General features: G+C 65.2%; 58 protein-coding genes, 1 tRNA gene and 2 pseudogenes (2 of these 61 running past the window's edge). 29 read left to right on the top strand and 32 right to left on the bottom strand.

All coding sequences use genetic code 11. The features are described from left to right. Both J2S97_RS00570 and rpoB read right to left on the bottom strand, forming a co-directional pair. On the bottom strand, nt 1-169 hold the beginning of the coding sequence (locus J2S97_RS00570) for a DNA-directed RNA polymerase subunit beta' (protein ID WP_307045579.1). The gene continues 3,731 nt to the left of window position 1, outside the view; the window shows 169 of its 3,900 coding nt (coding positions 1-169); its start codon is at nt 167-169; its stop codon lies beyond the left edge, outside the window. Between the two features lie 120 nt (nt 170-289). Then, entirely contained in the window at nt 290-3,805 is a 3,516-nt protein-coding gene (gene rpoB / locus J2S97_RS00565) for a DNA-directed RNA polymerase subunit beta (protein WP_011692816.1), read from the bottom strand. A 416-nt stretch (nt 3,806-4,221) separates the two neighbouring features. Between rpoB and J2S97_RS00560 the strand changes: the two genes are divergently transcribed. Beyond that, nucleotides 4,222-5,421, top strand: coding sequence for an acetyl-CoA C-acetyltransferase (locus J2S97_RS00560; protein ID WP_307045576.1), 1,200 nt, complete (start codon nt 4,222-4,224; stop codon nt 5,419-5,421). Further along, entirely contained in the window at nt 5,421-5,921 is a 501-nt protein-coding gene (locus tag J2S97_RS00555) for an aminoacyl-tRNA deacylase (protein ID WP_307045574.1), read from the top strand. Before J2S97_RS00560 ends, J2S97_RS00555 begins: the two co-directional genes overlap by 1 nt. Nucleotides 5,922-6,056: 135 nt before the next feature. Here J2S97_RS00555 and rplL read toward each other — a convergent pair whose 3' ends face one another. The 10 genes from rplL to J2S97_RS00505 all read right to left on the bottom strand — a co-directional run bounded on the left by rplL (nt 6,057) and on the right by J2S97_RS00505 (nt 13,730). Next, complete coding sequence (gene rplL, locus J2S97_RS00550) at nt 6,057-6,431, bottom strand: 50S ribosomal protein L7/L12 (RefSeq protein ID WP_078027247.1); 375 nt, start codon at nt 6,429-6,431, stop codon at nt 6,057-6,059. Between the two features lie 80 nt (nt 6,432-6,511). Further along, the gene (rplJ, locus tag J2S97_RS00545) at nt 6,512-7,102 is read right to left on the bottom strand and encodes a 50S ribosomal protein L10 (RefSeq protein WP_028269591.1); all 591 of its coding nucleotides are present in this window, start codon (nt 7,100-7,102) and stop codon (nt 6,512-6,514) included. Nucleotides 7,103-7,444: 342 nt separating this feature from the next. Next, nucleotides 7,445-8,557 (bottom strand): GNAT family N-acetyltransferase, encoded by a 1,113-nt coding sequence (locus J2S97_RS00540; RefSeq protein WP_307045570.1) that lies wholly within the window; start codon nt 8,555-8,557, stop codon nt 7,445-7,447. 8 nt (nt 8,558-8,565) lie between these two features. Next, nucleotides 8,566-9,687 carry a GNAT family N-acetyltransferase gene (locus J2S97_RS00535; RefSeq protein WP_307045568.1) on the bottom strand — a complete coding sequence of 374 codons (1,122 nt, stop codon included), beginning with the start codon at nt 9,685-9,687 and terminating at the stop codon, nt 8,566-8,568. Next, the gene (locus J2S97_RS00530) at nt 9,669-10,760 is read right to left on the bottom strand and encodes a GNAT family N-acetyltransferase (RefSeq protein WP_307045564.1); all 1,092 of its coding nucleotides are present in this window, start codon (nt 10,758-10,760) and stop codon (nt 9,669-9,671) included. The genes J2S97_RS00535 and J2S97_RS00530 overlap by 19 nt, the downstream gene beginning before the upstream one ends. A gap of 108 nt (nt 10,761-10,868) precedes the next feature. After that, complete coding sequence (rplA, locus tag J2S97_RS00525) at nt 10,869-11,576, bottom strand: 50S ribosomal protein L1 (RefSeq protein WP_307045562.1); 708 nt, start codon at nt 11,574-11,576, stop codon at nt 10,869-10,871. A 189-nt stretch (nt 11,577-11,765) separates the two neighbouring features. Further along, complete coding sequence (rplK, locus tag J2S97_RS00520; RefSeq protein ID WP_248759567.1) at nt 11,766-12,197, bottom strand: 50S ribosomal protein L11; 432 nt, start codon at nt 12,195-12,197, stop codon at nt 11,766-11,768. A gap of 133 nt (nt 12,198-12,330) precedes the next feature. Next, nucleotides 12,331-13,176, bottom strand: coding sequence for a transcription termination/antitermination protein NusG (nusG, locus tag J2S97_RS00515; protein WP_307045560.1), 846 nt, complete (start codon nt 13,174-13,176; stop codon nt 12,331-12,333). Nucleotides 13,177-13,291: 115 nt separating this feature from the next. Next, nucleotides 13,292-13,576, bottom strand: a complete 285-nt coding sequence (gene secE / locus J2S97_RS00510) for a preprotein translocase subunit SecE (protein ID WP_028269597.1) — start codon at nt 13,574-13,576, stop codon at nt 13,292-13,294. Between the two features lie 81 nt (nt 13,577-13,657). After that, nucleotides 13,658-13,730 (bottom strand) — tRNA-Trp (locus J2S97_RS00505). A 275-nt stretch (nt 13,731-14,005) separates the two neighbouring features. On the opposite strand from J2S97_RS00505, the gene J2S97_RS00500 reads away from it, so the two are divergent. Further along, nucleotides 14,006-15,223 (top strand): pyridoxal phosphate-dependent aminotransferase, encoded by a 1,218-nt coding sequence (locus tag J2S97_RS00500; protein WP_307045557.1) that lies wholly within the window; start codon nt 14,006-14,008, stop codon nt 15,221-15,223. Nucleotides 15,224-15,356: 133 nt separating this feature from the next. Here the strand turns inward: J2S97_RS00500 and J2S97_RS00495 are convergent, their stop codons facing one another. Beyond that, entirely contained in the window at nt 15,357-15,989 is a 633-nt protein-coding gene (locus J2S97_RS00495; RefSeq protein ID WP_373460483.1) for a LuxR C-terminal-related transcriptional regulator, read from the bottom strand. Nucleotides 15,990-16,039: 50 nt separating this feature from the next. Continuing rightward, the gene (locus J2S97_RS00490; protein ID WP_307045555.1) at nt 16,040-17,521 is read right to left on the bottom strand and encodes an ATP-binding protein; all 1,482 of its coding nucleotides are present in this window, start codon (nt 17,519-17,521) and stop codon (nt 16,040-16,042) included. A gap of 124 nt (nt 17,522-17,645) precedes the next feature. Here J2S97_RS00490 and J2S97_RS00485 point away from each other — a divergent pair, with 124 nt between their 5' ends. The 5 genes from J2S97_RS00485 to J2S97_RS00465 all read left to right on the top strand — a co-directional run bounded on the left by J2S97_RS00485 (nt 17,646) and on the right by J2S97_RS00465 (nt 21,960). Further along, nucleotides 17,646-19,325, top strand: a complete 1,680-nt coding sequence (locus J2S97_RS00485; RefSeq protein ID WP_307045554.1) for a PspC domain-containing protein — start codon at nt 17,646-17,648, stop codon at nt 19,323-19,325. 1 nt (nt 19,326) lies between these two features. Then, a complete protein-coding gene (locus J2S97_RS00480) occupies nt 19,327-19,638 on the top strand; it encodes a hypothetical protein (RefSeq protein ID WP_307045553.1) in 312 nt (103 codons plus the stop codon). A gap of 3 nt (nt 19,639-19,641) precedes the next feature. Next, nucleotides 19,642-19,899 (top strand): PspC domain-containing protein, encoded by a 258-nt coding sequence (locus tag J2S97_RS00475; RefSeq protein WP_307045552.1) that lies wholly within the window; start codon nt 19,642-19,644, stop codon nt 19,897-19,899. Nucleotides 19,900-20,070: 171 nt separating this feature from the next. Next, on the top strand, nt 20,071-21,096 hold the full coding sequence (locus J2S97_RS00470; RefSeq protein WP_104172009.1) for a 6-phosphofructokinase: 1,026 nt from the start codon (nt 20,071-20,073) through the stop codon (nt 21,094-21,096). A 105-nt stretch (nt 21,097-21,201) separates the two neighbouring features. Beyond that, nucleotides 21,202-21,960, top strand: a complete 759-nt coding sequence (locus J2S97_RS00465) for a GNAT family N-acetyltransferase (protein WP_307045545.1) — start codon at nt 21,202-21,204, stop codon at nt 21,958-21,960. A gap of 50 nt (nt 21,961-22,010) precedes the next feature. Here the strand turns inward: J2S97_RS00465 and J2S97_RS00460 are convergent, their stop codons facing one another. From J2S97_RS00460 to J2S97_RS00430, 7 genes are all read right to left on the bottom strand, one after another. After that, nucleotides 22,011-23,549, bottom strand: a complete 1,539-nt coding sequence (locus tag J2S97_RS00460; RefSeq protein WP_307045543.1) for a DHA2 family efflux MFS transporter permease subunit — start codon at nt 23,547-23,549, stop codon at nt 22,011-22,013. A 31-nt stretch (nt 23,550-23,580) separates the two neighbouring features. Then, nucleotides 23,581-24,144, bottom strand: a complete 564-nt coding sequence (locus tag J2S97_RS00455) for a PadR family transcriptional regulator (RefSeq protein WP_307045540.1) — start codon at nt 24,142-24,144, stop codon at nt 23,581-23,583. A gap of 176 nt (nt 24,145-24,320) precedes the next feature. Continuing rightward, nucleotides 24,321-24,767 carry an ankyrin repeat domain-containing protein gene (locus tag J2S97_RS00450; RefSeq protein WP_307045538.1) on the bottom strand — a complete coding sequence of 149 codons (447 nt, stop codon included), beginning with the start codon at nt 24,765-24,767 and terminating at the stop codon, nt 24,321-24,323. Then, nucleotides 24,764-25,849, bottom strand: coding sequence for a CAF17-like 4Fe-4S cluster assembly/insertion protein YgfZ (gene ygfZ / locus J2S97_RS00445; RefSeq protein ID WP_307045536.1), 1,086 nt, complete (start codon nt 25,847-25,849; stop codon nt 24,764-24,766). The genes J2S97_RS00450 and ygfZ overlap by 4 nt, the downstream gene beginning before the upstream one ends. An 81-nt stretch (nt 25,850-25,930) precedes the next feature. Continuing rightward, on the bottom strand, nt 25,931-26,665 hold the full coding sequence (locus tag J2S97_RS00440) for a flavodoxin family protein (protein ID WP_307045534.1): 735 nt from the start codon (nt 26,663-26,665) through the stop codon (nt 25,931-25,933). Nucleotides 26,666-26,734: 69 nt separating this feature from the next. Continuing rightward, entirely contained in the window at nt 26,735-27,349 is a 615-nt protein-coding gene (locus J2S97_RS00435) for an FABP family protein (protein WP_307045532.1), read from the bottom strand. Nucleotides 27,350-27,518: 169 nt separating this feature from the next. Further along, nucleotides 27,519-28,253 (bottom strand): permease, encoded by a 735-nt coding sequence (locus J2S97_RS00430; protein ID WP_307045530.1) that lies wholly within the window; start codon nt 28,251-28,253, stop codon nt 27,519-27,521. Between the two features lie 372 nt (nt 28,254-28,625). Between J2S97_RS00430 and J2S97_RS00425 the strand changes: the two genes are divergently transcribed. Continuing rightward, nucleotides 28,626-29,324 (top strand): winged helix-turn-helix transcriptional regulator, encoded by a 699-nt coding sequence (locus J2S97_RS00425; RefSeq protein ID WP_011692843.1) that lies wholly within the window; start codon nt 28,626-28,628, stop codon nt 29,322-29,324. 295 nt (nt 29,325-29,619) lie between these two features. Beyond that, nucleotides 29,620-29,946, top strand: coding sequence for a helix-turn-helix domain-containing protein (locus J2S97_RS00420; protein ID WP_307045528.1), 327 nt, complete (start codon nt 29,620-29,622; stop codon nt 29,944-29,946). On the opposite strand, the pseudogene J2S97_RS00415 reads toward J2S97_RS00420, so the two are convergent. Further along, nucleotides 29,947-30,138: pseudogene (locus J2S97_RS00415) on the bottom strand (transposase); the annotation flags it as partial. 303 nt (nt 30,139-30,441) lie between these two features. Further along, on the bottom strand, nt 30,442-31,119 hold the full coding sequence (locus tag J2S97_RS00410) for a TetR/AcrR family transcriptional regulator (protein ID WP_307045526.1): 678 nt from the start codon (nt 31,117-31,119) through the stop codon (nt 30,442-30,444). 93 nt (nt 31,120-31,212) lie between these two features. Here J2S97_RS00410 and J2S97_RS00405 point away from each other — a divergent pair, with 93 nt between their 5' ends. From J2S97_RS00405 to J2S97_RS00395, 3 genes are all read left to right on the top strand, one after another. Further along, on the top strand, nt 31,213-32,157 hold the full coding sequence (locus J2S97_RS00405; RefSeq protein WP_307045524.1) for an NAD(P)/FAD-dependent oxidoreductase: 945 nt from the start codon (nt 31,213-31,215) through the stop codon (nt 32,155-32,157). Nucleotides 32,158-32,277: 120 nt separating this feature from the next. Next, entirely contained in the window at nt 32,278-33,093 is an 816-nt protein-coding gene (locus J2S97_RS00400; RefSeq protein WP_307045523.1) for an oxidoreductase, read from the top strand. Nucleotides 33,094-33,192: 99 nt separating this feature from the next. After that, nucleotides 33,193-33,513 carry a hypothetical protein gene (locus J2S97_RS00395; RefSeq protein WP_307045521.1) on the top strand — a complete coding sequence of 107 codons (321 nt, stop codon included), beginning with the start codon at nt 33,193-33,195 and terminating at the stop codon, nt 33,511-33,513. A gap of 171 nt (nt 33,514-33,684) precedes the next feature. Here the strand turns inward: J2S97_RS00395 and J2S97_RS00390 are convergent. After that, nucleotides 33,685-33,881 (bottom strand): annotated as a pseudogene (locus J2S97_RS00390) (IS3-like element ISPfr13 family transposase); the annotation flags it as partial. 486 nt (nt 33,882-34,367) lie between these two features. On the opposite strand from J2S97_RS00390, the gene mshD reads away from it, so the two are divergent. The 12 genes from mshD (at nt 34,368) to asd (ending at nt 46,293) form a co-directional block, all read left to right on the top strand. Further along, a complete protein-coding gene (mshD, locus tag J2S97_RS00385) occupies nt 34,368-35,339 on the top strand; it encodes a mycothiol synthase (protein ID WP_307045519.1) in 972 nt (323 codons plus the stop codon). Between the two features lie 104 nt (nt 35,340-35,443). Beyond that, complete coding sequence (locus tag J2S97_RS00380) at nt 35,444-37,693, top strand: RNA degradosome polyphosphate kinase (RefSeq protein WP_307045517.1); 2,250 nt, start codon at nt 35,444-35,446, stop codon at nt 37,691-37,693. Between the two features lie 10 nt (nt 37,694-37,703). Then, entirely contained in the window at nt 37,704-38,708 is a 1,005-nt protein-coding gene (locus J2S97_RS00375) for an NUDIX hydrolase (RefSeq protein WP_307045515.1), read from the top strand. 108 nt (nt 38,709-38,816) lie between these two features. Beyond that, entirely contained in the window at nt 38,817-40,463 is a 1,647-nt protein-coding gene (locus J2S97_RS00370) for a hypothetical protein (protein WP_307045513.1), read from the top strand. Continuing rightward, nucleotides 40,460-40,858: a GntR family transcriptional regulator gene (locus tag J2S97_RS00365; RefSeq protein WP_307045511.1), complete on the top strand. Its 399-nt coding sequence runs from the start codon at nt 40,460-40,462 to the stop codon at nt 40,856-40,858. Before J2S97_RS00370 ends, J2S97_RS00365 begins: the two co-directional genes overlap by 4 nt. Beyond that, nucleotides 40,855-41,658 (top strand): thymidylate synthase, encoded by an 804-nt coding sequence (locus tag J2S97_RS00360; protein WP_307045509.1) that lies wholly within the window; start codon nt 40,855-40,857, stop codon nt 41,656-41,658. Before J2S97_RS00365 ends, J2S97_RS00360 begins: the two co-directional genes overlap by 4 nt. Then, nucleotides 41,655-42,239, top strand: a complete 585-nt coding sequence (locus tag J2S97_RS00355) for a dihydrofolate reductase (RefSeq protein WP_307045508.1) — start codon at nt 41,655-41,657, stop codon at nt 42,237-42,239. Before J2S97_RS00360 ends, J2S97_RS00355 begins: the two co-directional genes overlap by 4 nt. A 4-nt stretch (nt 42,240-42,243) precedes the next feature. Next, nucleotides 42,244-42,462 carry an NF038396 family protein gene (locus J2S97_RS00350; protein ID WP_104171996.1) on the top strand — a complete coding sequence of 73 codons (219 nt, stop codon included), beginning with the start codon at nt 42,244-42,246 and terminating at the stop codon, nt 42,460-42,462. A 127-nt stretch (nt 42,463-42,589) separates the two neighbouring features. Beyond that, nucleotides 42,590-43,561 carry a WXG100 family type VII secretion target gene (locus J2S97_RS00345; protein WP_307045506.1) on the top strand — a complete coding sequence of 324 codons (972 nt, stop codon included), beginning with the start codon at nt 42,590-42,592 and terminating at the stop codon, nt 43,559-43,561. Between the two features lie 27 nt (nt 43,562-43,588). Beyond that, complete coding sequence (locus J2S97_RS00340) at nt 43,589-44,245, top strand: hypothetical protein (RefSeq protein WP_307045504.1); 657 nt, start codon at nt 43,589-43,591, stop codon at nt 44,243-44,245. Then, entirely contained in the window at nt 44,235-44,723 is a 489-nt protein-coding gene (locus tag J2S97_RS00335) for a hypothetical protein (RefSeq protein ID WP_307045502.1), read from the top strand. The genes J2S97_RS00340 and J2S97_RS00335 overlap by 11 nt, the downstream gene beginning before the upstream one ends. Nucleotides 44,724-45,150: 427 nt before the next feature. Next, entirely contained in the window at nt 45,151-46,293 is a 1,143-nt protein-coding gene (gene asd, locus J2S97_RS00330; RefSeq protein WP_307045500.1) for an aspartate-semialdehyde dehydrogenase, read from the top strand. A 42-nt stretch (nt 46,294-46,335) separates the two neighbouring features. On the opposite strand, the gene J2S97_RS00325 is transcribed toward asd, so the two are convergent. Further along, entirely contained in the window at nt 46,336-47,448 is a 1,113-nt protein-coding gene (locus J2S97_RS00325) for a winged helix DNA-binding domain-containing protein (protein WP_307045498.1), read from the bottom strand. 130 nt (nt 47,449-47,578) lie between these two features. On the opposite strand from J2S97_RS00325, the gene J2S97_RS00320 reads away from it, so the two are divergent. Continuing rightward, entirely contained in the window at nt 47,579-48,070 is a 492-nt protein-coding gene (locus tag J2S97_RS00320; protein ID WP_307045496.1) for a hypothetical protein, read from the top strand. An 11-nt stretch (nt 48,071-48,081) separates the two neighbouring features. Here J2S97_RS00320 and J2S97_RS00315 read toward each other — a convergent pair whose 3' ends face one another. Genes J2S97_RS00315 through J2S97_RS00300 form a run of 4 tightly spaced genes read right to left on the bottom strand, consistent with a single transcriptional unit; the run spans nt 48,082 to nt 51,422 of the window. Next, complete coding sequence (locus tag J2S97_RS00315) at nt 48,082-49,149, bottom strand: UDP-N-acetylmuramate dehydrogenase (protein WP_307045494.1); 1,068 nt, start codon at nt 49,147-49,149, stop codon at nt 48,082-48,084. Between the two features lie 37 nt (nt 49,150-49,186). Next, nucleotides 49,187-50,467, bottom strand: a complete 1,281-nt coding sequence (locus tag J2S97_RS00310; RefSeq protein ID WP_307045492.1) for an MFS transporter — start codon at nt 50,465-50,467, stop codon at nt 49,187-49,189. 13 nt (nt 50,468-50,480) lie between these two features. Then, entirely contained in the window at nt 50,481-50,933 is a 453-nt protein-coding gene (locus J2S97_RS00305; RefSeq protein WP_307045491.1) for a MaoC family dehydratase, read from the bottom strand. A 3-nt stretch (nt 50,934-50,936) separates the two neighbouring features. Continuing rightward, entirely contained in the window at nt 50,937-51,422 is a 486-nt protein-coding gene (locus J2S97_RS00300) for an FAS1-like dehydratase domain-containing protein (protein WP_307045489.1), read from the bottom strand. Nucleotides 51,423-51,607: 185 nt separating this feature from the next. On the opposite strand from J2S97_RS00300, the gene J2S97_RS00295 reads away from it, so the two are divergent. Then, complete coding sequence (locus J2S97_RS00295) at nt 51,608-51,985, top strand: ArsR/SmtB family transcription factor (protein ID WP_307045487.1); 378 nt, start codon at nt 51,608-51,610, stop codon at nt 51,983-51,985. Then, entirely contained in the window at nt 51,982-53,670 is a 1,689-nt protein-coding gene (locus J2S97_RS00290) for a SulP family inorganic anion transporter (protein WP_307045484.1), read from the top strand. Before J2S97_RS00295 ends, J2S97_RS00290 begins: the two co-directional genes overlap by 4 nt. Here J2S97_RS00290 and J2S97_RS00285 read toward each other — a convergent pair. The 3 genes from J2S97_RS00285 to J2S97_RS00275 are packed head-to-tail and all read right to left on the bottom strand — an operon-like array spanning nt 53,658 to nt 55,794. Then, nucleotides 53,658-53,882 (bottom strand): DUF3188 domain-containing protein, encoded by a 225-nt coding sequence (locus J2S97_RS00285; RefSeq protein ID WP_104171987.1) that lies wholly within the window; start codon nt 53,880-53,882, stop codon nt 53,658-53,660. The two genes, J2S97_RS00290 and J2S97_RS00285, sit on opposite strands and share 13 nt — an antisense overlap. A 37-nt stretch (nt 53,883-53,919) precedes the next feature. Next, the gene (locus J2S97_RS00280; protein WP_307045482.1) at nt 53,920-54,900 is read right to left on the bottom strand and encodes a DUF2797 domain-containing protein; all 981 of its coding nucleotides are present in this window, start codon (nt 54,898-54,900) and stop codon (nt 53,920-53,922) included. A gap of 27 nt (nt 54,901-54,927) precedes the next feature. Next, a complete protein-coding gene (locus J2S97_RS00275; protein ID WP_307045480.1) occupies nt 54,928-55,794 on the bottom strand; it encodes an HpcH/HpaI aldolase/citrate lyase family protein in 867 nt (288 codons plus the stop codon). Nucleotides 55,795-56,107: 313 nt separating this feature from the next. Between J2S97_RS00275 and J2S97_RS00270 the strand changes: the two genes are divergently transcribed. After that, nucleotides 56,108-56,331 carry the 5' end (the start) of an ABC transporter substrate-binding protein gene (locus J2S97_RS00270; protein WP_307045479.1) on the top strand. Its footprint extends 820 nt past the window's final position, so 224 of the gene's 1,044 nt are visible here — the first part of the coding sequence; its start codon is at nt 56,108-56,110; the stop codon falls past the right edge of the window.

The raw sequence follows: 56,331 nt of genomic DNA, 5'->3' as shown, positions 1-56,331 counted from the left end.
CGCGGGACGGGCCGAAGATCTTCTCGCAGAAGAGGCCGTCCTTCTCGGGCTTGAGCGTGCGGTAGTTGATGGTTTCCGGCTTCTTAACCTCGCCGTAAGACCAGCCACGGATGTCTTCCGCGGTGGCGAGGCCGATCTGCATGAGGCCGAAGGAGGATTCGCTGGACATATGGTCCCTGTTCTCTCTTGTTCTCTAAATTCTGAAGTCTTGGGTTACGGGAAGAGGGAGGTGGCTTACCGGGAAAAGTCAGCGCGGCGGGGCCGCGTGCTTTTCCCGGTAAACCCCCTGCTAAACCTCTTCTACGGAACTGGGCTCTGCACGAGACAGATCGATGCCCAGTTCTTCCGCAGCCGTGAAGACTGCGTCATCAGAGTCACGCATTTCAATTGTGGTTCCGTCCGTGGAAAGCACTTCCACGTTCAGGCACAGCGACTGCATTTCCTTGATCAAGACCTTGAAGGACTCAGGAACGCCCGGCTCGGGGATGTTCTCGCCCTTGACGATTGCTTCGTAGACCTTCACACGACCGTGGATATCATCCGACTTGATCGTGAGGAGTTCCTGGAGCGTGTAAGCGGCGCCATAAGCTTCGAGCGCCCACACTTCCATTTCACCGAAGCGCTGGCCACCGAACTGTGCCTTACCACCCAGCGGCTGCTGCGTGATCATGGAGTACGGGCCGGTGGAGCGTGCGTGGATCTTGTCGTCCACCAGGTGGTGGAGCTTCAGGATGTACATGTAGCCGACCGAGATCGGATCCGGGAACGGCTCGCCGGAGCGGCCGTCAAACAGGCGGGTCTTGCCGGATGAGTTGATCAGGCGGTCACCGTCGCGGGTCACGTTCGTGGAATCGAGCAGGCCCGTGATTTCCTCTTCACGCGCACCGTCGAAGACCGGCGTTGCAACAGTGGTCGAGCCACTCTCGCGCGGCAGGTTCGGCAGCTGCTTGACCCATTCGGGCTCGCCTTCGATCTTCCAACCGGTCTTGGCAACCCAGCCGAGGTGCGTTTCGAGCACCTGGCCGACGTTCATACGGCCCGGAACACCCAGCGGGTTCAGGACGATATCAACGGGGGTACCGTCGGCAAGGAAGGGCATGTCCTCGATCGGGAGGATCTTGGAGATAACACCCTTGTTGCCGTGACGGCCGGCGAGCTTGTCGCCGTCGGTGATCTTGCGCTTGGCGGCCACGTAGACGCGGACCAGCTGGTTGACGCCCGGGGGCAGTTCGTCGTCGTTGTCGCGGTCGAAGACGCGGACGCCGATGACGGTGCCGGACTCGCCGTGCGGAACCTTCAGGGAGGTATCGCGGACTTCACGGGACTTCTCACCGAAGATGGCGCGCAGCAGGCGTTCTTCCGGGGTCAGTTCGGTTTCACCCTTCGGGGTGACCTTTCCGACCAGGATGTCGCCGGCTTCAACCTCGGCACCGATGTGGATGATGCCGCGCTCGTCCAGGCCTGCCAGGACTTCCTCGGACACGTTGGGGATGTCACGGGTGATTTCCTCGGCACCAAGCTTGGTGTCGCGGGCATCGATCTCGTGCTCCTCGATGTGGATGGAGGAAAGAACGTCCTCGGCAACAATGCGCTGCGAGAGGATGATGGCGTCCTCGAAGTTGTGGCCTTCCCATGACATGAATGCCACGAGCAGGTTCTTGCCGAGGGCGAGTTCACCCTGGTCCGTTGCCGGGCCGTCAGCGATGATGCCGCCGACTTCGAGGCGCTGGCCTTCGCTCACCAGGACACGGTGGTTGTAGCAGTTGCCCTGGTTGGAACGGGCGAACTTGTTGATGCGGTAGTTGGTTTCCGTGCCGTCGTCGTTGAGCATGATGACGAGTTCAGCGGACACCTCGGTGACCACACCGGCCTTCTTCGCGATGACAACGTCACCGGCGTCGACTGCTGCGGCGCGCTCCATGCCGGTACCGACGAACGGCGCCTCGGAGCGGACCAGCGGCACGGCTTGGCGCTGCATGTTGGCACCCATGAGTGCGCGGTTAGCATCGTCATGCTCGAGGAACGGGATCAGGGCCGTAGCCACGGACACCATCTGGCGCGGGGAAACGTCCATGAACTCGACGTCGGCGGCGGGAACCAGCACAGGCTCGCCTCCACCACCACGGGCGCGGACCAGGACAGTCTCTTCGGCGAACTTCTTGTTCTCGTCCAGCGGAGCGTTGGCCTGTGCAATCAGGACCTCTGCTTCGTCGTCGGCCGTCAGGTACTGGACCTCATCGGAAACGACACCTTCGGACACGAGACGGTAAGGCGTCTCGATGAAGCCGAAGGGGTTGATGCGGCCGTAGGAAGCCAGCGAACCGATCAGACCAATGTTCGGGCCTTCAGGAGTTTCGATGGGGCACATACGTCCGTAGTGGGACGGGTGAACGTCTCGAACTTCCATGCCTGCACGGTCACGGGACAGACCACCCGGGCCAAGCGCGGACAGACGGCGCTTGTGGGTCAGACCCGACAGCGGGTTGTTCTGGTCCATGAACTGCGACAGCTGGGAAGTTCCGAAGAACTCCTTGATGGCTGCCACAACCGGGCGGATGTTGATGAGCGTCTGCGGCGTGATGGCCTCGACGTCCTGCGTGGTCATACGCTCGCGGACAACGCGCTCCATACGGGACAGGCCCGTGCGGACCTGGTTCTCGATAAGCTCGCCGACGGCGCGGATGCGGCGGTTGCCGAAGTGGTCGATGTCATCGATCTCGACGCGCAGCTCGTGGTCCTGGCCGTCGCGCTTGCCGGTGAGGGTCTTCTCGCCGGCGTGCAGTGCAACCAGGAACTTGATCATTGCAACGATGTCTTCAACGTGCAGGACCGAAGCTTCCTTGTCACCAAGGGAGCGGTCGATGCCAAGCTTGCGGTTGATCTTGTAACGGCCGACCTTGGCCAGATCGTAGCGCTTGGAGTTGAAGTACAGGTTGTCCAGCAGGGACTGGGCAGCCTCAACGGTGGGCGGCTCGCCCGGTCGCAGCTTCCGGTAGATGTCCAGCAAGGCGTCTTCGCGGGTTTCGGTGGCGTCCTTCTCCAGCGTTGCGCGCATGGAGTCGTACTGGCCGAACTCTTCGAGGATCTGGCCTTCGGTCCAGCCGAGGGCCTTCAGCAGCACCGTGACGGACTGCTTGCGCTTGCGGTCAAGGCGAACGCCGACCTGGTCGCGCTTGTCGATCTCGAGCTCGAACCAGGCACCGCGGGACGGGATGATCTTCGCAGTGAAGATGTCCTTGTCGCTGGTCTTGTCAGCGGTGCGCTCGAAGTAGGCGCCCGGGGAACGGACCAGCTGGGAGACAACGACACGCTCGGTGCCGTTGACGACGAAGGTGCCCTTCTCGGTCATCAGCGGGAAGTCACCCATGAACACGGTCTGCTGCTTGATTTCGCCCGTGTTGTTGTTCATGAACTCGGCTTTAACGTACAGCGGAGCCGAGTACGTAGCGTCCCGGTCCTTGCACTCGGCCATGGTGTATTTGGGGTCAGCGAACTCCGGATCGGAGAAGCTCAGGGACATGGTGCCCTGGAAATCCTCGATCGGGGAGATCTCTTCGAAGATGTCAGACAGACCGGAGCTAGTGGCGACACTGAGGTCGCCTTCTTCGACGGCCTTCGCAACGCGTGCCTGCCAGCGTTCGTTTCCGACCAGCCAGTCGAAGCTGTCCGTTTGCAGGGCAAGCAGATTCGGAACGTCAAGAGGTTCGTGAATCTTTGCGAATGAGAGCCGGCGAGTGGCACCATCGGTGCTGTCGGCATTGATAGCGGTAGCGTTGTTTACATTAGAGGTGCTCGAGGCGACCAAGAGGGATCCTTCCACAGACCTTCAGGCGTTTTCAGATCTCCCCCGTTGAAAAGCCCTGCAGAATGACTCCGCAGCGCTACCAGTCCGGTTCCGCTATATGACCCGGGACCCAGGCTGACCATGATGTTGCACGTCTCGGACGGCACGTCGATGGATCAGCTGCTAGGCAAAGCCCACCGCTATATGAAGGCTGAAGGTAAACAGGGAAGACGCAAATATCTACGATACGGCAAAACAGCGCACGTGTCTACCCCACTTCCCCGGTTATTGCAAGCACCGTTGCCGAAGGCACCTAATTGGCTGCCGCCCCCGGGCGGCGGCACGGAATGGACGCCGCCTCGGGTGCGTTTGAATGGATAGGTGATTCGGCTCACGATAGCCTTGGCGTACATCGTCACAGATCGGAAGAGACAACCATGAGCAACTCCGCAGACGACAACGATGTTGTCATCCTCGCCGCGGCCCGCACGCCGCAGGGCCGCCTCAACGGCCAGCTGGCCAGCTTCACGGCGGTGGAACTCGGGGCGCATGCCATCAAGGCAGCCCTCGCTGCAAGCGGCGTCGGCGCAGACAAAGTGGACGCGGTGATCATGGGCCAGGTCCTGCAGGCCGGGGCCGGCCAGAACCCGGCACGGCAGAGCGCCATCGGTGCCGGCATCGGCTGGAACGTCCCCACGGTCACCATCAACAAAGTGTGCCTTTCCGGGCTCACGGCGGTGATTGACGCCGCCCGCATGATCCGCAGCGGTGACGCCGCCGTCGTCGTCGCCGGAGGCCAGGAATCCATGACCCGGGCACCCCACATCCTGCCGGGCTCCAGGCAGGGCTGGACTTACGGGGCCATCCAGGCCCTGGACGTGGCGGCGCATGACGGCCTCACGGATGCCTTCGACGGTCACTCCATGGGCCTCTCGACGGAAAGCAGGAACCTAGTCCTGGGCATCGACCGGACATCGCAGGACAATGTGGCCGCCCAGTCGCACCAGCGTGCCGCGCTGGCGGCAAAGAACGGCGTCTTCGACGACGAGATCGCGCCGATCAGCGTCAAGCAGCGCAAGGGCGATCCCATCGTGGTCTCCACCGATGAAGGCGTGCGCCCCAATACAACGGTCGATTCGCTGGCCGGGCTGCGCGCCGCCTTCGTCAGCGACGGCACCATCACGGCGGGAAACTCCTCTCCCCTGTCCGACGGCGCCTCGGCCCTGGTGCTGACCACCAGGAAGTTCGCGGCGGACAACGGCCTGGACTACCTTGCTGTGGTGGGGAAGCCGGGCCAGGTGGCCGGCCCGGACAACTCGCTGCACTCGCAGCCTTCCAACGCCATCAAGAACGCCCTCAACCGTGCGGGCTGGACCACCGGGGATCTCGACTTCATTGAGATCAATGAGGCCTTCGGTTCAGTTGCCGTCCAGTCACTTAAGGACCTTACGTACCCGCTGGAGAAGTGCAACATCCACGGCGGTGCCATCGCCCTGGGGCACCCGATCGGTGCCTCGGGTGCGCGCCTGGCCGGGCACGCCGCCCACGAGCTGAAACGCCGGGGCACCGGCAAGGCGGCCGTTTCCCTGTGCGGCGGCGGAGGCCAGGGCGAAGCCCTCCTCCTGTACCGGGACTAATGGCGCCCTCATCCGCAGACGCGGCGGGCGGCGTCGGCAGGGCACGGTTCCTGGCCGACGCCGCCGCGCGCGGCCTCGACGTCGAAATCGTGGAGCGGCTGGCAGCCAGGAGCTTGGAGGAGGCAGCCGGCATCCTGGGCATCACACCAGCGGACATCGTGAAGTCGTTGGTGGTGAAGCACAAGGACGGCAGCTTCCTTTTCGCATTAATCCCCGGCGACCGGCAGATCTCCTGGCCCAAGCTGAGGGGATTGGTGGGCGTCAACAAGCTCTCACTGCCGCCGGCCGACGTCGCGCTCGAGGCCACGGGCTACGAACGCGGCACCATCACGCCGCTGGGCAGCACCACGCCGTGGCCGGTCTACGCGGACCGCACCATCACCGGGAGGCGCATTTCCATGGGCGCCGGGGAGCACGGCTACAGCGCGTTCGTGGACGCCGATGCGCTGACCACGGCCCTGGACGCCGTGGTCGCCGACATCTCCGACCCCGTGAGATAAGTCCCGCCTGCCCAACTGACTCGCAATTAACGTCGTCATTCCCGGGTTTCACGACGTTAAGTGCGAGTCAGTTGGGTTAAACGCAGGAAACCCCGCCCACCGGAGTGGACGGGGTTTCCTGTTGGAAAGCGAGTGTTACTTGAGGGTAACGGTGGCGCCGGCAGCTTCGAGCTGCTCCTTTGCCTTCTCGGCAGCTTCCTTGGTGACGCCTTCGAGGACGGCCTTCGGAGCGCTGTCAACAACGTCCTTAGCTTCCTTCAGGCCCAGGGAAGTGATGGCGCGAACTTCCTTGATCACTGCGATCTTCTTGTCGCCAGCAGCTTCGAGAACGACGTCGAATTCGGTCTTCTCTTCGGCTTCTTCAGCAGCACCGGCAGCAGGGCCAGCAACGGCAACAGCGGCAGCGGTAACTTCGAAGGTCTCTTCGAAGAGCTTGACGAACTCGGAGAGCTCGATGATGGTCAGTTCCTTGAAAGCTTCAATGAGCTCTTCGTTGGTGAGCTTCGCCATGGTGTGGCGTCCTTCCTATAGGTGGTGCTAGGCGGCCTGGGCCTGTGCCTTCGCACCGGAGTCTGGTTTGAAAGAGAGTTTTAGTTCTCTTCGGTGGCTGCGGCTTCGGCCGGAGCTTCGGTCTCTGCTGCTTCTGCGGCGGGGGCTTCTTCAGCGGCGGGCGCTTCGGCTGCTGCCGGTGCACCGTTCTCTTCTTCAAGCTTGAGGCGCAGGGCGTCAATGATGCGTGCAGCAGCGGCGGCAGGAGCCTTGAGGATCCCTGCAACCTTGGCGAGCTGCAGCTCGCGGGACTCGAGTGCTGCCAGGGCAGCAACTTCGCTGGCGTTCAATGCCTTGCCCTCGAAGTAACCGGTCTTGATGACCAGCTGCTTGTTGGTCTTGGCAAAATCCGTCAGGCTCTTGGCCGCTGCAACTGCGTCACCCTTGATGAACGCGATTGCAGTGGGGCCGGCGAGCTGGCCGTCGAATGCTTCGACACCAGCTTCCTTGGCTGCAATGGCGGTCAGGGTGTTCTTGACGACCGAGAACTTGGTGTCCTGGCCGAGAGAAACACGCAGCTGCTTGAGCTGTGCAACAGTGAGCCCACGGTATTCGGTCAGGACAGCGGCGTTCGATTCCTTGAAATCGTTAGTGATCTCAGCTACTGCTGAAACCTTTGCAGGCGTTGCCATAACCCTCCTTCCGGGGATAGTGCCGGTATTCCGGGTCCCCGCTCAGGTGAGCTAAAACTAAAAACGCCCCGCGCAGATGCACGGGGCTTGGCTCAACACAGTTTCAAACTGTGGAGCTTTGCTTCGTTCACCTGCGCCGGCCGCCCTACGTTCAGGGTCCTTCGTCCAGAAATCCACTTGCCCTCCAGCGCACAAACTACAGAGTTGAGCTGTGCTCAGGAGAGTGGATTTCCAACAACCGACGGTCTTTGGTAGTTCAAGCTTACGGGCATCGCCGCCCGTACTCCAAATCGGGCTCCGAGCCGGGCTTCACACCGCAGACCGGGCTGTTGCGTGGACCGCTTAGCTGCTGCTCGGCTTGAAGTCCGGGAGGTCCTTCTGCCAGATTCCTGTGACCCCCGCGGTTGTGAAACCCAACTGCTGGTTCACCTTGAGCAAATACCGGTTCTCCGGAGCGTTCCACGTGTAGATAACCCTGGCATCCGGGAACTGCTCCGTCAGGCGTTCCATGTTGGCCACCTTGATCAGCAGGCCCAGCTTGTTGCCCCGGTGTTCCTGCATCACCACCGTGTCGTCCTGGAACACCACATCCTGCCGCTGGGACAGCACGCTGATGGTGGTCAGCCCCACCAGCATTCCGGTGGCGATGTGCTCGACGGCGGTGACCACCGTGCGCCTTCCCTGCGCGATAGTGGCCTCCTCCGCCTCCCTGATCATGGCGCCGTCGAACACCAACTGCTCTTCGGTCCGTGATGACGGCGTGGTGTCCTCACCGGCCTGGTTTTCCAGCGCGGCCACGTATTCGAGCCACTGGTCCGGACACCTGTCCGTCCAGTGATGCAGGCGGTACCGGCCCGCGTTGGCCTGCTCGGCTTCTTCCTCCAGCTCCGCCACCAGCTTGCTGTCGAGGGGCAGCAGGCACGAACTGAACTGCTCGATGTGCTGCAGTGTGTAGCCTGTCTTGCGGGCAAACTCCACTTCCCGGCTGCCCAGCGGGACAAAGCCAAGGCCGGAGCCGGGGACCAGCTGGTCGTCTATGGAGCTGCTCAGCGACACTCCGGGATGATTGGTGTCGATCAGGATCATGGTCCGGCCTTCGCCCCGGGCAAACTGCTCCGCTGCCTCCAGCAGCTGGCGTCCGACGCCCTGGCGCTGGAACTCGGGCAGGATATCCAGGGTGAACTCCGCGAGGTCGAGGTTGTCGGCCAGGGGCAGGGCGATATCCACCGCGCCCACGATGTCGCCGTCGATCTTGGCCACGAGGATGACTTGGCGTTCGTAGGGATCGGCAAGTTCGAGGAGCTTTTCAAGTGGGGTGTAGGCGAGGTCGTCGCTCCCCCATGTTTGCATCCGCACTTTGCGGCCAACTTCGACGGCGGCGAGGAAATCGGCGCTGTCGGGTCCGTCCAGGGAATCGGGAATCCAGAGTTGTTCGATCCGTACGTCTTCAGCCATAGAGGGCGTCATTCCAGTCGTTTCTGCCACTCACCTTCAAAGCCAGCGGGCTTGAATCCAAGCGAAATATTTATCGCCAGCATATGCCCGTTTTCGCTGGCATTCCATGTGATGACGGACCCGGCGGCAGGGCAGACCTCCTGGGCGCGCCGGATGTTTGCGATCTTGGCCAGCATGCCCAGCCGGTGGCCGCGATGCGGTCCCGCCACCAGCGTGTCCTCCTGGATCAGCGTGTTGGGCCGCTCCGGACGGTAGCTCAGCACCGTGTAGGCCGCCAGTTCACCGGTGCCTGAGTGCTGCACCGCGGCCACGAGCGAAGAGACACCGCCGCGCTCCCAGCTTTGTTCCTCATCCCGGACCCTCGGTGCGTCCCATTCTTCGAACTCCGCTACCAGGCCCGCAGTAGGCACATCTGCGCTCATCCGGCCCTTGAGGACCGCGTAGGCGTCCACAAGGGTGTCCGGACAGCGGCTTTGCCAGCCCACCACCCGGTAGCCGCCGGCATGGGCAATGGCATCGGCTTCCAGCCTGTCCAGCAGTGCGGGGTCGACGGGCAGCGGGAGCCTGCTCGATCTCTCCACCTGCTCCAGCTCGTAGCCGGAGGCCAGTGCGAAGCGGGTGGAGGCAAGGTTCAGCGGCACTCCCCCACTCCCCGACTTCGCCGGCAGTTCCCCGTTGTCCCGCTGCGACCCGTGCTCACCAAGCGGCAGCACGGGCTCCTCGCAGTAGCCTTCAAAAACCCGGCGCCCGCTTCCGCGGGCAGTTTCCTCGGCGACCGCCAGCAGGCGCCGGCCAATCCCCTGCCGCCGGTATGGCGCAGCTACCAGGACTTCGATCCAGGCCGCGGCAGTGTTCTCCTTGAGCGGCAGCACCACCGAGCAGGTCCCCGCCTGCGCTCCATCGAGCCGGGCCAGGAACTGCAGGCGTTCCTCGTACTCGCTGCCCCGCCAATACTCCTGGTCCTCCCGGAGGGTGGACCCGCGGTCCAGGTTTCCCCACAGGTCCAGATGGTGCGCGTCCCTGATCGCACGGCAAGCCCGCAGGTCGGCGGCACGTTCCGTCCCTTCGTCGCCGGGCTGCGGGACGGGGACGGCGGTGATGGACAGGCCGCTCACAGGGTCTTCTGCCATTCGCCGTCGTACCCGGCGGGACGGAATCCGAGGGCTACGTTGATGGACAGCATGTGGTCGTTCTCTGCGGCGTTGAACGTGACGATGCGCTCCACGCCGGGGTAGCCCCTGAGCAGCCGGCGGATGTTGAGGATTTTGACCAGCATGCCGAGACGATGGCCGCGGTGATGACTGGCCACCAGGGTATCGTCCTGGTTCGCCAGCCAGGGTTTCCCGTCCGACACCTGAAGGACCGAGTACGCGGCGAGCTCCCCGGTTTCGCGGTGGCGCGCGCTGGCCACCAGGGAGTCCAGGCCTGCCTGCTTCCACCTATTTTCGACATGGCGGACCCTCGCCACGTCCCAGGATTCCTCGTCGTAGCTCAGCCCTCCGGCGGGAGTGTCCGTACTCATGCGCGACATCAGGACAGCCAGCTGAGCCGCGTACTCCTCGGGACAACTGTCCGTCCAGTGCAGCAGCTCATAGTGTTCCCCGCCTTTGTACAGTGCGTCGCCTTCCAGAGTAGCCAACGTGTCTTCAGCGGGGGGCAGCGCCAGCGTGCTGAAGCGCTCCACCTGTTCCAGCCTGTAGCCGGCCCGCTGCGCGAAGCGGACTCCCCGGGCCTCGGCCGGCACTCCTCCGGTGCCCGTTGCGGGCTTGAGCAGCCGCGGACCGTCGACGTCGAAGTCCGCCGGGTGCTCCGTGAAAGTCTGCAGCGTGGTGCAGCCGCGCGAGGTGGCCAGCTCCTCAGCGTGGTCAAGCAGCGCCCGGCCGATGCCACGTCCGGAATACTCCGCCAGGACATTCACGTGGAGCAGCGCGGTGTGGACGTTCTCCTGAAGCCCGAAACGGATCCAGGACCTCCCCGCCATGCGTCCGTCCACCCGCACGAAGAAGAGCCGCACCTGGGTGTAGGGGCTATCGCGCCAATACTGGAGCCGGGTTTTGGCCGGTGTGCAACGGTCCGGGTTGCCCCACGCCTCAAGCACCAGGGCATCGCTGAGCTCTCCGAATTCCAGGAAGTCACCGGCATCCGGGGCGTCCACGGCTGCGGGCAGGACAAGGGGTTCTATGAGGTACGGCGCTGTCTTCACGGGGACAGCCTAACCGCCGTTCTGACTGCAGCAAACGGGCAAAGCACGCAAACGCAGAAAGACCGCCCCGCAGATGCGGGACGGTCTTTCCTACGAGCCTTGTGAGGACTAAACCTCGGTCAGGACCTTGGTGACGTTGGGGTCAACCGAGATGCCCGGGCCGAACGTGGTAGCCACGGTGGCCTTCTGGATGTAGCGGCCCTTGGAAGCGGACGGCTTCAGGCGAAGGACCTCTTCCAGTGCTGCTGCGTAGTTCTCGGCCAGCTTGATGGCGTCGAACGAAACCTTGCCGATGATGAAGTGCAGGTTGGAGTGCTTGTCGACGCGGAAGTCGATCTTGCCGCCCTTGATGTCGTTGACGGCCTTGGCGACGTCAGCGGTCACGGTGCCGGTCTTCGGGTTCGGCATCAGGTTACGCGGACCCAGGACCTTGCCGAGGCGGCCAACCTTGCCCATGAGGTCAGGGGTGGCAACGGCGGAGTCGAAGTCGGTCCAGCCGGCCGCGATCTTTTCGATCAGGTCGTCGGAACCAACGAAGTCGGCGCCGGCAGCGATTGCTGCTTCGGCCTTGTCGCCCGTTGCGAAGACGAGGACGCGGGCAACCTTACCGGTGCCGTGCGGCAGGTTAACGGTGCCGCGGACCATCTGGTCAGCCTTACGCGGGTCTACACCCAGGCGGAAAGCGACCTCAACGGTGGCGTCGAACTTGGACGGGTTGGTGTCCTTGGCCAGCGTCACTGCCTCGAACGGCGCGTAGAACTTCTCCGCGTCGATCTTGGCGGCGGCTGCCTCATATGCTTTGCTGCGCTTTGCCATGCTGCTTATTCTCCTTGTGCAGTTGTGGTCTGCGGACCGCGCTGGGCCCTGCCACAGTCAGGACTCCGGCTGGTGTTATCCGGTCCGGATTTCCTGACATTTCAATGTTTCAGTGGTGCCGGTCTCCCGGCGGTGCTGTCCGGCGTCGTCATCGGTTTGCCCGACCAGACACCGCATCAGCGGTGGGGATTAACCCTCGACGGTGATACCCATGGAACGGGCGGTGCCGGCGATGATCTTCGCTGCGCCTTCGAGGCTCGTGGCGTTGAGGTCTTCCATCTTGGTGGTGGCGATCTCGTTGACCTGTGCCTGCGTCAGCTTGGCAACCTTGACGGTGTGCGGGGTCGGTGAACCCTTGGCAACGCCTGCAGCCTTTTTGATGAGCTCTGCAGCCGGCGGGGTCTTGGTGATGAACGTGAACGAGCGGTCTTCGTAGACCGTGATTTCCACGGGAATAACGTTTCCGCGCTGGGATTCCGTCGCAGCGTTGTACGCCTTGCAGAATTCCATGATGTTGACACCGTGCTGGCCAAGCGCAGGACCGATCGGCGGGGCCGGGTTGGCGGCACCTGCCTGGATCTGCAGCTTGATGAGGCCGGTGACCTTCTTCTTGGGAGCCAATGTAGGGTCCTTCTCTCAATTACGTCCTGGGACACAGGAGCGTGCCTCAGGTTGGTGGCCGCCATGGCGAGGCGACCGGCCGCTTCGAGGCTGCTAAGCGGGCAGCCCCGGAGCGAATTCTGTGGGGGTGGTGCTAGATCTTGGTGACCTGGTTGAACGCCAGGGTTACCGGAGTCTCGCGTTCGAAGATGGAAACCAGGACCACGAGGGTCTGGGAATCGATCTTGATCTCGGAGATCGTGGCGGGGAGGGTCTCGAACGGACCTTCCTTGACGATGACGGACTCGCCGACTTCAAAGTCCACGTCCACGGGGGCGGCGGCGTGCTTGACCGGCTTACCCTTCTCGGCCTGCTCTTCTTCGAAGACCGGGGCGAGCATGGAGAAGACCTCGTCAAGGCGCAGCGGCACGGGATTGTGGGCGTTGCCCACGAAGCCGGTGACACCGGGGGTGTGCCGGACGGCACCCCAGGAGGCATCCGTCAGGTCCATGCGGACGAGGACGTAGCCGGGAATGCGGACGCGGTTGATGACCTTGCGCTGGGCGTTCTTGATCTCCACGACTTCTTCCATGGGAACCTGGATTTCGAAGATGTAATCTTCCATGTCCAGGGTCTGGATGCGGGTTTCAAGGTTTGCCTTGACGCGGTTTTCGTAGCCTGCGTAGGAGTGGATGACGTACCAGTCACCTTCCTGGCGGCGCAGCTTGGCCTTGAACTCATCAGCCGGATCAACCTCAGCCTTGGCGGCCGCGGCGGCCAAGGCGTCAGCCTCTTCATCGGAGTCAGCATCGGCCTCGCCCGTTTCGGCGTCATCAGCATCAGCATCAGCATCAGCGTCGGCTTCAGAGGAATCGTCGGTGGAATCGGGCACAGCAGACTCAACCTCGGACTCTTCCCCGGCTACGGCCGCGGCGTCAGTTGTGCTGTCTGTGGACCCATCCAGCTCAGTCTCAGTTACCTCGAGCTCCTGCTCAGACACTTGGTCTCCTGCTTCCTCATTGCTAAACATGCCTATTTAAATGGCTCAATTCCGCACACCCCGTGAATGCTTCCGGATTCCCGGAGCCTTCCACGCAGTCTGCGGACGGATCGCCTTAGCGGTCCGCGGGGCCTGTGCCGCCGAAGACCCAGCTCACTCCGGTCCCGAACGCCAGGTCCAGGACGGTAACAATGAGCATCATGATGATCACGAACACCAGCACCACGAGCGTGTAGTTGATCAGTTCCTTGCGGGTGGGTGCTACGACCTTCTTGAGCTCGCCGATGACCTGGCGGACGAAGAGTGCGATGCGAGCGAAGAAGCCTGCCTTAGCAGCATTCTTGGCGGGGCGGCCCTTGGAGCTGCTTGCAGCCGTTTCGGTCACCTGGTCCTCACTCATCCTCGCAAATGTCGGATACCCGGCTCTGAACTGAACCATGGTTGCTGCGCAGGCTCCGGCTCACCGCCGGAACCGCTTGCGCAGGGCAGACAGGACTCGAACCTGCAACCTGCGGTTTTGGAGACCGCTGCGCTACCAATTGCGCCACTACCCTATGGATCGAAAACCAATCACACCACACTTCCCGCAAACTTCACGGGGCGCAGGCCATCATCGTGTTTTCAACACCGGAGAACTAGTCTACGCAACAACTGCGCTTACGTCGAACCAGCCTCATTTTGGACCTTCGTTGCCGCTGCCGGGAGCTGCTGACCGTGACACGGTCACATTCCTGGCCGCCACGCTGAACGATCCGCTGAACAGCATAGAGTAGATCTCGTCGAATCCCACAACCAGCCATCGAGCTGCAAGCAAAGAATGGACCCCGCCATGCCTGCCGCCCGCGTATCCCAACGCATTTCCGCCATAGCCGAATCCGCCACCCTTGCCGTTGATGCCAAGGCCAAGGCACTTAAGGCAGCCGGACGGCCGGTCATCGGCTTCGGCGCCGGGGAGCCCGACTTCCCGACGCCCGGCTATATCGTGCAGGCCGCCATTGAGGCCGCCAGCCAGCCGAAGTACCACCGCTACTCCCCCGCCGCAGGCCTGCCGGAGCTCAAGCAGGCCATTGCCGAGAAGACGCTCCGGGACTCCGGCTACAAGGCCGAGGCCTCCCAGGTTTTGGTGACCAACGGCGGCAAGCAGGCGGTCTACAACACCTTCGCCACCCTGGTTGATCCGGGCGACGAAGTCATTGTCCCCACCCCGTTCTGGACCACGTACCCGGAAGCCATCCGGCTGGCCGGCGGCGTGCCGGTTGAGGTTTTCGCCGGCCCGGAGCAGGAATACCTCGTCACCGTGGAGCAGCTCGAGGCCGCCCTCACCGAGCGCACCAAAATCCTGCTGTTCGTCTCGCCGTCGAACCCCACGGGCTCCGTGTACTCGCCCGAACAGGTCCGGGAAATCGGCCTCTGGGCAGCCTCCAAGGGCCTGTGGGTGGTCACGGACGAAATCTACGAACACCTGACCTACGACGGCGTTCCGTTCACGTCCATTGCAACCGCCGTCCCTGAGCTCGGCGACAAGGTGGTTATCCTCAACGGTGTTGCCAAGACCTACGCCATGACCGGCTGGCGGGTGGGCTGGATGATCGGTCCTGCCGACGTGATCAAGGCGGCAACCAACCTGCAGTCGCATGCCACGTCCAACGTCTCCAACATCATGCAGATCGCTGCCCTCGCTGCCGTCTCCGGCCCGCTCACCGCGGTGGACGAGATGAAGGTGGCCTTCGACCGCCGCCGCAAGGCGATCGTCGCCGGCCTGAACGCGATCGACGGAGTGGAATGCCCGACGCCGACCGGAGCCTTCTACGTCTACGCGGACGTCCGCGGCCTGCTGGGCAAGGAGTTCGAGACGGCGAACGGCACCGCCCGCCCGCACACTTCCGCCGAACTGGCAGCGCTCATCCTGGACGAGGTTGAAGTTGCGGTTGTGCCGGGCGAGGCTTTTGGCCCCTCGGGCTACCTGCGTCTCTCCTACGCCCTCGGCGACGACGACCTCGCCACCGGCGTGGCCCGGCTGCAGGGCTTCCTGGGCAAGGCCAAGTAGGCACGCTCTCGCACTTTTCGCAGGAAAAACCCAAACGCTCTCTCACATGTGAGGGAGCGTTTGGGTTTAAGCGGCAAGAAGTGAGAGAGCGTTTGGGTTTAAGCGGCAGGATGTGAGGGAGCGTGTGGGCGGGCTAGAGGAGCCTGCGCTCCGCCGCCCACTTGGTGAGTTCATGGCGGCTGGAAAGCTGCAGTTTGCGGAGCACGGCGGAGACGTGGGTTTCGACGGTCTTGATGGAGATAAAAAGTTCCTTCGCCACTTCCTTGTAGCTGTACCCCCGTGCGATGAGCCGCATGACCTCAAGCTCGCGCGCGGAAAGGCGGTCCAGTTCGTCGTCGGCGATGTCCGCCGGGGCAGTGCCGAAAGCGTCCAGGACAAACCCGGCCAGCCGCGGCGAGAAGACGGCGTCGCCGCCGGCCACACGCAGCACGGCGTCGGTGATTTCCGTGCCGGAGATGCTCTTGGTGACGTACCCGCGGGCTCCGGCGCGGATGACCGAAACCACGTCTTCCGCGGCGTCCGAGACGCTCAGTGCGAGGAACCGCGTGCTGGACAGCAGGGCCGCCGAGCCGGCGATCACCTCGCGTCCTCCCCCGCCAAGTCCTCCGGGCAGGTGCACGTCCAGGAGCACCACCTCGGGCCGGGTCTGCGCGATCACGGCGATGGCCTGTTCGACAGTTCCGGCTTCGCCCACCACGGTGACCCGGGCGTCCAGGTCTGCCTTGAGCCCCGAACGAAAGATGGCGTGGTCGTCCACAATGACCACGCGGATAGCTGGAACACCTCCTGCATGCGCGCCCGCTGTGTCGATGTTGTTCACGACTTTCCCTCTCCGTTGTCCGCGGCGTCGGAAGGCAGCCTGAGCCGCACTTCCGTACCGTCCGCACTGCTGCTGATGACGGCTGTGCCGCCGTGGCGTTTCATCCGCCCGATGATCGATTCCCGGACCCCCATGCGGTCGGCAGGAACCGACTGCGGGTCGAAGCCGGGCCCGCGGTCCTTGACGAAAATTTCCACACCGCCGTCGGCAACCTCCAGGTAGACCGACACCGTGCCGCCGCCGTGGCGGGATGCGTTCACCATGGCTTCGCGGCTGGCCTGGACCAGGGCTTCGTGCCGCTCGGTCATGGCGGTGTCGCCCACGCTGACCACGTCGACTGCATTGCCCAAGGAGTCCTCCACCTCAGCGGCGGCAGCCTTGATGCGCTCCGAGAGCTGGCCGGCCTCCTTGCCGGGGTCCCGGTACAGCCAGCCCCGGAGCTCCCGCTCCTGGGCGCGGGCCAGCCGCACGACGTCGTGTTCGTTGCCTGCGCGTCGCTGGATCAGCGCGAGTGTCTGCAGGACGGAGTCGTGCAGGTGCGCCGCGATCTCGGCCCGCTCCGTGGCGCGGACCCTGCCCGCGCGCTCCGCTTCCAGGTCCCTCCAGAACTTCAGGCCCCACGGGAGCAGCACCAGGGCCACCCCGCCGAGGACGGCAACCGAGGCAAGGAGCGCCAGCCAGGTCTGCTCCCAGGAGCCGGAGCCGGACACCATCACCAGCACGCCGGCGACCACCAGGGCCAGCCCCGCGCCGAGCCTGGCCCAGCCGCCGGCCTGATCCGCCTTGGTCTTGTCCAGGAGCCCGGCCCGGCGCGTCTCATCCAGCTGCATCCACGCGATGGCAGCGCCGCCAAGAATGGCCGCGGCGGGGATCAGGGTACCCAGCGGAACATCGAGGCCGAGCATCCGTGCGGTCAGGATTCCACCTGCCAGCAACAGGCCGGCGCCCAGCAGGATTTCCTTGCCGTAGGGCATGCGCCGGAGTCGGAACCATGGGGAAGTGGCCGTCCCGGGGACGGAACCGGACGCGGGCGCCGGACCCGGCTGCCATGGCGGCGCGCCCTGCACTGGGGCGCCCTGCATTGGCGAGCCCTGCGTTGGCGAGCCGGGGAACGCCGGCCCGTCCGGGAGCGTTGGCCCGTCCGGGTAGGTGACCCCCGCGGGAAACGGCGTTGCCGGAAATGTTGCGGCGACAAAGTCCGCCGGCACCGGCAGCGGCCCCGGTGCACTGACGGCCGGGGCAATGGGCGACGCCGGGCGCCGCGCGTTCCGCTTCGCGTTCTCGTCCGCGGTGGGGACCATGATCCAGAGCCACGCATAAAAAGCCAGCCCTGCACCACCCGCGAGCGCGGCCACCACCATGCCGATCCGGACCATCCGCACCGGCCAGCCCAGATGGGCGGCGAGGCCCGCGCAGACGCCAGCGATAACGCGGTCGCTGCTGCGGACCAGTTGAGGGCGGGAAATGGCCGTTGTCATGTGTCAATCCAAGCACGGATCAGGGTTCCGCACGCCTGCTTTCGGCACGAACCGGGGGTCACTCAGGGGAAGCTCAGGGTGTTCCCCAATAGAGCGCGGCCGCTGCGGAAGGCAGGATCGAAGTATGAACTCGCACAATGCATACCCAGATGAAGATCCACTGCCGTCCGGCCGTCCCGATTCCGGTTCCGCCGACTCAGCGCAAGGCACGTCCGGCGACGAGGCTGTGTCAGACGGCGCAGCCCCGGTCGACGACGGCGCCGCCCCAGCCCGGGACAGCTCCTACGCGGCACAGGACAGTCCGCCCACAGGGCCCTCGACCGAGTCAGGGCCTCCCGCCTACCCCGGTGCCTCTTCGGAGTCCGGGCCCGCTGCGGACGGCCCCCTTCCGGCCCCGCCGCTCTATCCGAATGCGCAATTCCCGAACGCCCAGTCCGCGAATGCCCCCCACGGCCACCCGCAGTCCCAACCTCAGAACTTCTTCAACTGGGTACGTGGACACGGAATCCAGCGTGGGCCCGACCGCTGGATCGGCGGCGTCGCAAGCGGCATCGCGCACCGGCTCGGTGTCGATCCGCTGATCGTTCGCGGCGTCTTCATTGTCCTCTCGATTTTCGCCGGCATCGGCGTGCTCCTGTACGGCGTCGCCTGGGCGCTCCTGCCCGAACCAGACGGCCGCATCCATGTCCAGGAGGCGGGCGCGGGCCGATGGTCAACAGGCATGACCGGCGCCCTCATCACCACGGTGATCGGCTTTCCCAGCCTTGGCGGCGGATTCTGGGGATGGGAGCGGAACGGCTTCGGCGGATTCCTCTGGACGGTGTTCTGGATAGCAGGAGCCATCTACCTCATCTACTACATCTCGCAGCGCGATAAGACCAGGAACGGAGCGCCCATCATGAACACCAGCGCCGCAGCCGGCGGAACCGCCTTCGCAGCCACATCGCCGACCGGCACGCCGTCCCCTGCGTCAGGCGCGCCCTACGCGGCAGGCGTTTACGCCAGTGACTCGTACGACGGCGGGACTTCCGGCTCCCGCGGCTACGGCCCCTATGCCGACCCAGGCACGCCGTCCCCCGGCAACTTTGGGCCCTCGGGACCTAATCCGCCCTACGGCCCCAACCAGCCGTACGGCGGCGGCTACGGCGGTCCGTCCGCTCCGGCACCGAAGGCTCCAAACATAGGCCCCGGCGCCCCGGCCGTCGCGGTGACGGCCGGCCTTGCGCTCCTGGTGGGCGGCGCCATCAAGGCCCTCGAGGCCCTCGACATCACCAACCTCGGTAATGCTACTAACGCGGTGGTATGGGCCAGCGGTGCTGCCGTTCTGGGCCTCGGCATCCTGATCGCAGGCCTCAGGGGCAGGACCTCAGGCGTCCTCGGGTTCTTTGCAGTGGTGGCCCTCATCATCGGCGGCATCTTCAACGTAGTGCCCGACGGTGACCGCTTCCGTTTCCAGAACGCCAACTGGAACCCTGTCAGCATCGAGCAGGCGAGGGAAGGCTTTGACATCACCGGAGGCACTGGAACCGCTGACCTGACTTTGCTGAACCTCACACCGCCGCTGGGCACCGACGTCGTAATTCCCATGGACGTCACGGCCAGCAATCTGACGGTGATCATCCCGGACACGGTTCCCGTGGAAATCCGGGCCGACATGACCATGGGCAACCTCAATGACGGCTCGCACAACCATGGGGGCATGACGAACCAGCAAAGCAATTACAACACCGACAAGCCTGGCGCCGCACTGGTCCTCGAGATCGACGGCACCATGAGCAACGTCACCATCCAGGAAGGAAACTGACATGAGCGGCTACGAACCGGCTCCGGACACCGCGCCGCAGGCAAAGGCCTCAAAGGCCTCACCGGCTGAACCGGCACACAGCACAGGAGCAAGGCACGGCGGCCCGTCGCCGACACGGGTGGGCACAGTGGTCTGGGGCCTCGTCGTCCTCGCGCTGGCGGCGCTGATCATCATCGGCCAGCTTGGCATCGTGGCGCTGAACGGAACCTACGTGCTCATCGGCCTAATGATCGGAGCCGGCGCCGCACTGGTGGTTGGCGGACTCCTTTCAGCCCGCGGACGTGACAAAGAATCAACAACAGGGAAGTCTTGAGGCATGGATAAGTTCTTCAGCATTGTCAGGGGCTTCGGCCTGAAGCGCGGACCGCAGCGGTGGCTGGGAGGCGTGTGCGGGGGCATCGCGGCCAAACTGAACGTGGACGTCGCGTTCGTCCGCATCGCGTTCCTGCTCCTGAGCCTGCTGCCAGGTCCGGCCTTCGTGTTCTACGTGGCGGCGTGGCTGATCCTCCCGGACCAGCGGAACGCCATCATCCTCCAGTCCTTCCTGGACAAACGATCAATCAACGGGTCCTGACCGTTAGGTCCCGTGGGCCCCTGCTCTCCGGAGCGGGGGCCTTTCGTCTGCCATGGAACGGGGCCGTTTGTAACCGGTTTGTGTCGTAACCCACACTCACCACTAGAATCTAGGGTGAGCTCAGCGTGGCGCTCTGCCTGTACACCCTCTCACCAGGATTTGAGCCGAGACATGAAAATTGGAATTCTCACCAGCGGCGGCGACTGCCCCGGACTGAACGCCGTCATCCGCGGCGCCGTCCTCAAGGGGATCGCCATCCACGGCCACGAATTCGTAGGCTTCCTCGACGGCTGGCGCGGCGTCGTCGAGGGCGATGTGATTGACATTCCCCGCACCATGGTCCGCGGCATCGCGAAGCAGGGCGGCACCATCCTCGGGACGTCGCGGACCAACCCGTTCGAAAATGGCGGCGGCCCCGAGGTCATCAAGGGCCACATGGACCGGCTCGGCATTGACGCGATCATCGCCATCGGCGGCGAAGGAACACTCGCAGCAGCCAAGCGACTGACCGACGCCGGCCTGAAGATCGTCGGAGTTCCCAAGACCGTGGACAACGACCTGGACGCCACGGACTACACCTTCGGCTTCGACACCGCCGTCCAGATCGCCACCGAGGCCATCGACCGCCTCCGCACCACGGGCGAATCGCACCACCGCTGCATGATCGCCGAGGTCATGGGCCGTCATGTGGGCTGGATCGCGCTGCACGCCGGCATGGCCTCGGGCGCCCATGCAATCCTCATTCCGGAGCAAAAGGCCTCCATGGACCAGATCACCGAGTGGGTGCAGGAAGCCCATGCCCGTGGCCGTGCACCGCTGGTGGTTGTGGCCGAGGGCTTTGTGCCCGAAGGCCAGGAAACGCCGCACTCCGAGCGCGGACTGGACACCTTCGGACGGCCGCGCCTGGGCGGCATCGCCGAGATGCTGGCCCCGGAACTCGAGGCACGGACCGGCATCGAGACCCGCGCAACCGTCCTTGGCCACATCCAGCGCGGCGGCGTCCCGTCTGCGTTCGACCGCGTCCTGGCAACCCGCCTGGGCATGGCCGCCATCGACTCCGTAGTGGACCAGCGCTGGGGCACCATGGTTTCGCTCCACGGTACGGACATCGTCCACGTCGGCTTCGACGCAGCCCTGGGCAACCTCAAGTGCGTTCCGCAGGACCGCTACGACGAAGCCGCCGTCCTCTTCGGCTAGGCCAGGTCGGCGCGAGCGGACACTTGGGGCCCGTTCGGGCAGGCCCCAAGTGCCCGTTCGCGCTTCGCTCCGCTGGGTAGGGTCTCCGCTGGGTAGGGTTGAGGCATGACTCTCGACTCCGGTTCCGCAGACATCATCCAGCTGGCATGGGCCCGCCGCCTTGGCCTCGATGACGGAGCGTTTGCCGAGGCCCGGAAGCTCGACGCCGAGACTGCCGTTTTAGGGGCCGGCTCGACTGCGGCGGGGGCCCGGATCACGCGCGCGGATGAATCCCGGAAGTCAGTTGATTTTGTGCGCCTGTTCGGCGCCTCGGCCCTCGTGGGACCGCAGTGGGCCCTGGACGCCGCCGAGGGCATCGCCGATGAGGAACTCGCGCAGCACGTGACGCTTTTGACCATCACACGGCAGCACGGCGGCCACGGGCAAGGTGCGGCCGCCCTCTTCTTCGCAGACGATCTCCCCCTGCTCCAGCCGTCCGAGGAACTCACGGTGTCGCACGGAAACCCCGAGGCCATTGAGCTCGAAGGCTTGTGTCCGCCCGACGACGTCAACGAGGTCGGGCTGTCCGACCTCGAACACCGGTACACCATCATTCGCGATGACAACGGCCGCAAGGTTCCGGTGGCCTGCGGGGCCTACACCGAGTGGGAAGGCATCCTCGCCCACATGGGAGTTCTCGTGGACCCTGACTGGCGCCGCCGGGGACTCGGCTCGCTGGCGGCGTCCATCGCGGCGCACGAGGCCTTGGCAGCCGGACTCACCCTGCAGTGGCGCTCGGACGTCAGCAATAAAGGCGCCCTGGCAATCGCCCGCAGCCTCGGCTTCGCCACGGGCGGCATCCACACCACCGTCCTGCTGGGCTGAGCCCGCCGGCCAGCCAACAGGTTCAGCCCGGCAGGTTCAGCCCGGTAGGTTCAGGCGGACTTGGCGGGGGCGGCTTCGGAGGCAGGCTCTCCTGATGCCGGGGCCGCGTAACCGCCCCAGTTTTCCACCGGCTTGGGCTTGGCGAAGAACAGCGCCACAGCCGCGCCGAGCACAATCACAGCCGCCGGCAACATGATGGACTGCGCCATCGCCGTCGAGAATCCCTCGTGCAGGGCCTCCGGAAGCCGGCCTCCGAAACTCAGGCCTGCCTCCCCCGAGGCACCGCCGGCGGCAGCCGGCAGCTCCTCGGCCAGCCGTGCCTGCATCAGCACGGCAATGGCCGCACTGCCCAGCACAGCTCCGATCTGGCGCGTGGTGTTGTAGACCCCGGCGCCCGCCCCGGCCTGTCGCGGCGGCAGGTTGCGCGTGGCCGTGGAGCTCAGCGGCGCCCAGATGCCCGCGTTGGCGAAGCCAAGCACGGCGCTCGGCAGCAGGAAAAGCCAGATGGGCGTGTCCGGGTGCATCAGAGCAGAATTCCAGAAGAGCGCTACGGCCATGAGCATCAGACCGCCGGCGGTGATGTATTTCGGGTTTACGCGGTCGATGATTTTGCCGACCACCGGCGCGAGGCCGCCCGAAATCAGCGCCATCGGGATCATCATGAGGGCCGACTGTGTGGGAGTCAGGCCGCGGACCATCTGGTAATAGAAGATCAGCGGGAGCCCGAAGGCCGTCACGGTGAAGCCCACGGTGGTGATTCCCAGGTTGGCGAGCGAGAAGTTGCGGTCCCTGAACAGCGACAATGGAACGAGCGGCTCGCCGCCGTTGAACTTGGGGTTGAACCGCTGCCACAGGACGAACCCCGCCAGCACCACCAGGCCGGCGATGATCAGGCTCCAGACTGTGACGGGGCCCGTGATCGTGCCCCAGTTGTACGTCTCGCCTTCCTGGATGCCGAACACGAGCAGGAAGAGCCCGACGGCGCTGAGCAGCACACCGGGGATGTCGAACTTGTGCGGGTGCGTAGTCAGCGAGGGAACGAAGCGCAGGGCCAGGATGAAGCCCGCTATGCCGACGGGCACGTTGACGAAGAAGATCCATTCCCAGCCCAGGCCGTCCACCAGGACGCCGCCGAGGATCGGTCCCACGAGGGTGGCGACGCCGGCTGTGGCGCCCCAGATACCCATGGCCGCACCGCGCCGGTCCGGCGGGAAGATCCGGGTGATGACCGCCATGGTCTGCGGCGTCATGATCGCAGCGCCGAAGCCCTGGACCACGCGGGCCAGGATCAGCGTCTGGACGTCGCCCGACAGGCCGCACCAGAGGGAGGCCAGGGTGAACACCACCAGGCCCGTCAGGTAGAGCTTCTTGGGCCCGAACCTGTCCCCCAGCCGCCCGGTGATCAGCAGCGGCACCGCGTAGGCCAGCAGGTATGCGCTGGTCACCCAGATGACGGAATTGATGTCGGCGTTCAGGCCTTCCATGATCCGGGGGTTGGCCACCGAGACGATGGTGGTGTCGATCAGGATCATGAAGAAGCCGATCACCAGGGACCAAAGAGCCGGCCACGGCCTAGCTACATTTTCCATGTGAATCCTTCGGGTGTGGTGGTGTGTTCCGCTACCACGGGAGTTCCCCGGAGCGGAGTTGGTCCTGCAGGCTGCGGATCCAGCCCATTTCGGACCTCAGCATGGTCTGTTGGTACTCGAGGTCGATCCAGTACTTGCGTGCCACGTCTTTTTCCAGGACGGCGGCCTCGCCTCTTTGCAGGAACTCCAGTTGTTCCTGCAGCAGCACCAGCCGGCGGTCCAGGAGTTCCACCACGAGGGCGGCGGGAAGGTTGTAGGCCTCGGCGACGGCCAGTGGGAACGACGGGTATTCGTTGACCGGTTCTGCGAGCAGGTCCTGAAGGCGCGCCGTCAGGGCCTCCCGGCCTGAGGGCGTGATCCGGTACGTGGTCCGTTCCGGCCGGTTGCCTTCCCGGTCCGTTCCGGCTGTTTCCACCAGCCCACGCTCCTCCAGCCGGCCGACGGCGTGATAGAGCGTTCCGGGGCGTACCTTGACCAGCCGGTCTTCATGCCTGGCCATCAGGAGCTGGTACATCTCGTACGGATGCATCGGTTCCTCGACCAGCAATGAGAGGGCCGAGATGCCGAGCGGCGTCAGCGGGGCGGATGGTGGCATTGGACCGGTCACTCCCTGGTTGTTCGACGGCATGGTTGTTCTACGGCATGCTAATCCGACGGCATTGCCGTTCCGACCACACGTTGGCGATTATTCCGCTTCAACTATTCCACATGGAATATTAGGGCGCAAGAAAGCCCGCAGGCCCAATGCCTGCGGGCTCCCTGGCGGCGCGGTCAGCCCAGGAGTGCCTGGATTTCCGTTCGCGCAAACATCTCTGCCGCTGCGCGCGCCGAAGGCGTCCCCGCATCCGGGTCCGCACCCGCGCCCAGCAAGGCTTCTGCAACGTCCGTGTAACCCTTGAAGGCCGCCCCTGCGAGGGGCGTCTGTCCGCGGTCGTTGACGGCGTTCGCGTCCGCGCCGTGCTGCAGGAGCAGCTGAACCGCGGGAGCGTGGCCGTGGTACGCCGCCAGCATCAGCAGGGAGTCCCCCGCCGCATTGGTCATGTTGGCCGGCGCCCCGGCGTCGAGGTAGCTGCCCAGCAGCGCAGCGTCGCCCTCCCGTGCCGCGTCAAAGAGTGCACGGGCCAGGGCGAGCGTTTCGTCGTCGGCCCCAGCGGCCCCGTCGTGCCCGGCTGCTGTGTTGTGCCCAGCGCCGCGCTTGTCTCCTGCATTGTCTGTCATCGGTGTGTTCCCTTCAGGAAGCCGGTCTGGCGGCCCACCACCTGGCCTGCGTCGGGAGCCACAATGACCTCCTGCGCGGCCGTGTATGGTTCGTCGCCGTCTACGACCGTCAGTATTTCATCCGGAGAGACTGAACGCTTTATGACTGCCAGTGCCACGGGGCCCATTTCGTAATGCTGGACCACGGAAGTCACGGTTCCCACTTTGCGCTCCCCCAGGCGCACTTCGCTGCCCACGGCGGGAAGGGTGTGCTGGGAGCCGTCCAGCTGGAGGAAGACCAGGCGCCGCGGCGGGTGACCCAGGTTGTGCACGCGGGCAATCGTCTCCTGGCCCTTGTAGCACCCCTTCGCCAGGTGAACGGCGGTGCGCAGGAGGTCCAGCTCATGGGGAATGGTCTTATCGTCGGTTTCAGCGCCAAGGCGGGGACGCCAGGCGGCGACGCGGAGGGCCTCCGCGGCCCAGGCGCCGGCAAGTGGCCGGTCACCCACTGTCGCCTCGAGCTCCGCCGCCGGCACCAGGTATTCGAACCAGGGCCGCTCCAGGCCCGGGTGCGATTCTTCCCCGACAACGGAGTACGCGTAGCCGCCGACCGCAACGTGCGGCCAGGGGTCTTCCCATACCTTCAGACCGGACCACTCCTCCACCCGCTTGGTGGTCCCCAAAACAGCCCATTCCTCGGAAACATCCGCAACCTCGACGCGGAGCATGAACTTCATCCGGTTCAGCCACTCCGCCAGGGGCGCCGCTTCGGCGGCCTCGACAATCAGCCAGGTGGTCCCGCCGTCGTCAACCACCCGCGCGTCGAACTCAATACGGCCGTGGATGCTGAGCAGCAGCAGTTCGCTGGACTCCCCCGGGGCCAGATCGGTGACCTGCTGGGAGGACAGGGTGTTGAGCCAGGTCAGGCGGTCAGGGCCGGACACGGTCACCACGCCACGGTGGGAAAGGTCGACGACGGCGGTGCCGGCTGCGAGCGCCCGCTGCTCCCGCAGCGGCTCACCGTAATGCGACGCGACGCCGGAGTCGGCACCGCCGGCCTCGACGGCGCCAGGGCGCGACAACAGGGGGCTCTTGATAGTCATATGAAGGGAACATCCTTTGGTGGGCAGGTATTCCGGCGCCGGCAAGCCCGGCTCCCGGCAGTCTGTGGCGTGGGGGTGGATTTAGCGGTACTCGGGGTTTTCGAAGTCGAACCGCGTACCGGCCTTCCATTCGTCGGGAAGGTTGCCGTACGCCGGAATCCCGCCGGCGTCCTTGAGCATTCGCGCAAAGTGCAGCAGGTTCCAGGTCATGAACGTTGTGTTGCGGTTGGTGAAGTCGCTCTCCGGGCCTCCGGAACCCTCATCCAGGTAGCTTGGGCCCGGCCCTACCGGCCCGATCCACCCTGCATCGGCCTGGGGAGGAATGGTGAAGCCAACGTGCTGGAGGCTGTAGAGGATGTTCATGGAACAATGCTTGATACCGTCCTCGTTGCCGGTGATAAGGCACCCGCCCACTTTGGGGTAGAAGGCCCATTGGCCTTTCTCATTCAGTTCCCCGGAGTGCGCGTAGAGGCGTTCGATCAGCTTCTTCGTCTGGGAGGAGTTATCGCCGAGCCAGATGGGTCCGGCCACCACCACGATGTCCGCTTCCTTGACCGCCGGGTACAGGTCCGGCCATTCATCGGTTGCCCAGCCGTGCTCGCGCATGTCCGGGTACACCCCGCTGGCGATATCGTGGTCGACGGTCCGGATTACGCGGGTGGTGACACCCTGTTTCTCCATGATGAGGCGGCTGACCTCAACCAGGCCCTCAGTGTTGCTGGTCTCCGGAGATTTCTTAAGGGTGCCGTTGAAGAAGACGGCCTTGAGATCGCCGTACCCCGCGCTCTTCCCCGGATCTGGCTGCTGGCTGTTCACGGTCTTGCTCCCTGCACTCGTTGCGGACAACAAAAATCAGTGAGTCCTGCTCGCCTACGGCGCCGTGTTCTAGGATGCCTTGCTAAGGATGGCCGAAGCGTGTGCTTCCAGTCCGCCGCCCGGCGTGGAGCCCTTACCGGTGGCCACGTCCCAGCGCCAGAGAAGCTTTCCTTCCACCAGGCCGAAAATCCGCGTTGCCGCGGTGTACTCCTTTGAGTGGCTCCCCCGCATCACCATGTCAGTGCTCAGCTGGATCTGGGGGCCCTTGATCTGTCCGTAGTACAGCTCGGAGATCCCGCCGGGGTGCGAAATGGAGACGGAGATGTCGAAGCCGCCGTCGCTGTTGCGCAATGCCTCGACTTCGTCGGCGCTCTTCAGGACGGGCACGATGTCTGCAGGGATCAGCCCTGGACCGCCGTCTTCCTCACGCTGCTTCCGCTCCAACGCCCAAAAGCCGGTCTCGACCGTCAGTGGCCGCAGCCTGGTTCCTTCGTCATCAGTCAGCCAGCTCTCAGCGCGGTACTGAAGGTACGGCAGGCCGTTATGTGTGAAGGAGACGTGCTGGAAGAAGTGCTCGGAATCCTCCTCGCCCGCTCCCAGCCGTCCGCTGCCCTCCCACTCACCAATGAGCCAGGACAACGGGACGAGCTCGGGAGTGAGGTCTGTAGGAATTTCAATCGGCACAGTAACTACCTCTGCAGACAACTAGCTCTGGACTGGTATTACTTCTGGCCTTTGAACAGGCGGAAAACCACAAAACCCGCGAACCAGGCCATCGAAAGGCTGGCAATGCCAAGCAGGACAAGGAAGAAGATCTCAAATGCAAGTACGGACATGATGCCATCCTAACGCGTTAGTAGATGAGTAGTTTATCTATGAAGTAGGCGAGGGAACCCACCGCAGCCACGGGCGCGAGGCCCATGCCAAGGGCAGCAGGAAAGTTAACCTCGTCCCCGCGGAGTATAACCAGTCTGCGGAGGCTGACCAGAACTGCGCCCACCACAATTCCCACCACTGCGGCGGGTATTACGGCGATGTTCGAGAAGATCAGGCCCGCCAGTGGAGCCGTGAGGCCCGCCAGCACAATGCCCAGCGGCGCCACGATCCGGTCGGGCCAGCGGATGAGGCCGGCCAGCAACGCAAATGCCGCGCTGATGCCCGCCACAAGCAGCATTTCCCTGACTCCGTTGAACCTTGACGCCGCAATCCACCCGGCACCGAGACAGGAAAGCAGCACCCCGGCGCTCGAACCCAGCGTCGATTCCAGCCTCTGGGCCTGGCCCGTCCCCCGTAGCAGCTGCATCAGGAAAACAGCCATGACACCTGCGGCGATGAAGGCCGGGGTCCAGTCGAGGAAACCCGGCGCCGGGACGTAGGTAGCTGCCACGGCCGAGCCCGCACCTGGGAGCCCTATTATTGCCGCGAGCGTCTTCTTTGCAGGAATGCCCAGGAAATGGGGCCAGCCGATTCCGACAGCCAGGGCCACCAGAACGGCAACGCCGAGCAACACTTCCGGCGAGGTGTAGGCCCCGCCGACGAAGACAACAAGCCCGGCCAGCCCGATGGTTCCGATGGTCCACGGCTTCACTGTTACCCGCGCTCACTTTCTGCTGACGTCATCTTCGCTGCATATCCATCCGGCGCCCGTCCAGCTTCGTCGTCCGGCATCCTCAAATTCGGAGCCCGCCGGCAAGTAAGCCGGGACTGGTGGTGCGGGGCCCTGACGGTCCAATCCTGCCCTATGTGACCTCCTTATGTCGCAAAACGTGAACTGAAAGCGGCCGGATCAGTGTCCGTGAAGGGGCAATTAGGTATACTCATAGCTCAGCTACGCTTCCTTCGGAGGATGCGGTCCGTGCCGGAATTCCGGCACGCCCCTCCCGACGCGGGCAGCCAGTACCGGCCGGTGAAAGCCCGGTTCAGACGCCCAATGATGCGCGGACAGCCCCTTGGAGGAACAATGTCGCACATCCTGCTACTGACGAACAGCACCGGATCCTCGGTGGACATTCTGCCTGCCTTGGAACTCCTGAACCACCGGGTGCACATCCTGCCGGCTGAGCCAACAGCCCTGCTGGAAACCGACCCCTGCGATGTCGTGCTGCTGGACGCCCGCAAGGACCTGGTGGGAGCACGGTCCCTGACCCAGTTGCTCAAGGCCACCGGGCTAAGCGCGCCCCTGATGCTGATCCTCACCGAAGGCGGCATGGCTGCCGTGTCCTCGGCCTGGGCCGTGGATGACATCCTGCTGGACTCAGCGGGTCCGGCTGAAGTCGAAGCCCGGATCAGGCTCTCCGTCGCACGCGCCGTGCCGGAGAAAGAAGACCTTCCCACCGAAATCCGCGCCGCCGGCGTCGTGATTGACGAAGCGAGCTACACGGCCAGGGTCAACGGCGCTCCCCTAAACCTGACCTTCAAGGAATTCGAACTCCTGAAGTACCTGGCGCAGCATCCGGGCCGGGTTTTCACCCGCCAGCAGCTGCTCACTGAAGTGTGGGGCTATGACTACTACGGCGGCACCCGCACCGTGGACGTCCACGTGAGGCGGTTGCGGGCCAAGCTGGGCGCCGACCACGAAAACCTGATCAGCACTGTCCGCAATGTCGGCTACCGCCTCACCTTGGTTCGCCAGCCCGAGGAAGAGCTGACCGAGGCGTAGCTCCCCGCAGGAACGGCAGGCGGCGGATCAGCTGCCCCGCGCAATTCATGGAAAACAAAGAAGCCCCGGACCAGATGAACCGCTCCCCGAAAGTTGGACTGAGAAATCAGTTCTGACTTTCGGGGAGCAGTTTTATGCATGGAAGAAGTTCGTTGTCCGAGGAGCAGCGCGAGGCCGCGGTAGCGTTGTTGAAACGGGTTGGGGTGCTTGGGCGGTAGCGACCCGGCTCGGAGTAGGTAGAGGTGCCGTCAAACGTTTGTATGGTCGATGGCGGACGCGCGGAGGTACGACGCTGGTGGCGAAGCCAACCCGTCCGGTGTTCTCGTTTGAGTTCAAACTTGATGCTGTGCAGCGATATCGCGCGGGTGAGCCCAAAGTCGCCCTGGCGAAGGATCTCGGGCTGTCTTCTCCACTGTTGATCGAGAAGTGGGCCCGTCAATACCGGACCGAAGGCGAGGACGGGCTGCGGCCCAAGCCGAAAGGCCGTCCGAAGACGAATCCCGGGACAGCAAGGAAACCTGAGCCTGAGGTAGAGCGACTGCGCCGTGAGAATGAACGCCTTCGCGCAGAGGTGGCCTTCCTGGGAAAAGTAAATGCCTTGAGGGACGAGGAACAGCGCTAAAGGGTGTAGTCGGGGTCTGAAGCCTCCGGTCTCGAGCAGGCATCGCGCGGTGTAGTTGGTGAGGTTGCGGAATCCGAGGGCAGAGCCGCGCAGATGCTCGAGCCGGCCGTTGATCGCTTCGGTTGGCCCGTTGCTGGTGCCGGGTCGGTTGAAGTAGGCGAGCACGTCGGCGGCGCGCTGCTTCAACGTCCGGTCGGGGCCACCCAGCGCTTTTCTGACAGCAACTCGAAGTGGGCGGCGGGGTTCTCAACGAACCGGCGCCGGCCGGCCAAAGTCAGGGGCTGGCGTTGATCGGCGTCCAGGCTGAACCCGTCGATCGGGTTTTCAGGTGGGGCTGGTCATCGAGAGGACGGTTCACCACCATTTCTTGGCCTCCTCGTGGGCGTCGAAGAGGCCCAGGCGGATCATCTGCGCCAACTGGCCGCTGTCCTCGTCCTCGTCCTCGTCCCAGATCGGCGGGGATTGTGGTTGCTGCCGCGCCGCGGCTGGCCGCTACTAGCGAGCTTGATCGGCAGTGTCGCCCGGGGTGGGGCGTCGAAGGGCTTCCCAGGCGGCGTCGGCGAGGACTCGTTCGGCGTGGGCGAGGTGTGCGGCCAGGGCGTCTGGGTCCGGTGTGGTGGAATGCCCGGAGGGTTCGATGGCGGCCCGAACGAGCTGTTCGGCGGGCCCGAGCCATAGCGCAAGGCTGTGCTCGTGCGGCAGCGCCCGTAGCTCCCCAGTCGCGGCGCGTTCGCCGAGCCAGCCGGAGAGCCGACCGTAAAAGTTTTGCTTGAGCCGGGCTTCTTCGCCTTCGGAGATCTCGGCGACGCTGGGCTCGCGGCACTGATGCATGTATTGCATAGCGCGCGGATCGGTCCCGGCCCACCGCAGGTAGCCCACCACCAGCCCGCGGATGGCGTCCTCGGTGCGCGCGTGGCGGTCAAGCTCGACGAGCAGGTCGCGCTGGAAGCGCTGCAGGTGTTCCAGATAGACCGTGGCGGCCAGGCTGTGCTTGTCGCGGAAGTGGTGGTAGAAGCTGCCCACGCTCACGCCGGCCGCGGCCAGGATGTCTTCCACCCGGGTCGCCGGGACACCGCGGTCGAGGAACAGCTCGATCGCGGCGGCCGCGATGTCCTCGCGGCGCGAGCCGGGCCTGGCCCGATGGCCCGTGCTGGCAGTGGGGGTCGTAGTCATTGGTCCATCCTACCCGGAGTAGAACAATCCTCGGTATCTGTGCTAGAACTTTCCTCTAGAGGTTTCATCGGTTGATCCGGAAGGGTGAGTGTTATGGCGGAGTACGACGTGGTAGTGGTCGGTGGCGGGGTGGCTGGGTTGTCCGCGGCGATGATGTTGGGTCGGTCCCGACGGCGGGTGGTGGTCGTCGATGCCGGCGAACCGCGCAACGCCCCGGCGGCGCACCTGCACGGCTTCTTGTCCCGCGACGGCATGGACCCGGCCGAGCTGCTGTCCACGGCCCGGCGAGAGGTCGCCAGCTACGGCGGGGAGCTACTGGCGGGCCGAGCGGTCGGCATCGACCGCCTCGACGGGGCGCGGTTCGCCGTGCGCCTGGCCGGGGGCGGGCGGCTGGGCGCACGCGCGGTGGTGGTAGCCACGGGGCTTCGCGATGAGCTCCCCGAGATCCCGGGCCTGCGCCAGCGGTGGGGCCAGGATGTGCAATTTTGCCCGTACTGCCACGGCTACGAGGTACGGGACAGCGCGCTCGGGGTGATCGGAGGGGAGGACCGTCCGTTCAGCCTGCGCCAGGCGCAGCTGATCCGGCAGTGGTCCGACGATGTGGTGTTCTTTCCCCACCGGATCGACCTGGAGGACCACGAGCGGGAGCGGTTGATCGCTCGCGGCGTGCGGATCGTCGATGGCGAAGTGACGCGGATCGTGTCCGACGAGACCGGCGTCCGCGGTGTCGAGCTCGCCCAGGGTCCGATGGTCAGACGCACGGCGCTGTTCGTCGGCCCACGCTTCGTACCGTCCGACGAGCTGCTGACCGCCCTGGGCTGCGAAGTCAATGACGAGGGCTGGGTCGCCACCGATCGCACCGGTCGCACCAGCATCGACGGCGTGTGGGCGCCCGGCAACGTCGTGGACCACACCGCCCAGCTGATCAACGCCGCGGCCGCCGGGTCCGCCGCCGCCATAGCGCTCAACAACTATCTGGTCGCCGCCGACGTCGAGAAGGCACTCAACGGCCACACCGAGCCAGTACCAGCCAACTGATCGTCCGGATGGCCTTCGTCCTTCCGGAAGAAGGCACACCCGGTGCGGACGGTGTCGACCTGAGCCAGGCGACCCCGCACAGCGCACGACAACGTCATGCCCACAACCGAAGGAAACAACATGCAGACAGCTCCCCCAGTGGCCCTCGTGACGGGAGCCTCCTCCGGGATCGGGCGGGCAGCAGCGCTCAACCTCGTGGACGCCGGCTTCGCGGTGGTCGGCACGAGCCGCAACGCGGCGAACGCTGAGCCGCTCGCCGGGGTGACGTTCCTCGATCTCGACGTGGCCAGCGACGAGTCGGTCCGCTCCCTGGTTGAGGAGGTGATCGAGCGGTTCGGTCGGATCGACGTCCTGGTCAACAACGCAGGCGTGGGCGCGGTCGGCGCCGGCGAGGAGAGCTCGATCAACCAGACCAAGGAGGTCTTCGACATCAACGTCTTCGGCCTGATTCGGATGACAAACGCAGTGATGCCCCACATGCGCGCCCAGGGCAGTGGCCGCGTGGTCAACGTCTCCTCGGTACTCGGTCTGGTCCCAGCCCCCTTCATGGCCATCTACGCCGCCACCAAGCATGCGATCGAGGGCTACTCCGAGTCCGTCGACCACGAGCTTCGCGAGCACGGCGTACGGATGCTGCTGGTCGAGCCGGCCTACACAAGCACGGGTTTCGAGGCGAGCAGCCTGGCACCCGACTCGCCCCTGCCGATCTACGCAGCACAGCGGGAGGTCTCCCGAGACGTGCTGGCCACGGCCTTGCGCAGCGCCGACGACCCGGACGTTGTAGCGAAGGTGATCGTCGCGGCCTCCACCGACTCCAAGCCCAAGCTCCGGTACACCGCCGGCTCGATGGCCGGACGCATCAGCGTCCTGCGCCGGATCGTGCCCTCGCGCGCCTTCGACAAACAAATCCGCAAGCTCAACCGAGTGGCCGGCTGACCCCGCAGTACACCCGGCGCCTGAGCAGACGCACATGTCCAAAACCAGAGGCACCGAAGCCATCATCAGCATCTCTCGTCCGACCACTCTTGGAAGAGGGTGACACACACGGAGTTCGAACACGTCACCTTCGACCTGCCACACGGCACCTTTCACGCGCTGCAGGGTGGTGATCCCGATGGTCAGGCGACGCTCGTCTTGCACGGCTTCCCGGACCATCCGCCGACCGCGAAGCCCTTCCTTGCCGAGCTCGGCCGCCGAGGACGTCACGTCGTCGCACCCTGGCTTCGCGGTTACGCGCCGTCCCCGACCGCGGGGCCGTTCGACTTCGCATCCCTCACCAGCGACGTACTCGCGCTGATCGACCAGTGGTCCCCCGGGCGAGCCGTGGAGTTGATCGGCACGACTGGGGCGCCCTGATCACATACGACGCCTGCGTCACCGCGCCGGAGCGGATCGAACGCGCGGTCACGCTCGCAATCCCCCACCCACTCACGTTCCCCGACCACCGGGATGGACGGCGGGATGGGGCGGATCTCCGCCCAGTGACCAGCGATGCAACCTTCAACGCGGTCGGTCAGAACCGTCAGGTGAACGCTGCTCGTCGATGAAGGCGACGATCAGCCGTTGCGGGGGGCGAGCTCCCCGACGAAGAAAGTTGTGGCCGCCTTCAGGATCGCCACGTCCTCACGCAGCCGACGGTTCTCCGCCCGCAGCCGGCGGATCTCCTCGTTATCCTCGATCGTGACCCCGGGCGCCTCGCCGCCGTCAATCTCGGCCTGGGCGACTGCTTGGACACCGCCAGTAACGCCGCGGTATTTGGTCGGGACCTGGTCGCCGCTTCGGCAATCCCGTGTGGTTGTACCGTCGAGCCGTCAAGCGCACCACCTAGAGAGACATATGCCAGCCAACATGCCCGCCGACAGCACCTGTTGATCACGGGCATACGGCCACGCGAAGAAGGCTCCGTCCCAAGTGGGGACGGAGCCTTCTCAGAAAAGCCGGTCGCTGGCCGCTAAAGTGGAGACCTCACAAATTTGAGAGTCCAACTTTCGGGGACCAGTTCAAGTTGATCCGGGGCTTTCTTTTGGGCTTTTATGCCAATCGTGGAGGACATACGGGTCGAACGTATCGAGGCCACCCCAGTGGTGGATCCCCCTCAAATCCCGCTTCAGGAAGCCGGAACAGGTAACGACTATACGTGCCGGATCCCGCCGCATCAAATCGGCACCTAATCCCGCCCCCAGCCGGACGGGACGTATAGCCTTTACTCCATGAGTCCTGCGCATCCCGAAAACTGGCCCGTGCTCGTCATTAAAGGCGAAGTGGATGAGGAGCTGCTGAGGGATTTCACTGCCCTCGCCGCGGCCGCCGAAGAGTCGGACGGCAACCCTCCGCTGTCCGAACAGACCTTTGTGACGCTCCGCGCCGGCGAGTCCGGCAGCCATACGCTCCTGGCCTTGGCCCTCTACGCGCCCGATGAGGATTCGGATCCTGCCACCGCCCAGGACCTGGCCGGCTTCGCCGTGGTGGTTGAGGAAGCGGACGGCACCGGGGTACTTGAGGTGGCAGTGCACCCGAGCTACCGGAACCAGGGGGTGGCGGACAGGCTGGTGGCCACCCTGAAGGCCTCCCGCGGGTTCGACGGACTCAAGGCATGGTCCCACGGGAACCATGAGGCTGCGGCAGACCTCGCAGCCAAGTACGGGTACGGCCCCATCCGGGAACTGTGGAAGATGCGACTCACTGCGTCTGACACGGAGCTTCCCGACGCCGCCCTCCCGGAAAACGTCACGCTGCGCGCCTTCGTGCCGGGCCAGGATGAGGAAGCCTGGCTTGCAGCCAACAAGGCCGCCTTCGCTCACCACCCCGAGCAGGGCAACATGACCCGGGAGGACCTGGCGGCCCGGATGGCCGAGGACTGGTTCGATCCCGCCGGCTTCCTGCTTGCCGTCGACCCGTCCGACCGGATCCTCGGGTTCCACTGGACCAAGGTGCACCCGCGGCACGGCAGCCACCCGGCGATGGGCGAAGTCTACGTCGTTGGTGTGGCCCCCGAAGCCCAGGGCATGGGACTGGGCAAGGCCCTCACTGTGGCCGGCATCAAATACCTCCAGGACAAGGGCCTCCATGCGGTCATGTTGTACACGGATGCGGACAACGCGCCGGCCGTTTCGCTCTACCGCAGGCTGGGCTTCACGCGGTGGGATGCGGACGTTATGTATGGACCCCTAAACGCTGGTTAATCCAATCGGCTGACGCATGCGCGACGGTTCAGGAAATCTACATATCCCCCGAATCGAATGCTTGTAAGGTTGAAGGTAAACCGTGCCAGCAAAAGGAGAGACCTATGCAACCGGAATCAGCCGGGACCGCCACGTCTGGAGCCAAGGTGCGGCCTGCGCGCGCCCGCTTCGGGTCTTCCGAGGTGCCGGCCTCCCGCGCCACGCAGGACCGGATCGACATCCCCGAGTTCGCCCCCAACCTCGAGCCGGAAGGTGATATCAGCCCGGACCGCTTCCTGGACCGTGAGCTCAGCTGGCTTGCCTTCAATTCGCGTGTGCTGGAACTTGCCGAGGACCCCAACCTCTACCTCCTGGAACGGGTCAGCTTCCTCTCCATCTTCGCCTCCAACCTGGACGAGTTTTTCATGGTCCGTGTTGCCGGGCTGAAGCGCCGCATCGCGACCGGACTCGCTGTCCCGTCCCCGGCCGGCCTGAGCCCCATGCAGGTGCTGGACCAGATCGGCGAAGCCGCCCACCGGCTCCAGCAGCGCCACGCGCGCGTTTACGCTGAACAGATCCGGCCCGCCCTGGCTTATGAGCACATCCACCTCATGCACTGGGACGAACTCGATGACCAGGCCAAGGACCAGCTCAGCGCCATGTTCGCCGAGAAGGTCTTCCCCATCCTGACGCCCCTCGCGGTGGACCCCGCACACCCGTTCCCCTACATCTCGGGGCTGTCCCTGAACCTGGCCGTGGTGGTGCGCAACCCGGTGAGCGACAAGGAACTCTTCGCCCGCGTCAAGGTTCCGGACCAGTTGCCCCGACTCATTTCCATCGACGGCCCGCGCGCCGGGTCCGTGCCCGGCCGGGTGGCCCGGTTCATCGCCCTGGAAGAAGTCATCGCCGTCCACCTGGACCAGCTGTTCGCCGGCATGGAGGTCCTGGAGCACCACACGTTCCGCGTCACCCGTAACGAGGACGTTGAGGTTGAAGAGGACGACGCCGAGAACCTGCTGCAGGCCCTCGAGAAGGAACTCCTGCGCCGCCGTTTCGGCCCTCCGGTTCGCCTCGAGGTCACCAATGACATCAACCCGAACATCCGGGCACTCCTGATCCGTGAACTGGGTGTGGAGGAGTCCGAGGTCTACTCCGTGCCCGCCCCGCTGGACCTCCGCGGCCTGTCCGTGATTGCCGGGATCGACCGCGCGGACCTGCACTACCCCAAGCACGTGCCGCACACCTCGAGGTACCTGAACGAATCCGAAACGTCCAAGGCAGCGAACGTGTTCGCGGCCATGCGGCGGCGGGACATCCTGCTGCACCACCCGTACGATTCCTTCTCCACCTCCGTCCAGGCCTTCCTGGAGCAGGCCGCGGCCGACCCGAAGGTGCAGGCCATCAAGCAGACCCTGTACCGCACCTCCGGCGACTCCCCCATCGTCGACGCCCTCATCGACGCCGCGGAGGCCGGCAAGCAGGTGCTGGCCCTGGTGGAAATCAAGGCCCGGTTCGACGAACAGGCCAACATCTCCTGGGCCCGGAAGCTGGAACAGGCCGGCGTGCACGTTGTGTACGGCATCGTTGGCCTGAAAACCCACTGCAAGCTGTCCCTCGTGGTCCGCCAGGAAGTGGACGGCCTGCGGCGCTACTGCCACATCGGCACCGGCAACTACCACCCTCGCACAGCGCGGTACTACGAGGACCTCGGGCTGCTGACAGCCAACGAGCAGGTGGGCGAGGACCTTTCCAAGCTCTTCAACCAGCTCTCCGGCTACGCCCCGAAATCCACTTTCAAACGGCTTCTCGTGGCGCCCCGTTCGGTGCGTTCCGGGCTTATCGACCGCATCGAGAAGGAAATCCGCAACGCCAAGGCCGGCATCGCAGCCAGGGTGCAGATCAAGGTCAACTCCATGGTGGACGAGGCCATCATCGACTCGCTCTACCGCGCGTCGCAGGCCGGGGTGAACGTTGACGTGATCGTCCGCGGCATCTGTTCCCTGCGCCCGGGCATCCCGGGGCTCAGCGAAAACATCACGGTGCGCTCCGTGCTGGGACGGTTCCTGGAGCACTCGCGGGTCTTCGCGTTCGCCAACGGCGGGGATCCCGTGGTCTACATCGGGTCCGCCGACATGATGCACCGCAACCTGGACCGGCGGGTGGAAGCCCTCGTCCAGCTCACCAGCGGCGACGACACATCCTATGTGCTGGACATGCTCCGCCGCTACATGGACCCGGAAACCGCCAGCTGGCACCTGGACAGCCAGGGCGAATGGACCCGGCACCACCTCGGCGACGACGGCCGGCTCCTGGAGGATGTCCAGTCATGGCTGCTCGCCTCGCGCTCCCGCCAGCGCCCGTCGGTAAGGCGGTAGGACCCTGGCCTTGAAGAGTGACGAGACACGTGCCGTCAGCAACGACACGGCAAACGATTCGCTTGTTGCCGACCAGACCGACCACCCCGGCGAACCAATTGCCGTGGTTGCGGCGGGCGCTCTGCCGTGGCGCATCAACAAGGACAAGCTGGAAGTCCTGCTTATCCACCGTCCCAGCTATGACGACTGGTCGTGGCCCAAGGGCAAGATCGACGCCGGCGAAACCGTCCCTGAGTGCGCCGTCCGTGAGATCGAAGAGGAGATCGGGCTCAAGGCCACCTTGGGCATTCCCCTTCCGCCCATCCACTACCACGTGTCCGCCGGACTGAAGGTAGTGCACTACTGGGCCGTGGATGTGGACGGCGCCGTGCTTCGTCCCGACGGCAGGGAGGTGGACAGCGTCATGTGGTGTCCGCCGGAAAAGGCGGCTGCCCTGCTGAGCAACCCGGGTGATGTGGCACCCCTCGAACATTTGGTGGCAGCCTACGAGCGCAAGGAACTGGATACCTGGCCGCTGCTGGTGATCCGCCACGCCAAGGCCAAGCCGCGTTCTTCCTGGACCAAGGCGGAAGGCGACCGTCCGCTCGCGGCCACCGGGCTGCGACAGGCACAGGCCGTCCGGCGGCTGCTGCATGTGTGGAAACCGATGCGCGTGCACTCTAGCCCGTGGCAGCGCTGTGTGGCCACGATTGCACCCTACGCCAAGTCTGCCGAGGCCAAGGTGAAGCTGCACGATGCCCTGACGGAGCACCGCCACGCCCGTAACCCCAAGAGGACCGCTGCCGTCGTCGAATCGCTCTTCGACAAACAGCGCGCCATTGCCCTGTGTACGCACCGGCCCGCCCTTCCTACCGTCATCAAGCAGCTCGGGGAGCACATGAACGGCCGGCTGCGGGCGCTCCTGCCGTCCTCGGACCCCTACCTGGCACCGGGTGAGATCATCGTGTGTCACGTGGCCCGCGGCAGCAACCACAAAATCGTCGCGGTGGAACAGTTCAGGCCCTTCGACGACTAACGGAACTTGACGGCCCCACGCTCCCGGCACTCCGCGTGAGGTCTCGGCTTGACCCCCACATTTTTGTATCAAATACTCAGTACATTGATGCAAAAATCTGGGGGGATTATGCCGGGCCAATTCGAAGTGCCGCCAATACTGGTGCTGGGACCGCTGGTCGCCGCCGTCGTTCTCTACGTGGTGCTGCGGTGGGTGATCTGGGATCCCAAAAAGGGGGCGTCGCCCGAGTCGGCATCGCAGCATGCGCTGTGGGTCGGGGTCATCGGCTGGATGGCCAGTTCACTCCAGGGCGCCATGAATATCGGCATCATTCCTGCCGGCACAACCACCAACGCCGCAATAAGCCCTTCGCTCCTCACCCCTGAGGCAATCATCCCGGCACTGGCTTGGCCTATCCTTGGCGTCCTGGGGATCCATACCCTCGGCCAGGTCAGCTATCCGCGGCCCAACCGCCTCCATCGCAAGGCAAGCCTCCATGTGCGAAAAAACGGCGATTTCCTTCCGCGGCCGCTGGCGTGGACAACGCTGGCCATCTTCACGGGCGCAGCAGCATTCATCGCCTGGACGGCGACGCTTCCGGCGTACGAAGCAGTGCCCTACGGGACCGTGAGGGGTGACCCGCCGGAGGAATATCGGACCGTCGGCGGCGACGGGCGGATCGCCGGAATCGAACTGGCCACGTGGCTGGGAACCGCCCTGGCGGTGCTGGCGGCGGGCACGTGGGTCGTCCTGGTGCTGATCTCCCACCGCAGGCAGCTTGAATCATTGACGGACCACGACAACTCATTGCTCCGGACGATTGCCATGAACAGGCTCCTGCGCACGGTGGCAACCGTGGCGTCGGGGCTGGCAGTCATCGCCGGTAACTTTGCGGCCCGGCCGGACCCCGCCGTCGCAAGCATGTCGTGGACAAATTTCGCGGGCATTGGGGGCATGGCCGTGCTGCTGGCCATGCTGGTTTGGGCACCGCCCAAACTGGCAGGGCCGGCCGGTTCCCGGGCGAAGCTCGCGGGACCGGCCGCAGGGACGCACCCCGCCGCACGGCTTGTTGTCTCCATCGGCGCCGCCCTCGGTGTTGCCGCGGCCCTTCCCCTCCTCGTCGGAGTCTTCTTCGTGCCCGCAATCATGGCCGCAGCAGCCGGCTATGGTCCGCCCGGCTTCGTGGCCTTGGTGACCATCCTGGTGCTTTTGGTCCTCGCCGCGGGGGAACTCCTCCTGCAGCGCAACTACGCCAGCACGGATCAGCCCCGCACGTGGCCCCGGCAGCCGGTGTCACCAGCCTTGTCCACCACCGCGATCCTTGCGGTGCTGATATTCCTGGTCGTGCTGGTGGTTACGGCTCACGGGGATTCCCTGCTCGGCCGGCACGGCGGCTGGATCCCGTCCGCGCTTCTGAGCTCCGTTGCGGTGGCCTCGGCGCTCCCTGCCTACTTCGCTGCGCGACGCCGGCACGGAATTAGGGACGCTCCCCCGGGGCTCGACTCCGCCCTTCGGGCAATCACCGTCTACCGGATAGCCCGGACCCTGGCGGCCATGCTGGCAGCACAGGCCGGCCTGCTGATTATTGCTAACACCCACGCGTGGGCTGCTGTCTTCGGGGTTGCCTACATGCCGTCCATCCCGTGGTGGCCCGCTTCCCTCGCAGGGACGACCCTGGCCGCCGCCGCTGTTGTCCTGATCGTTGTGCCGGTTGGGACGTTCGCTGCGGCCAGACGCGTCCCCGCTCCCCTTCCCGACAAGAACCGCGTCACATGACGGCGGGCATTTCCGTGGACCTCGGCTCGGCGGTGCCGCCGTATGAGCAAATCCGCACCCAGATCTCTTCGCTGATTGCCGTAGGCTCGCTGGGTGCCGGAACCCGGTTGCCCACCGTACGCAGCCTTGCTGCGGACCTGGGCATCGCGGCGGGCACAGTGGCCCGGGCCTACAAGGAGCTCGAGCAGGCCGGCCTGATCGAAACGCGGCGGCGGAACGGCACCGTCGTCGTCGGGATGCCCGACGACGGGCTTCCGCCCGGTGGCGCCGTCAACGCGGACGTCGTGGCCGCCGTCGACCGTTACATTGCTGAAGGCCGCGCCGCGGGCCTCGATGACGGCACGCTCCAGGGCATTCTGCGTGTGAGACTCGGCCTCAGTAGACTGGGACGGTGAGCATTCCAACGCCCTATGAAGATCTCCTGCGCGACGTCCTTGCCAACGGCACGCACAAATCAGACCGCACCGGCACGGGCACGCTCAGCGTGTTCGGACGGCAGATGCGCTTTGACCTGAGCCAAAGCTTTCCGCTGGTCACCACTAAGCGGGTGCATTTCAAGTCCGTGGCCGTCGAGCTCCTGTGGTTCCTGCGCGGCGAGACCAACGTGAAGTGGATGCAGGACCAAGGCGTCACCATCTGGAACGAGTGGGCGGATGCCGACGGCGAACTCGGCCCCGTTTACGGTGTCCAGTGGCGCAGCTGGCCGACGCCCGACGGCGGCCACATCGACCAGATCGCCGAGCTGGTGGAGAACCTCAAGTCCAACCCGGACTCGCGCCGGCACATCGTCTCCGCCTGGAACGTGGCGGAACTGCAGGACATGGCGCTGCCGCCGTGCCACGCTTTCTTCCAGTTCTATGTTGCGGACGGCAAGCTGTCCTGCCAGCTTTACCAGCGTTCCGCGGACACCTTCCTGGGCGTCCCGTTCAACATCGCTTCTTATGCGCTGCTGACGTGCATGCTGGCGCAGCAAGTTGGCCTGGAGCCGGGCGAGTTCGTCTGGACCGGCGGGGATGTGCACATCTACGACAACCACATGGACCAGGTGCTTAAGCAGCTGAAGCGGGAGCCGTACGACTACCCGCAGCTGAAGATCCTGCGCAAGCCGGACACAATTTTCGACTACACGCTGGACGACTTCGAAGTGGTCGGATACCAGCACCACCCTACGATTAAGGCGCCGATCGCAGTATGAGCACCGACAACGCCATGGATCCCCTGGCCTTCACTGAAAAAATTGCCGACGGCACCACCGGAGTGGGGCTTGTCTGGGCCCAGACCACGGCAGGCGTGATCGGCAAGGACGGCGACATGCCGTGGCACCTGCCCGAGGACATGAAGCATTTCACCCGGCTCACCAACGGGCACCCGGTGATCATGGGCCGCAAGACCTGGCTGTCCTTCCCGGACAAGTACCGTCCCCTCCCGGGGCGCACCAACATTGTGGTGACACGGCAGGAAGGCTGGGGCGACACCGCCGAAGCGGAGGGCGCCCTCGCTGTGAAGTCGCTCGACGACGCCCTGTTGGAATCCCAGTTCGCTCCCGGCCACGAGACAGTCTGGGTGCTGGGCGGCGGGGAAATCTTTGCGCAGACCCTGGACATCGCCAACGTCGCGGTGGTGACGTTCATTGATTCCGAAACCGAGGGCGACACGTACGCGCCCGATCTCGGCTTCGAGTGGAAGCTGGCCGCGAGCGAACCGGAAACGGGCTGGCTGACGTCCACCAGCGGAACCCGATACCGGTTCACCATGTGGCGCCGGACAGAGGGCTAGGAGCATGCTGAAGAAGCCGGAAACACTCTTTGTCCTGGGCTACATGCTGCTCCCGCTGCTGGCCCTTCTCTCCGCGATCGTCGGGCTCACCATGATCCTGGGTGGCAACAAAATTGCCGGCGCCATCGTACTGGTGGTGGTCACCCAGGCGTTCGCGTTCGGGGCCGTCTACGCGCTGCGCCTCCGCAAAGCGGCGGTGCTGGAGCAGCACGACGCCGAGTAGCCGCTAAGGCGGCGGGTTGCCTTTGCGATGGGGAGAGCAGCCCATCGCAGGCAGGGCCGTTAGCTACTAGAGTCATGCGAGCAGCTTGACGATTATCCGCTGCTCAGAACTTTTGGGGGGATGCCTTGTGGCAGGAAACTTGTGGGGCGCGGACGTTGCCCAGCTGCGGACTCTGGCGCAGCAGTTCGGCAAAACGTCCGACAGCCTCCTTCAGCAGTCAACACAGCTGAGCAACCAGATCAACAACAACCCCGCATGGAAGGGTCAGGACGCGGTCACGTTCCGCGCCGACTGGAACAGCAGCCACCGTGCCCTCATTCAGAGAACAGCGTTGGCCCTCCAGCAGGAGTCGAAGAAGCTGCTGACCCAGGCCGAGCAGCAGGAGAAGGCGAGCACTGCTGGATCCGCTGGTACGTCGGGCCCCACTGGCGGAAGCACTCCATGGGGCCCGGATTGGCTGGCCGACTCCAACTCACCGTTCAGGGAAGGCTGGGACAAGTACAACGGGGTGCTGGGCCTAAAGACTGTCCCGTGGGGGATCCGCGATATCACGCAGTTCGCGGGCCGCTACGGGGACGAAGTCGCTGAGGCCTGGCGCGCCGGAGACCGCGCTGGCGCCCTGGCCATGATAAAGGACAAAGAACTGTGGGAGATGGCCGCACGGCAGGACACATTGCGCGGTTTCTTCTCCGGTACCCCTGAACTCCTTAGCGGAAAATTCGGAGACCTCGCGCAGACGGCCCGCGGGGCGGATGCTGCCGAACTGTCGAAACTCGGAAAGTTCGGGCTTAATTCCGCCGGTCATCTGCTGGGGGTCGTGGGGGTCGGTCTCGACGGACTCGACACGGCAAATGCCATCCGCGAGGGCGAAACCGGCGATGCAATTCGATCGGGAGTGAAGACCGCACTCGGTATAGCTTCCTTCGCGCCGCCGCCTGTTGGAGTGACCTGCATGGTGATCAGCGGGGCGTGGGCGGCTGTGGAGTTGATTCCGGGAGCCAGTGACGCCATTGACGCCACATTCGACGGATTCGGCAACTGGACCGAAGACACGACCAAGAATATCGGCGATGGCGTCAAAGACTTTTTCGGCTGGTAAACAGCCGCGATGAGAGGGAAAGCAACTATGACCGTAGTACAGGCAGCTGAGGACATGTCACTGGGATTCGGCATCGCAGACATGGCCTACCTTCTGCAGCTCCAGGACACCCAGGCATCGATCACCAGCGCGGCAATGCTTCGCCTCGGGGATGAGGCCAAAGACGCAGGACTCATACGTGCCGGCCTGTCATCCCTCATTGCGCGGGGACTCGCCAAGGTGGCGCCGGACTCTGCCGTTAGCTTCGATCCGCGCATCGATGTTGTTGCCTACACCGTCGCGAATGCCGTGCGCTGGACTCAACTGGATCTCCTGCAGTCAGCCGAAGTGGGAGACAGTGTCCTTCAGATCGAGTCCGACAAAACAAGGCTCCTGCTGCAACCGAGGACCATGTTGACGTGGTTCGCCGTTCCCCAGGACGCCGGTGTGTCACCGGAAGCAGCTGGATCGTATGTGATCGCCCAGCACCTCCTGGAACACCCGGACGGCGGTGTGCGCATCCGTACCACCGGCCCTGCAGGCTCGGCAGAACTTCTCGTCCGCCGGGACGAGGACCACTGGGTTTACGCCCCGTTGGACGGCGACGTAGTCGGCACGCAGGCAATTGCCGCCGATGAGGCTGCTTTGGCCGGCGCACTCCGCGAGCTGCGGGCCACCACCGGAAACGCTGCCCATGGAGAATAAAACAGCCACCAGGCGAAGGATCGATCGCACGTACTACTTTGCCCAAGATGCAGAACGCAGAATATTCGCTTACACACGGGCGGAATGGGGCCTTGGCGGCGCCCAGCCTTTCGGCAACTACACGGCACGCAACGTCGTCACTATGAGCCTCGTGGTTGCTGGCCTGACCATCCCGGCACTCGCAGCTCCCCTGTTCCTTGTCATGGGGATCATCGGGCTGAACATTGGCGCAGTACTGCTTTCCCTGGTGTGCACGCTATTGTTCACGGGCGGTTGGTTACTCAGCGTCCAGTCCCTGCGAGGAGAGCTACGCGCGCGCAGGCTGCGCCGTCAACGGGGGCTACCCAAACCCTATGTGATTGTCACCGATGATCAGGCCAGGCGGTGGTTTACGGCCAATCCAGGCAGTGTCGCCGTTACGAGGGACAATTTCCCGGAGAGTACGTACCCCTTTCCGGGCGAAGAACACGAAGGCTGAACACACGGCACCCTTGGCTAGGATTCCTTTGTGAAACCTGATCGACCGGTCTTCCGTCGACCTCGACCTGACGGCACACCATATGACCCAAGCCGTTTCAATGTGCGCCAGTATGAAGAGCAGTATGGTCCCGGCGGTGTTCCGGAAGGCTACTCGATGGCTGCCATAACACCGTTGCAGAGCCCGCGACTGATTATCGCGGTTGGCGTCTTTCTTGTGTTTATGGCGGGGATCATGACGTACGGGGCGCTCGCGGCTGCAGCGGATGTCTGAGCCCGGGCTGTCCGCCTACGCTGCCGTTATGGCCGGTCTGACCCTGGTCGCAGCGTGGTGGGCAAGGGCCGTCGTCGTGCGTACGTTTCTGTAGTCAGCCGGACAGTGACGTAACCGACTGCGCCGTGCCGGTTCCGAAGTCTAAACTGGACGAATGACTACAGCAGCTACCCCCTCCGTCGGCCTGGTCGGATGGCGCGGCATGGTCGGCTCCGTCCTGATGCAGCGCATGCAGGACGAAGGCGACTTCGCCAACATCAACCCGGTGTTCTTCTCCACCTCCAACGCAGGAGGTGCCGCCCCGACTCTCGCCGGTGCTGCCGCAGGCGCGGCCGGCAAGCTCGAGGACGCGTTCGACGTCGACACGCTGGCTAAGCTGCCGATTATCGTCACCGCCCAGGGTGGCGACTACACCAAGCAGGTCCACGGCGAGCTGCGCAGCCGCGGCTGGGACGGCCTCTGGATCGACGCCGCCTCCACCCTGCGCATGAACGATGACTCGATCATCGTGCTGGACCCCATCAACCGCGACGTCATCGACAAGGGCCTGGTCAACGGCACCAAGGACTTCATCGGCGGCAACTGCACCGTGTCCTGCATGCTGATGGGCCTCGGCGGCCTGTTCAAGAACGGCCTCGTCGAATGGGGCACGTCCATGACCTACCAGGCTGCGTCCGGCGGAGGTGCCCGCCACATGCGCGAGCTGCTCAGCCAGTTCGGCACCCTCAACGCCGAGGTCAGCTCGGAACTGGACGACCCGGCGTCGGCCATCCTGGAAATCGACCGCAAGGTCCTGGCGCACCAGCGCACCGACATCGACGCGACGCAGTTCGGTGTCCCGCTGGCCGGCTCACTGATCCCCTGGATCGACGCGGACCTGGGTAACGGCCAGTCCAAGGAAGAGTGGAAGGCGGGCGTCGAGACCAACAAGATCCTCGGCACATCCGGCGAGAACCACATCATGATGGACGGCCTGTGCATCCGGATCGGCGCCATGCGTTCACACTCCCAGGCGCTGACGCTCAAGCTCCGCGAAGACCTCTCCGTCACTGAGATCGAAAGCATCCTGGCCGCTGACAACGAGTGGGCCAAGGTGGTGCCGAACACGAAGGAAGACTCCATGGCGAGCCTCACCCCGGTGGCTGCATCCGGCACGCTGGACATCCCCGTGGGCCGTATCCGCAAGCTCGAAATGGGCCCGGAATACATCAGCGCCTTCACTGTGGGCGACCAGCTCCTGTGGGGCGCCGCCGAGCCGCTGCGCCGCATGCTCAACATCGCCACCGGCACCCTCTAGGGGCCTCCCCCGGTTTCCGGCGCCGGTTCCCGGCAACGGGCGCTACGGCGCCTGGCCGAGGAACTTCAGGTACCTCGCGGCCTGCAGCTCAAATGACTTTTGGGCTGCAGGCCGCAGTCCGTTAACCGTGTCAAACGGTTCAGGCACGACGGCGGCCGTCCGCCCGGCGCCTTTCCGTGCCCAGGTGCCGATCACTTCGCCGCCGGACACGATGGTCTTCTTGAACACCCCGTTGCCGCCGGGAACCACTTTTTGGGCGTGCTCGGGCCGCAGAACCAGCGACCGGTCCGTGTAGCCCAGCAGGAACTCATCAAACCCGGGCAGCGCCAGCAGGGCGCGCTGGCCGGGAACGCCGTCGTCGAGCAGCGCCGCGGTGGCCGGCGACGTCCAGTAACTGGTCCCTTCGAACTCCAGCTCAACGAGCTGGTCCTTCACCAGGGCCAGGCCGCTGCGGACCTCCGTCACCGGGGTGTTCGACCACCAGGCGAAGTCACGTTCCGTGGCCGGGCCATGACTGAACATGTACCGCAGCAGCAGTTCCGCGATGCCCTCGGCGCGGCCCAGTTCCCGGGATTTCGGGATCCACTCGTCGAACGCCTTGATCAGCTGCTGGTTCCCGGCGAGGGGTCCCTGAACCAACCACGCCCGCTGGCACAGGACCCCCAGCAGGTGGACGCCGCGCTGGCCAACCGTGGACTGGCCCGCGGCTTCAAACGCCGCAAAAAGCTCCTGCCGCGTGGCCGATCCGCCGCCAGAGACCAGTTCCAGGGCCGTCTCGCGCGCAACGTCCACATCGCGGGCGCCAATCTCGAGCTCCCGATGGCGGGTGCCCATGCCCCGGAGCAGGCGGGCGGCCGTGATGTCCAGGATCCAGCGCAGGTCTTCCGGAGCAAGCAGGTGAAGCGTCCCGCGCATGGGCCAGGACCTGACAACCAGCCCTTCGTCCAGCGCGGACCGGACGGTGTCGACACCGGAGTTACGCACCCTGAGGCCGACGGCCCACAGCGCGGCCTGGATGTCCTGGGCCTGCATGGCAGTCATCCAGCGCACGGCCTCCGGAACGGAGTCGAAGGCCGGTGCCAGCAGCCCCTGCGCGGCGAGGCGCAGCCTTCCGATGACATGCCGGGTGACCCTAGTCCGCGTGCATGCTCCCATGCCCCCATCGTAGGTGCAGCCGCGGACAATTCACGTCCGCATTTCCGGAATCTCCCGGCCGGCAGCGGGGCACGGGCAGTACCCCGTCTCCTCCCAGCCCGTTTACAGCAGAGGTCCCTACGCTGGATGCATGACTATCGGAGACCTCTGGCCGCACCTGCGGCCCCTGTGCCGGGCACTCGCCCTGCTGGGCTGGGTCACGAGCGCCGCCGGCATGGCTGCCGGGCTGTCCATCGCGATTGCCGGGGGAACCAGCCTTTCCCCCACCGTCCAGTCCCTGCAGCTGGTCTCTACGATCAGCATGGGAGTGGCTGTCATCAGTTTCATCGCAGCATCCCTGCTGCAGCCCCGGCACCGCGGCTGGCGCGCTGGTGAACAGGAGCGCGGCGCCGTGGCCCATGAGCAGGCCGGCGAGATGCCGCCAACCATCAGGAGTTTCCTGCTGGCCGCCCTTGCGTTGCTGGCGGGCGCAGTGGTGTTCGCCGGTGCAGGGCTGGTCCTCCGCAACGGCCCCAGCGCACAGTCCGTGGCATTCTGCCAGGTCTTCCTGCTGGGCGCAGCGGCGTCCGGGTTCACGTTCATGCTGTTCAGCAAGGTCGCCCCGCGGCACAGCGGCAACTGACGGGCCGCTCCCTAGAGCTCGACGCCGATCAGCAGCGGCTCGGGGTGCAGTTCAATGCCAAAGCGTTCGACGACGCCGCGGCGCACCTCGCGCGCGACAGCAACCATGTCCGCCGCGCTGGCGGAACCCCGGTTGGTGATGGCCAGGGTGTGCTTGGTGGACAGGGAGGCGCGGCCGCCGGAGACGCTGCCGGCCTCCAGCGCGAAGCCCTTCCCGAAGCCTGCCTGGTCGATCAGCCAGGCTGCCGACAGCTTCACCAGGCCGTCTGCTCCGGCCGGGTAGCGGGGAGCGCCTTCGGGGAGCGCCTCCGCCGTGTCTGCCGGAACGATGGGATTGGTGAAGAAGGAACCGGTGGAGTAGGTGTCGCGGTCTGCCGGGTCCAGGACCATGCCCTTGGAGGCCCTCAGCCGCAGGACCTCCCGGCGCACATCGTTGGAGTATGCCCTCTTGCCGGGCTCAACCCCCAGGGATTTCGCGAGCTCGGCATACCGGATCGGAGCACTCATCCTGCCCAGCGGCAGCTGGAACTCGACCGTCAGCACCACGTAGCGGGGGGACCCCTGGACGGTGGTCTGCTTGAGGATCGAGTCCCGGTACCCGAACTTCAGCTCGGAACTCGTGAAGGTGCGGACTGCGTTCCGTTCCCGGTCCCAGGTCCGGACCGCGGCAATGGTCTGGGAGACGTCTGAGCCGTAGGCACCCACGTTCTGCACCGGCGTGGCACCGGTGGACCCGGGAATGCCGGACAGGGCTTCGATACCCGACCACGCATGGCGCACCGCGTGCTCCACCAGGGCATCCCAGTTATGCCCCGCCTGGACCACCACAGCCACCCCGCCGCACGAATCCTCCGCGTTGACGGTGAACCCCTCGGAGGCAATCCTGAGCACGGTACCGGGGTACCCGTCGTCGGAAATCAACAGGTTTGACCCGCCCGCGATGATGAGCAACTGCTCGCCGGCGGCGTCCGCAGAGCGGACGGCGTCGATGATTTCCGGCTCCGTGCGCGCCTCGATGTAGTTGCCGGCGGGACCGCCGACGGCGGCAGTGGTCAGGTCGGAAAGCAAAGTCTGGGTCACGTGTCCAGCCTATCTGTCATTGGGACGGGACCGGGATTCAGGGAAGCTTCCGGGCCACCGGGGACAGCAGGAAGCTGACCACGAGCATCACCATCACGGCGAGCAGCGAATGGAGGATGCCCACGTGTTCGGCCAGCAGCCCCAGCAGCGGCGGCCCGCAGAGAAACGCGCCGTAGCCGATGGTGGACACCACGGAGACGCGGGCCGCGGCCTTCACCGGATCATCGGCCGCGGCGGACATGCCGACCGGGAAGCCCAGCGACGCCCCGAGCCCCCAGACCGCCAGCGCCACGAACGCCATCCACGGCACGGGCGCGAACACGAACAACCCCAGTCCGCCGACGGCCAGTGCGGCGCACCAGCGCATCACGGGGACCCTGCCAAAACGGTCCAGGACCAGCGTGCCGGCGAAGCGGCCGATGGTCATGAAGGTGACGAACAGCCCGTAGCCTGCCGCCCCCGCGGCGTCGCTCTGGCCGTGGCCGTCGGCGAGGGCCAGGGCCACCCAGTCCCCTGCCGCACCTTCGGCGAGGGCGAGCCCCAGGACCAGCACACCGAGCAGCAGCGTGCGCTTGTCGCGCCAGGCCTGCGCAATCTGGCGCTTGCTGTCCAGCGGCTGCTCGGGGACAGCGTCCGTCTGGCGGACGATGGGGATGGGTCCGGTGGAGGGATCCTCGAACGTATCCGTCCCGGACGCCTTGAACGGGCGTTCCCCCTGGACCGGCGTGATGTCCGCCCGGAACCAGGAGGCTGCGGTTGCCACCGAGACGGCCACAAGGAGCCCGCCGGCAGCTAGATGCCAGAACACGGGAACGCCGGCCCCGGCCGCCCAGGCGCCCAGCCCGGCACCGGCCACCGTTCCCAGGCTAAAGGAGCCGTGCAGCCGGGGCATGATGTGCCGCCGGACGGCGCGTTCAACCGCGGCGCCCTCAACATTGGACGCGGTGTTCCAGCTGGCGGTGCCCAGCCCGATGATCGCCAGTCCTGCCGCAACCGCCACCGGGTTGGCGAGCACGGAGGTGCCGAAGCCTGCAAGCACCAGCCCGACGCCCACCATGATGCTGCCGATCCGGATGGTCCGTTTGGAGCCCAACCGGAGGACGATCAGCCCCGAGGCGGACACTGAAACAAACGAACCGGCAGTCATACAGAGCAGGAGAAGGCCGATGGTGCCGGGAGTCAGGTCCAGGCCATCGCGGATGGCCGGCAGCCGGGACACCCAGGTGGAAAACGCGAGTCCGCTGGCCCCGTAGGCCACCACCACGGCGTTGCGCCAGTGGGTGATTTCGGCAACCGGAACGAAGGCTTCCTTGGTCAAGGCAGCCTTTCTGTTACGCAAGCCTGACGACTGCCTGTGCCTTCATCAGGACCTTCTGGCCGTTGAAGACCACGGTGAGGTCCACGCGGGCAGTGCCGGCGTCGGCGTCGAGCGCGCCAATGGCGCCGCTGACCTCGATGACGGCCCCCGGCTCCTCTGTGCCGGTGGTGTCCGTGACGAGTACCGGTTTGGTGAAGCGTGTCTGGAAATCGACGACGGCGGCCGGGTCGCCCGCCCAGTCGGTGACGAGCTGGACTGCCGCGCCCATGGTGAACATGCCGTGGGCAATGACGCCGGGCAGGCCCACACCGGTGGCAAAGGCTTCGTTCCAGTGGATCGGGTTGAAGTCGCCGGACGCACCGGCGTACTTCACCAGGTCCTGCCGGCTGACGGTGATGCTGCGGCTGCCGATGTCCTGGCCGACGGCGAGTTCGGTGAAAACGGGGGTGATGGATGCAGTGCTCATGGGTTACTGTCCCTCTCCGCGGACCAGGATGGACGAAGTGGCTGTGGCGACGGCCTCCCGGGAGGGATCCGGCGAGCCGTTTGCTGCGCCTTCACCGGTGAGGGCGAAGATTTCCGAGCGGGTGGTGATCATGGCACCGCCGCCCATGGCACGGACCCCGTCCACGTGCAGCTCGGCCACAAGCCGGTCACCCGCGAAAATGGGGCGGTGGTGGATAAACCGCTGATCCGCGTGGACCACGCGGGAGAAGTCAATGCCGGACTCCGGATCCTCGATCAGCTGGGCGTCTGCGCGCTGGGCAATGATGATGGCGAAGGTGGGCGGCGCCACGAGGTCGCGGTGGCCGAGGGCCTTGGCCGCGTCCAGGTCGAAGTGCGCGGGGTGGGTTGCCTTGACGGCCCTGGCGAACTCGCGGATTTTCTCGCGGCCGACGTCGTACACCTCTGCGGCAGGGTAGCTACGGCCCTGCAGATCCGGATTGATAGTCATGGCCTCAAGCCTATCGTTCCGCCGCCGCCGGACACCGATGAGGTGGGCGGGCTCACGGCCTGTTTACGCGCAGAAGGCTCTGGCGTCCTTCCTGGGCCCGCGGTATGATGATTTAATCATTCCATCAATTCATGGTGACCCGCACGGGTATCCTCCCGGCATGAACCAGCGACAGCAGGTCCCAAATGCTTCCCGCAGCACAGGCCCCTTTATACGAAATCAAGGCCAATCTCTTCAAGGCACTGGCGCACCCGGCGCGTATCCGGATCCTGGAACTGCTGGCGGCAGCGCCGGACACCGCGGCCCCGGTCAGCTATCTGCTGGCCGAAACGGGGCTCGAGGCCTCACATCTGTCCCAGCACCTGGCAACCCTGCGCCGGCACAAGGTTGTCACGTCGGTGCGGACGGCGAATGCCGTCACGTACCGCCTGGCACACCCCAAGATTGCCGAACTGCTGTCCATTGCACGGACCTTCCTTCTGGACAATCTGGCTGATTCGAATGAGCAGCTCCGGCTGGCTCGGGAACTGCCGGCTGCGCACCTCCCGGGTCCCGCGTTGTGAGCGCCGTTCCGGCGGCCTCCTCCAAGACGCGGCTGAGCTCCGCACTGGCGAAGTACCTTCCATCCCGCAGCGATTACGACGGTCTCAGCTCCTCGTGGAAGACGGACCTGCTGGCCGGCATCACCGTGGGAATCGTGGCGCTCCCTCTGGCCTTGGCGTTCGGGGTCAGTTCCGGCGTGGGAGCCGAGGCCGGCCTGATCACGGCCGTGGTGGCCGGCCTCGTGGCCGCGGTGATGGGCGGGTCCAACGTCCAGGTGTCCGGCCCCACCGGTGCCATGGTGGTGGTGCTCGCCCCTGTGGTGGCAAACCATGGGACCGGCAGCATTGCGCTGGTGTCCCTCATGGCGGGCCTTATGGTCTGTGCCCTGGGCATCAGCGGGCTGGGGCGTGCTGTGGCGTTTATTCCCTGGCCGGTGGTGGAAGGCTTCACCCTGGGCATCGCCACCATTATCTTCCTCCAGCAGGTTCCTTCGGCCATGGGCACGGAGGGCATCCCCGGCCACAACATCCTCCTCGCAGCCATTGAGAGCGCATCGGCTGCCACGCTTCCCACAGTTCCCCAGACTCTGGCTGTGGTAGCGGGGGTCGCGGCCATCATGCTGATAGCGCCCAGGCTTCACAGGTCGCTGCCTGGGAGCCTAATCGCGGTACTGCTGGTCACCATTGCAGCGGAGCTGCTGCAGCTGGACATCCCAAGGATCGGGGCCATGCCCCATTCCCTTCCGGCGCCCCGGGTGCCGTCGCTTGATCCTGCCGCCCTGGGTGGCCTGGTGATGCCCGCAGTGGCAATCGCGATGCTGGCCGCCATCGAGTCGCTACTGTCCGCACGGGTGGGCGCGGGACTGGTTGGACCGGACGGCAGGCTCAGCGGCCCCTACACGCCGGACCGCGAGCTCACCGGTCAGGGCCTGGCCTCCATTGCGGCCGGCCTCTTCGGCGGCATGCCGGCAACGGGCGCCATTGCCCGGACCGCCGTCAACGTCCGTTCCGGCGCCAAGACCCGTCTCTCCGCGATCGTGCATGCCCTTGTCCTGCTGGCCATCATCTACCTTGCAGCCGGGCTGGTAAGCCGGATCCCGCTGGCCGTGCTGGGCGGAATCCTTATGGTGACCGCAACACGAATGGTTTCACAGCGCACCGTCACCGCCATTCTTCGCTCCACCAGGGCGGATGCGGCAGTCTTCCTTCTGACGGCACTCATCACCGTAGCGTTCGACTTGATCGTCGCCATCGAGATCGGCCTGGCCGCTGCCGCCCTGCTGACGCTGCGAAAGTTCGCGTCGCTGAGTGGCGTCCGCCGCGAGGATATTGCCGGGGCTCCGGCGGAAGGGGACGAGCACATTGCCGTTTTCACCCTTGGCGGCGCTATGTTCTTTGGCGCCGCTGAACGGATCCTGCAGGAAATCAGCCAGGTGAAGGACATCCAGGTGGCCATCATCAGGTTGTCCCAGGTGCGGATGCTGGACGCTACCGGGGCGCACGCCCTGGTGGAGGTCATCTCAGCCCTCGAACTTCGGGGCATCACCGTGCTGGTCAAGGGGGTCCAGCCGGAACATATGGCCATCGTAACCAACGTCGGCGTGATCCGGTCCCTTCGCCACCATAAGCACCTGTTCACGGACTTGCCGGCGGCCGTGGAGCATGCGCGCAGCCACGTCCGCAGAAACGCCGGCTACCGCTTGTAGGTCTTGCGGATCTGCTGGCCGCGCACCACGATCCCCACGACGTGCAGGACCAGGCCCAGCCCGATCACCGGCAGCGAGGCCACGGCGAGGCCCTGGTTGTTGGAGGTGTTGCCCACCAGGTTGAGGATGATGCCTGCGGCGATGAGGCCCATGGCGCTGAAAACGAGCACCTTGTAGGCGGTGGATGCGGTGGCCCAGAATTCGTTCAGCACCGTGCCATTCTACGTGCCGAAGTTTCAGAACGAAGTTCTAGAACAAATACTCCTGCACTGCCGGAACCTCTGATCCGTAGTGGTCCCCGAGCTCGACGGTGCGCGCCTTCAGCTGGCTGAGGTTCACCACGAACTCCAGTTCGGCCCCGTCCAGGGCGGCAACGGCGATGCTGCCGCTCACAGCGGCAATCCGGAATCCGTGGGTTCCGGTGCTGAGGTCATGCGGATAGGAGTGCCGGGCGGCTGGCGCGCAGGCACCGTCAGCGAGGCCGGGCCGGATCCAGCTTTCGTCCACCACCTCGAAGCCCTCGATGCCGGCGCCCGTCAGCAGTAAGCGGGCATCCGCCGCCAGCTGCCCGTTCAGGGCATCGAGTTCGACGGCGGGTGCCGGCGCCACCAGGGCGGCGGCCTTGGCTGCCGACCGGACCTGCTGCGGGAGCCCGGCGTCGCGGGTCAGCATGTCTTCCAGGATCCGGACCACCCTGCCGTCGTCCGCTCGTGCCACATAGCGGGCCACCACGGCGCCCTGCTCGGCCAGCCGGTTCCATTTCCGCAGGTTCGAGGCGGTGCCCACCTTGCTGGCCCCTTTGGCGAAGGTGGCCACGTACAGCCAGTGCTGCTGCATCAGGTAGGCTCGCAGGCCCGGCGGGACGCCGCCGCCGCGGTGAAAGTCGTGGATAAGCCGGGAATCGTCCACCACGAAGCAGCGCTCGCACTGGCTGCCCTTGACTGCCGGTGCCTTGGCCGGGCAGAGGACGTGGTCACGGTCGGCCGGGCCGTGCACCCTGTGATGCCCCAGGCAGAACTTGCCTTCAGCGGCGACCCGGAAGCCCAGCCGGCTGCCGGCGTCGAGCGTCAGTTCCCTGAAGCCGCCAGCGGGGTCCTGCAGCCGCATGACCGGAGTTCCGCCGTCGTGCTTCCCGGACGGGCGGTTCTCCGCGGACCCGGGCGTCTGTGAAAACCCGGGCGCGGCACCATCCCAAAAGACCCCGTGGACCAGATAACGGGTATCGGTCACGGGGTCTCCTTGGATTGCCAGGGGACGCTAGAGCGCCGGCTGCACGCCGAATGCTACAGCGAGCTTCATGATCTTTTCGGCGCGGCCCAGGCGCGGCAGGTCGGAGCCGTCGCGGATCACGCGGCCGTTGGCTTCGAAGTCGGCCATGAAGTCCGTGGCCCAGGCGACGTCGGACGGCGTGGGGCTGATGACCTCGTTGATGACGTTGGTCTGGTCGATGGCCAGGCAGAGCTTGCCGGTCATGCCCATCATCACGGTGATGCCGGTCTGCTCACGCAGGATCGGGTGGTTGGTGCCCACGGTGGGGCCGTCGATGGGGCCCGGGAGGTTCCCGACGCGGCTGGCGACAACCAGCTTGGCCCGCGGGTAGGCCATGGCCTCGGCCGTGGCGGCCATGCCGGTGTCGCGGCGGAAGTCACCGGAGCCGAAAGCCAGGCGGAACGCGCCCTGGGCCTTGGCAATGTTGTTGGCTTCCTCGATGCCGACGGCCGATTCGACCAGCGGAATCACGGGGGTATTGCCGTCCATGCGGTGGTAGGACTCGGTGACCTGGTCCGCGGACTCGGTCTTGGCCAGCATGACGCCGAGCAGTCCGGGGGTGCCGCGCAGGCCGGCGAGGTCCGCGGCCCAGAACGGGCTGGTGGCGTCGTTGATCCGGACCCAGGCCTGGCCGCCGGCAGCCAGCCAGTCCACGACGTGCCCGCGGGCGATGTCCTTCTGCGAGGGGTCCACGGCATCTTCGATGTCCAGGATGATCGAGTCCGCGCGCGACACGGCCGAGACGTCAAAAAGCTCGGGCTTCATTGCGTTGACCAAAAGCCACGAACGGGCAATTTCGGCGGGGATATTTCGTTCGGGCCGTACAGTCTCGACGGCGGCGGAGATAGAGGTCATGCATCTACCGTATCCGCCCGGCACGCACAAACGCTAAGTAACAGCCGCCCGCCCTTGGAACAATGCCGCGAACAATACGACCAAAATCCGGCGCTGCTGGCCCGTCAAAGTCCTTCACGGGCCGTTACCGGGCGAAACGGGGCGTCTTATGACCCGGCGTTTCCTCCTGTTGCCGCTCGTTTCCGCGGGTTTCCCGGCGTGACAGCAACGCTTTTTTTGACCGGAAAGGTGCGCTTACATCGTTCCAGCGGCACGCAAACAACCCCGCCGCTTCCCCCATCACTTACCCCAATGCACCACAAAGGAACCCCGAATGAAACGACACCTGACCATCCTGAGTGCCGCGGCCGCCGTCGTCATCGCGATGACGGTGTCGGGCTGCGGCGGTGGCGCCAGCGGCGCGAATGCTCTCGGCGGCGGAGGTGCCGGAAGTACCGATGGTGCCACCGAGGTGAAGGAGCTCCGGTACCAGGGCTGGGCCAACACGGTGACGCTCCCCGAACTGGCCCAGGACCTTGGCTACTTCGGCGACGTCAA

Source organism: Arthrobacter oryzae (genome assembly GCF_030812315.1).
Lineage (GTDB): Bacteria > Actinomycetota > Actinomycetes > Actinomycetales > Micrococcaceae > Arthrobacter > Arthrobacter oryzae_B.
This window is presented reverse-complemented; position numbering and strand designations above follow the sequence as displayed.

Excerpts from the sequence above, each read along its gene's own strand:
- J2S97_RS00560 (WP_307045576.1), top strand. The coding sequence starts at position 4,222 with ATGAGCAACTCCGCAGACGACAACGATGTTGTCATCCTCGCCGCGGCC.
- J2S97_RS00555 (WP_307045574.1), top strand. The coding sequence starts at position 5,421 with ATGGCGCCCTCATCCGCAGACGCGGCGGGCGGCGTCGGCAGGGCACGG.
- rplL (WP_078027247.1), bottom strand. The coding sequence starts at position 6,431 with ATGGCGAAGCTCACCAACGAAGAGCTCATTGAAGCTTTCAAGGAACTG.
- rplJ (WP_028269591.1), bottom strand. The coding sequence starts at position 7,102 with ATGGCAACGCCTGCAAAGGTTTCAGCAGTAGCTGAGATCACTAACGAT.
- J2S97_RS00540 (WP_307045570.1), bottom strand. The coding sequence starts at position 8,557 with ATGGCTGAAGACGTACGGATCGAACAACTCTGGATTCCCGATTCCCTG.
- J2S97_RS00535 (WP_307045568.1), bottom strand. The coding sequence starts at position 9,687 with ATGGCAGAAGACCCTGTGAGCGGCCTGTCCATCACCGCCGTCCCCGTC.
- rplA (WP_307045562.1), bottom strand. The coding sequence starts at position 11,576 with ATGGCAAAGCGCAGCAAAGCATATGAGGCAGCCGCCGCCAAGATCGAC.
- secE (WP_028269597.1), bottom strand. The coding sequence starts at position 13,576 with ATGAGTGAGGACCAGGTGACCGAAACGGCTGCAAGCAGCTCCAAGGGC.
- J2S97_RS00500 (WP_307045557.1), top strand. The coding sequence starts at position 14,006 with ATGCCTGCCGCCCGCGTATCCCAACGCATTTCCGCCATAGCCGAATCC.
- J2S97_RS00490 (WP_307045555.1), bottom strand. The coding sequence starts at position 17,521 with ATGACAACGGCCATTTCCCGCCCTCAACTGGTCCGCAGCAGCGACCGC.
- J2S97_RS00485 (WP_307045554.1), top strand. The coding sequence starts at position 17,646 with ATGAACTCGCACAATGCATACCCAGATGAAGATCCACTGCCGTCCGGC.
- J2S97_RS00480 (WP_307045553.1), top strand. The coding sequence starts at position 19,327 with ATGAGCGGCTACGAACCGGCTCCGGACACCGCGCCGCAGGCAAAGGCC.
- J2S97_RS00475 (WP_307045552.1), top strand. The coding sequence starts at position 19,642 with ATGGATAAGTTCTTCAGCATTGTCAGGGGCTTCGGCCTGAAGCGCGGA.
- J2S97_RS00470 (WP_104172009.1), top strand. The coding sequence starts at position 20,071 with ATGAAAATTGGAATTCTCACCAGCGGCGGCGACTGCCCCGGACTGAAC.
- J2S97_RS00465 (WP_307045545.1), top strand. The coding sequence starts at position 21,202 with ATGACTCTCGACTCCGGTTCCGCAGACATCATCCAGCTGGCATGGGCC.
- J2S97_RS00460 (WP_307045543.1), bottom strand. The coding sequence starts at position 23,549 with ATGGAAAATGTAGCTAGGCCGTGGCCGGCTCTTTGGTCCCTGGTGATC.
- J2S97_RS00455 (WP_307045540.1), bottom strand. The coding sequence starts at position 24,144 with ATGCCACCATCCGCCCCGCTGACGCCGCTCGGCATCTCGGCCCTCTCA.
- J2S97_RS00450 (WP_307045538.1), bottom strand. The coding sequence starts at position 24,767 with ATGACAGACAATGCAGGAGACAAGCGCGGCGCTGGGCACAACACAGCA.
- ygfZ (WP_307045536.1), bottom strand. The coding sequence starts at position 25,849 with ATGACTATCAAGAGCCCCCTGTTGTCGCGCCCTGGCGCCGTCGAGGCC.
- J2S97_RS00425 (WP_011692843.1), top strand. The coding sequence starts at position 28,626 with ATGTCGCACATCCTGCTACTGACGAACAGCACCGGATCCTCGGTGGAC.
- J2S97_RS00410 (WP_307045526.1), bottom strand. The coding sequence starts at position 31,119 with ATGACTACGACCCCCACTGCCAGCACGGGCCATCGGGCCAGGCCCGGC.
- J2S97_RS00405 (WP_307045524.1), top strand. The coding sequence starts at position 31,213 with ATGGCGGAGTACGACGTGGTAGTGGTCGGTGGCGGGGTGGCTGGGTTG.
- J2S97_RS00400 (WP_307045523.1), top strand. The coding sequence starts at position 32,278 with ATGCAGACAGCTCCCCCAGTGGCCCTCGTGACGGGAGCCTCCTCCGGG.
- mshD (WP_307045519.1), top strand. The coding sequence starts at position 34,368 with ATGAGTCCTGCGCATCCCGAAAACTGGCCCGTGCTCGTCATTAAAGGC.
- J2S97_RS00380 (WP_307045517.1), top strand. The coding sequence starts at position 35,444 with ATGCAACCGGAATCAGCCGGGACCGCCACGTCTGGAGCCAAGGTGCGG.
- J2S97_RS00370 (WP_307045513.1), top strand. The coding sequence starts at position 38,817 with ATGCCGGGCCAATTCGAAGTGCCGCCAATACTGGTGCTGGGACCGCTG.
- J2S97_RS00365 (WP_307045511.1), top strand. The coding sequence starts at position 40,460 with ATGACGGCGGGCATTTCCGTGGACCTCGGCTCGGCGGTGCCGCCGTAT.
- J2S97_RS00355 (WP_307045508.1), top strand. The coding sequence starts at position 41,655 with ATGAGCACCGACAACGCCATGGATCCCCTGGCCTTCACTGAAAAAATT.
- J2S97_RS00350 (WP_104171996.1), top strand. The coding sequence starts at position 42,244 with ATGCTGAAGAAGCCGGAAACACTCTTTGTCCTGGGCTACATGCTGCTC.
- J2S97_RS00340 (WP_307045504.1), top strand. The coding sequence starts at position 43,589 with ATGACCGTAGTACAGGCAGCTGAGGACATGTCACTGGGATTCGGCATC.
- J2S97_RS00335 (WP_307045502.1), top strand. The coding sequence starts at position 44,235 with ATGGAGAATAAAACAGCCACCAGGCGAAGGATCGATCGCACGTACTAC.
- asd (WP_307045500.1), top strand. The coding sequence starts at position 45,151 with ATGACTACAGCAGCTACCCCCTCCGTCGGCCTGGTCGGATGGCGCGGC.
- J2S97_RS00325 (WP_307045498.1), bottom strand. The coding sequence starts at position 47,448 with ATGGGAGCATGCACGCGGACTAGGGTCACCCGGCATGTCATCGGAAGG.
- J2S97_RS00320 (WP_307045496.1), top strand. The coding sequence starts at position 47,579 with ATGACTATCGGAGACCTCTGGCCGCACCTGCGGCCCCTGTGCCGGGCA.
- J2S97_RS00305 (WP_307045491.1), bottom strand. The coding sequence starts at position 50,933 with ATGAGCACTGCATCCATCACCCCCGTTTTCACCGAACTCGCCGTCGGC.
- J2S97_RS00300 (WP_307045489.1), bottom strand. The coding sequence starts at position 51,422 with ATGACTATCAATCCGGATCTGCAGGGCCGTAGCTACCCTGCCGCAGAG.
- J2S97_RS00295 (WP_307045487.1), top strand. The coding sequence starts at position 51,608 with ATGCTTCCCGCAGCACAGGCCCCTTTATACGAAATCAAGGCCAATCTC.
- J2S97_RS00275 (WP_307045480.1), bottom strand. The coding sequence starts at position 55,794 with ATGACCTCTATCTCCGCCGCCGTCGAGACTGTACGGCCCGAACGAAAT.